This is a genomic window from Sphingomonas sp. FARSPH, assembly GCF_003355005.1.
Classification (GTDB): domain Bacteria; phylum Pseudomonadota; class Alphaproteobacteria; order Sphingomonadales; family Sphingomonadaceae; genus Sphingomonas.
The window spans coordinates 2,339,042-2,396,712 of sequence record NZ_CP029985.1; the positions used below are offsets into that span (position 1 = coordinate 2,339,042).

Here is a 57,671-nt window from a genome sequence, read left to right on the forward strand (position 1 = left end):
GTAAGCGGCACATTGTCTTCCCCGGCGAAGGCCGGGGCCAAGTGGGGAAGGCCTTGCCGATCTACCGGAACGTCTCCCGACTGGACCCCGGCCTTCGCCGGGGAAGATGCACGGGGGCGTGAAAGTCGCGGTGAACGCACTCTTTTCCTACGAAGACGATCCCGACCTGCCCGGCTGGAAGCGCTGGCAACTCGGCGACGAAACGCGCTTCAACGCGTTCCTCGGCGCGATCCACGTGCGCGTCGAGGACGGCATCGCCCGCGTGCGGATGACGCCGCGGCGCGCGCACAGCAATCTGCGCGATCACATGCATGGCGGCGCGTTGCTCGGCTTCATCGATTGCGCGCTGTTCGCCGGGGCGCGGGGGCTGGGTGTGCTGCAGGCGGGCGGGGCGGTGACGCTGGACCTCGCGACGCAGTTCATCGGCGGTGCGGCGCTCGATCGCCCGGTCGAGGCCAGGGTCGAACTGCTGCGTGAGACGGGGCGGCTGCTGTTCCTGCGCGGATTGATCGTGCAGGACGACGTGCCGACCGTCGCGAGCTTCACCGCCACGTTGCGCAAGTCGACGCCGCCGGCCGCCATCGCCTGACGCGTTTCTCCGGAGCCATCGCCGTGTCCCACGTCCTTGCCGCTTATGACGCGTTGATCGCGGCGGGCGAATTGCGCCCCGACGCGGAGCAGCGCGCGGCGGCCGATTGTCTCGATGCGCTTGCCGCCGCGCTGGAGCGCCCGCGCCGCGGCGGGCTGCTGGCGCGGCTGACCGGGCGTCAGACCGCCCCGCGCGGCGTGTACATGTGGGGCGATGTCGGGCGCGGCAAGTCGATGCTGATGGACCTGTTCTTCGCCAACGTCGACGTCCCGGCGAAGCGGCGCGTCCATTTCGCCGAGTTCATGCTGGAAGTGCACGGCCGCATCGCGATCGAGCGGCGCAACGAAACCGGCGACCCGATCGCGCCCGTCGCCGCGGCGCTGGCGGACGAGACCCGACTGCTCGCGTTCGACGAGATGATGGTCACCAACTCGCCCGACGCGATGATCCTGTCGCGGCTGTTCACCGCGCTGATCGCGGCGGGCGTCACCATCGTGACGACATCGAACCGCGCGCCCGCCGATCTGTACAAGAACGGCCTCAACCGCGAGCATTTCCTGCCGTTCATCGCGCTCATCGAAAGCCGGCTCGACGTGCTGACGCTCAACGGCCCGATCGACTATCGCCGCGACCGGCTGGGGCAGCAGAACACCTGGCTGGTGCCGAACGGGCCGAAGGCGACGGCGGAGCTGTCCGCGGCCTTCTTCCGCCTGACCGACCATGAGGTGACGGAGCCGATTCCGTCGGAGGATTTGGCGGTGCAGGGGCGGACATTGCACGTGCCCAAGACGCTGAAGGGCGTCGCGGTCTTCTCGTTCAAGAAGCTGTGCGGCGAGGCGCGCGGCACCGCGGATTATCTGGCGGTCGCGCGGCGCTATCACACCGTCATCCTCGTCGGCATTCCGAAGCTGGGGCCGGAGAACCGCAACGAGGCGGCGCGCTTCGTCCAGCTGATCGATGCGCTGTACGAGCATAAGGTGAAGCTGCTCGCCGCCGCGGATGCCGAGCCGGATGCGCTCTATCCGGAAGGGGACGGCCGGTTCGAATTCCAACGCACGGTCAGCCGCCTCGAAGAGATGCGGTCGGAGGCCTATCTGAGCGAGGGGCACGGCGCAGCGGGCGAGACGGCGTAGCAAGGCTAGGCCGCACGCCGGCAAGCCCGGCCAGCGCGACGGAGCGCGCCACAAGGCGCGGCTTCGCCGCGACTGACGGCGCAGCGGGGAAGGGCATCACCCCAATATCTTAACCCGCGCCCGCTACACGCCGGCCGATGTCCCAGCCCCGCGACCGCATGCTCGACGTGATCCGCGGCGCGGCGATCCTGTGGGTCCTGCTCTTTCACCTGCGCGTCGCGACCGGGTCGGACGCGCTCGACGGGGTGATCCGCCCGCTGATCGACGTCGGCTGGGTCGGCGTCGACCTGTTCTTCGTGCTGAGCGGCCTGCTCGTCGGGGGGATGGTGTTCGACCAGCTCGACGCCCCCGGCGGCTTTTCGCGCCGCCGCTTCTTTGCGCGCCGTATGCTGCGGCTGTGGCCGGTGCTCTATCTCTATCTAGCGGCACTGCTGGTCGCCGGCGGGCGTGACGCGTGGCCGATGGTGCTGCCCGTCGCGCTCCACGTCCAGAATTATGCGACCGGCGTGCCGAGCCATTTGTGGTCGCTTGCGGTCGAGGAGCATTTCTACCTCGCCGCCGCGCTCGGCATACCATGGGTCTGGCGGCGCGGCGGGGCGAGGGGGCTCGCGATCGTGCTGCTCGTGCCGTTGGCGGGATGCCTGGTCCTGCGGCTGGGCGCGCTCGCCGCCGGCGCGGCGCCCGTCGCGGTGCAATGGCAAACGCCGTATCGCATGGATGCGCTGGCGGCGGGCATGCTGATCGCCTGGAGCGAGCGCCATGCGCCGGCGGTGCTGGCGTGGTTGCAGGCGCGCCGGCGCGGATGTCTGGCGGTCGCCGCGCTGGGCTTCGCCAGCCTCGCGGCGGTGCGCGATCCGCACGTGCGCTTTGGGATCGGCCTGACCGTCGCCTGGATGTCATCGGCGCTGGTCGTCGTCGCGCTGCGCCGGCTGCCGGTGCCGCGCCGGGCGGTGCCGCTGCGATCGCTCGCCTGGCTCGGCGGCATATCCTACGCCGCCTATGTCTGGCACGTCGGCCTGGGGCGGCTGGCGGATGCCACCACGCCGGCCGGTGCGCCCCTGGCCGTCATGGCATGGCGTTATGGGATCGTGGTCGCCGGATCGGCGCTGATCGTCCGGTGGATCGAACGGCCGTTCCTGCGGCTGCGCCCGCCCGTATCGCGCCTGCCGGATGCTCGACCCGGGGCGTTTGGCATCGCTTAAAGATACTGCGAACGATTATCATCAATTATCTTAATGATCCGCCGTTATGCGGTTGTGCCATCGCCCCAATGGGCCTATGCGGCGTGACCAATTCATGCCCTCATCACGGAGAAGGATTGGATGGCTCGCAAGAAGATCGCGCTGATCGGCGCCGGTAACATCGGTGGCACGCTCGCGCACCTCGCCGCCCTGAAGGGGCTGGGCGACATCGTCCTGTTCGACGTGGTCGAGGGCGTGCCTCAGGGCAAGGCGCTCGACCTGTCGCAATGCGGCCCGGTCGAGGGCTTCGACGCGAATATCAAGGGTTCGAACGATTACGCCGACATCGCCGGTGCGGACGTCATCATCGTCACCGCCGGCGTCGCGCGCAAGCCGGGCATGAGCCGCGACGACCTGCTCGGCATCAACCTCAAGGTGATGAAGGCGGTTGGCGAGGGAATCAAGGCCAACGCCCCCGACGCCTTCGTGATCTGCATCACCAACCCGCTCGACGCAATGGTGTGGGCGCTGCGCGAATTCTCGGGGCTCCCCGCGAACAAGGTCGTCGGCATGGCCGGCGTGCTCGACTCGGCGCGCTTCAGCCACTTCCTCGCCGAGGAATTCGGCGTGTCGGTGAAGGACGTGAACACCTTCGTGCTCGGCGGCCACGGCGACACGATGGTGCCGGTGCTCGAATATTCGACCGTCAGCGGCATTCCGGTCAGCGACCTGATCGAGATGGGCTTCTCCACGAAGGAAAAGGTCGACGAGATCGTCAAGCGCACGCGCGGCGGCGGCGGCGAGATCGTCGCGCTGCTCAAGACCGGCTCGGCCTATTACGCGCCCGCGACCAGCGGCATCGCGATGGCCGAGGCGTATCTCTACGACCAGAAGCGCATCCTGCCCGCCGCGGCGCACCTGTCGGGTGAATATGGCATCGACAACCTCTACGTCGGCGTGCCCGTCGTGATCGGCGCCGGCGGCGTCGAGAAAGTCGTCGAGGTCAAGCTGTCGGACGAGGCGAAGGCGAACCTTCAGGTTTCGGTCGACGCGGTCAAGGAACTGCTCGTCGCCTGCAAGGGCATCGACGAGAGCCTCGCCTGACCGTGCGTGGCGCGGTCGCCCTGACGATGCGGCGCCATGCCGCCGTTGCGCTCGGCGCGGCAGCGGTGCTGGCCGGGCCGGTGGCCGCAAAGGAATTCGGCGTCGCCTCGCAGGATGAAATCGTCGCGGGCGCGCGCTCGTGCGTCGCCAGCGTCGGCCCAGCGGGCCTCGACGAGGCGCATCTGGTCGCCGATGGCTGGTCCAAGGGGGCGATGACGTCGAAGGACGGCAAGCCCGTCGCCAGCGATCTCATCGTCTACGGCAAGGGCAATCTGATGATGCTGTCGACCAGGGCGGCGGGCCTATGCACCGTGACGGCACGGATCGCATCGGTGCGTGCCTTCCCCGGCATCCAGTCCGCCATGGCTTCCGCGTATGGCGCACCGTTCAAGGACGATGGCAAGGGAGAGCAGTTCTTCCAGGCCCCCGACCATCGTTTCATCGATCTCGCATCCACCGGCAGCAAAGATCGGCCCGCTGTTCGGGTCGCCGTCGGCTATGTCTCTCAGGAGTCGAAATGAGCATCCTCGTCAACAAGAACACCAAGGTCATCACCCAAGGCATGACCGGTGAGACCGGCAGCTTCCATACCAAGGCGGCGCTGGATTACGGCACGCAGATGGTCGGCGGCGTCACGCCGGGCAAGGGCGGCACCGAGCATCTCGGCCTGCCCGTGTTCGACACCGTCGCCGAGGCGGTGACGAAGACCGGCGCGGACGCATCGGTGATCTACGTGCCGCCGCCCTTCGCCGCGGATTCGATCCTCGAGGCGATCGATGCGGAAGTGCCGCTGATCGTCTGCATCACCGAAGGCATTCCGGTGCTCGACATGGTCCGCGTCAAGCGCGCGTTGTCGGCGTCCAAGTCGCGGCTGATCGGCCCGAACTGCCCGGGCGTGCTGACGCCGGGCGAGTGCAAGATCGGCATCATGCCTGGTTCGATCTTCAAAAAGGGTTCGGTCGGTGTCGTGTCGCGCTCGGGCACGCTGACCTATGAGGCGGTGTTCCAGACCTCGAACGCGGGCCTCGGCCAGACCACCGCGGTCGGCATCGGCGGCGACCCCGTCAACGGCACCAACTTCATCGACGTGCTGGAGCTGTTCCTGGCCGACGACGCGACCGAGTCGATCATCATGATTGGCGAGATCGGTGGCTCGGCGGAAGAGGAAGCCGCGCAGTTCCTGCGCGACGAGGCGAAGCGCGGCCGCAGCAAGCCGATGGCGGGCTTCATCGCCGGCCGCACCGCGCCTCCGGGCCGTCGTATGGGCCACGCCGGCGCGATCGTGTCGGGCGGTCAGGGCGGCGCCGAGGACAAGATCGCGGCGATGGAAGCCGCCGGCATCAAAGTCGCGGCGAGCCCCAGCGAGCTGGGCTCGACCCTGCTCGAGGTGCTGAAGGGTTGATGTGACACGCTCCCTCTCCCGCTGGGAGAGGGAGGGAGCCGCCGGCAGGCGGCGGAAGGGTGAGGGTGTTCAAGGCATCTCACCCTCATCCTCCCACCCGCTGGCGCGGGCGGGCCCCTCCTTCTCCCGGTGGGAGAAGGGTAAAGGACGAAGACGATGGGCTACGAAGGCCAGGATTTCAGTGACATCGCGCAGGGCGTCAGCCCCGCGTTCATCGAGGCGCTCTACGCCAAGTTCCAGACCGACCCCGCGTCGGTCGAGGGCGGCTGGCAGACCTTCTTCGAAGGGCTGGAGCGCGGCACGGGCGGTCCGAGCTGGACCAACCAGCGCTGGCCGCTGACGACCACCGATGACCTGACCGCCGGCCTCGACCCGACGCAGATGGAGCCCGCGCCCAAGCCCGCCAAGGGTGGCAAGCCCGCGCCGGCCGCCGCCGCGGCGCCGGCGCCGTCGAAGGACGAGATCATCCGCGCTGCCGGCGACGCGATCCGCGCCCAGCTGCTCATCCGCACCTATCGCGTGCGCGGCCACCTTGCCGCCAATCTCGATCCGCTCGGCCTCGCCAAGCGCGAGATGCCCGAGGATCTGCGCACCGAATATCACGGCTTCACCGACGCCGACATCGATCGCCCCGTCTATCTCGGCGGCACGATGGGCTTCGAATGGGCGACGATCCGCCAGCTGGTGACGACGCTGCGCAAGAATTACTGCGGCAACGTCGGCCTCGAATACATGCACATCTCCGACGTCGAGGAGCGCCGCTTCCTGCAGGACCGCATGGAGGGGCAGGACAAGGCGATCGAGTTCACTACCGACGGCAAGAAAGCCATTCTCACCAAGGTGATCGAGGGTGAGCAGTGGGAGAAGTTCCTCGGCAAGAAATACGTCGGGACGAAGCGCTTCGGTCTCGACGGCGGCGAATCGATGATCCCTGCGCTCGAGTCGGTCATCAAATATGGCGGCCAGTATGGCGTCCGCGAGATCGTGTTCGGCATGGCGCACCGTGGCCGCCTGAACGTGCTCGCCAACGTGATGGGCAAGCCGCTGCGCGTGATCTTCCACGAATTCGCCGGTGGTTCGGCCAACCCCGAGGATATCGGCGGTTCGGGCGACGTGAAGTATCACCTCGGCACCTCGTCGGACCGCGAGTTCGACGGCCACACCGTGCACATGAGCCTGGTCGCCAACCCCTCGCACCTCGAGGCGGTGAACCCGGTCGTGCTCGGCAAGACCCGCGCGATCCAGACCATCGCCGGCGACCTGACCGACCACAGCGCCTCGCTGCCCGTGCTGATCCACGGCGACGCGGCGTTCGCGGGGCAGGGGATCGTGTGGGAATGCCTCGGCTTCTCGGGCATCCGCGGCTACAACACGGGCGGCTGCGTCCACTTCATCATCAACAACCAGGTCGGCTTCACCACCAGCCCGCAGTTCGCGCGATCGTCGCCCTATCCGTCGGACGTGGCGAAGGGCGTGCAGGCGCCGGTCTTCCACGTCAACGGCGACGACCCCGAAGCGGTGACCTTTGCCACCAAGATGGCGATGGAATTCCGCCAGAAGTTCCACCGCGACATCGTCATCGACATGTGGTGCTATCGCCGGTTCGGCCATAACGAGGGCGACGAGCCGGGCTTCACCCAGCCGTTGATGTACAACATCATCCGCAAGCATCCGGGCGTCAGCGAAATCTACGCCAAGCGCCTGATCGCGGAAGGCGTCGTCGACCAGGCGTGGGTCGACCAGAACATCCAGCAGTATGTCACCCGCTGCGAAGGCGAATTCGAGGCGGGATCGGGGTACAAGCCCAACAAGGCGGACTGGTTTGCCGGCCGCTGGTCGGGCCTCTCCGCGCCCAAGGAGACCGATCAGGGGCGCCGCAACGTCGAGACGGGGCTCGATCGCAAACTGTTCGATGCGCTCGGTCGCAAGCTGACGACGGTGCCGGACTCGGTGCAGATCCACAAGACGCTGGCCCGCGTCATCGACGCCAAGCGCCAGATGTTCGCGGGCGGCGAGAATTTCGACTGGGCGACGGGCGAGGCGCTGGCCTTCGGCTCGTTGTTGTCGGAGGGCTATGGGGTCCGCCTGTCGGGCCAGGATTCGGGCCGCGGCACGTTCAGCCAGCGCCATGCCGTCTGGGTCGACCAGACCGACGAGCACAAGTATATCCCGCTCCAGACGGTCGAGCACGGACGGTTCGAGGTGCTCGACAGCCCGCTGTCCGAATATGGCGTGCTCGGCTTCGAATATGGCTATGCGCTCGCCGATCCGAAGACGCTGGTGATGTGGGAGGCGCAGTTCGGCGACTTCGTCAACGGCGCGCAGATCATGATCGACCAGTTCATCACGTCGGGCGAATCGAAGTGGCTGCGCGCCAACGGCCTCGTCATGCTGCTGCCGCACGGCTACGAAGGGCAGGGGCCCGAGCATAGCTCGGCGCGTCCCGAGCGATTCCTGCAATCGTGCGCGGGCGACAATATCCAGGTCGCCAACTGCACCACGCCGGCCAATTATTTCCACCTGCTGCGCCGGCAGATGCACCGCAACTTCCGCAAGCCATTGGTCGTGTTCACGCCCAAGTCGCTGCTCCGCCACAAGCTGGCGGTGTCGAAGGCGGAGGATTTCCTGGGCGACAGCCACTTCCGCCGCCTGCTGTCCGATCCGAACGGCGCCGCAGATGCGGCGACGACGCGGCTGGTACTGTGCACCGGCAAGGTCGCCTACGACCTGATGGAGGCGCGCGACGCGGCGGGCGACACGACGACGCAGATCGTGCGCGTCGAGCAGCTCTATCCCTTCCCGACCGAGGCGCTGGCCGAGCGGATCGCGAAGCTGCCCAACCTGACCGACGTCGTCTGGGCGCAGGAAGAGCCGAAGAACAACGGGTACTGGTTCTTCGTCGAACCGCTGATCGAAGAGGCGCTGGGCATGGCGAAGGCGCGGGTCGCGCGCGCGCGCTACGCCGGTCGCACCGCATCCGCCTCGCCCGCGACGGGCCTGATGAAGCGGCACACCGCGGAACAGGGCGCGCTGGTCGCCGATGCGCTGGGTCATAACGTGCGCGACGAAATCCGTCGCACGCGCGCCGAGGGCAGCACGACGACGGCACGGCCGGCGCAGGCGCCGACCGCATAAGATGACGCGTGGCTCGGCCGTGGTATCGGCCGGGCCGGACACTGAAAACTGGCGCGGGTAACGATCGACCCGCCCGCGTGAGGTCCCTTCGGGGCGGAGGAAGATGGGAATGGCGACTGAAGTTGTGGTGCCGACGCTCGGCGAATCGATCACCGAAGCGACCGTGGGTGAATGGCTGAAGCAGCCCGGCGATGCCGTTGCCGTCGACGAGCCGATCGCGAGCCTGGAAACCGACAAGGTTTCGGTCGAGGTGCCGAGCCCCGTCGCGGGCGTGATGGGCCAACATGCCGTGCAGGTCGGCGACACGGTCGAGGTCGGCGCGCTGCTCGCGACGATCGACGCCGGTGACGGCGCGCCCGCCAAGGCGGCCGCCGCCGAACCCGCCGCCACCGCGACGCCGGCCGCGGCGCCTGCCCCCGCCGCCGCGCAATCCACGGGCGATGCCGCCGCCGCGCTGTCGCCGTCGGTCCGCCGCGCGGTGCTGGAGCACGGCGTCGACCCCTCGACGATCCAGGGCACCGGCAAGGATGGTCGCCTGACCAAGGAAGACGTCGCCGCTGCCGCGTCCGCCAAGCCTGCCGCTGCCGCGCCCGCCGTCGCGGGCACGTCGTCGGACGGTGGCGATGCCACCGCCGGCCGCGCGTCTTCGCGGCGCGAGGAGCGCGTGAAGATGACGCGCCTGCGCCAGACGATCGCCAAGCGCCTGAAGGAAGCGCAGAACACCGCCGCGATGCTGACGACGTTCAACGATGTCGACATGACCGCGGTGATCGAGGCGCGCGCGAAGTACAAGGACCTGTTCGAGAAGAAGCATGGCGTCCGTCTTGGCTTCATGGGCTTCTTCGTGAAGGCCGCGACGATGGCGCTGAAGGACATTCCGTCCGTCAATGCCAGCATCGAGGGCGACGAGATCGTCTATCACGATTACGCCGACATCTCGGTCGCCGTCTCGGCCCCGAACGGCCTCGTCGTCCCCGTCATCCGCGATGCGCAGGACCTGTCGGTCGCCGGCATCGAAAAGACGATCGGCGACTTCGGCAAGCGCGCCAAGGACGGCACGCTGAAGATGGACGAGATGAAGGGCGGCACCTTCACCATCTCCAACGGCGGCGTGTTCGGCAGCCTCATGTCGACCCCGATCATCAACCCGCCGCAGTCGGCGGTGCTCGGCCTGCACCGGATCGAGGAGCGCCCTGTCGTCCGTGACGGCCAGGTCGTCGTCCGCCCGATGATGTATCTCGCGCTCAGCTACGACCACCGCCTGATCGACGGGCGCGAGGCGGTGACCTTCCTCGTCGCGCTAAAGAACGCGATCGAAGACCCGACGCGGATCCTGATCGACCTGTGATGTCATGTGCTCCTGCGAACGCAGGAGCCCAGGGTTACAGGGCGTGACGCCTGTGGCTCTGGGTTCCTGCATGCGCAGGAACACGGGAGCTTGGACATGGGAAAGCCCGGTTACGTCTACCTCATGGCAAGCCAGCGTAACGGCACCCTCTACCTCGGCGTCACTAGCAACATCCAGGCTCGCGCATACCAACATCGCAACGGCCTGCTCGATGGCTTCTCGAAGAAATACGATTGCCGGTTGCTTGTCTGGTTCGAAGCGCATGACGACATTCAGGATGCACGGCAGCGCGAGTTGCAGTTGAAAAAATGGAAGCGGGACTGGAAGGTCGACCTGATCGAAACCGCCAACCCGACGTGGAAAGATTTGTACGAGACGCTGTTCTAGGAGCCGCGTTCCTGCGGACGCAGGAACGCAAAGCCCCCAAGCGCAGCGCCCCATAACCCTGGGTTCCTGCGTTCGCAGGAACACGAGCGGAGCACAGACGATGGCTGACGAACAGCAGTACGACTATGACGTCCTCGTGATCGGCGCCGGCCCTGGCGGCTATGTCGCCGCGATCCGCGCGGCGCAGCTGGGGCTGAAGACCGCGTGCGCGGAGAGCCGCGAGACGCTGGGCGGCACCTGCCTCAACGTCGGCTGCATCCCGTCGAAGGCGATGTTGCACGCGTCCGAATATTTCGACGCCGCGGCCAATGGCGCGATGGCGAAGATGGGCATCAAGGTGACGCCCGAACTCGACCTCGACGCGATGCACGGCCAGCGCCGTGATGCGGTCAAGCAGCTGACCGGCGGTATCGAGTTCCTGTTCAAGAAGAACAAGGTCGAATGGCTGAAGGGCCGCGCCAGCTTCACGGGCAAGGACAGTGTCGAGGTCGCCGGCCGCACCGTGCGCGCGCGGAACATCGTCATCGCTACGGGCTCCAGTGTCACGCCGCTACCCGGCGTCACCGTTGACCAGAAGATGGTCGTCGATTCGACCGGCGCGCTCGAACTCGCCAAGGTGCCGCAGCATCTCGTCGTCATCGGCGGCGGCGTCATCGGCCTGGAACTCGGCAGCGTGTGGCGCCGCCTGGGTGCGAAGGTGACCGTCGTCGAATTCCTCGACCAGATCCTGCCCGGCTTCGACGGCGACGTCCGCAAGGAAGCCAACAAGATCTTCAAGAAGCAGGGCCTCGAGTTCAAGCTGTCGACCAAGGTCACCGGCGTCGCCGTCGACGGCGACACCGCGACGCTGACGATCGAACCCGCCAAGGGTGGCGAGGCGCAGACGATCGAGGCGGATGCGGTGCTGGTCGCGATCGGCCGCAGGCCGAACATCGACGGTCTCAACCTCGAGGCGGCCGGCGTCGCGCTGAATGGGCGCGGGCAAGTGGAGATCGACCACGACTTCCGCACCAACGTCCCCGGCGTCTGGGCAATCGGCGACGTCGCGCCCGGCCTGATGCTCGCGCACAAGGCGGAGGACGAAGGCATCGCGGTTGCGGAGAACATCGCGGGCCAGCACGGCATCGTGAACCACGACGTCATCCCCTCGGTCGTCTACACGATGCCCGAATTCGCCGGCGTCGGCCTGACCGAGGAAGCGGCAAAGGAACGCGGCGAGGTCAAGGTCGGCAAGTTCCCGATGATGGCGAACAGCCGGGCCAAGACCAACCACGAGCCCGACGGCTTCGTGAAGATCATCGCGGATGCCAAGACCGACCGCGTGCTCGGCGTGTGGGCGATCGCCTCGGTCGCGGGTACGATGATCGCACAGGCGGCGCAGGCGATGGAATTCGGCGCGACGAGCGAGGACATCGCCTACACCTGCCACGCGCATCCGACGCATTCGGAGGCGATCAAGGAAGCCGCGATGGCGGTGACCGGCAAGCCGATCCACATCTGATGCCGCGCGGCGCGGCGCCGGTCCCAGACCCGGACCGCGCCGCGACCGAGGCGGTGTGGCTGCGCCTGACGCGCGTCATTGCAACAGGAAACGCCGACGGACGGCGCCGGCAAAAACCGTCAGCGATCAGCTCAGTCGTCGGACGATGACGGCGCGTAAGCGGCGCATGTGCCATTTTGATCTCAACGCATAGCTGGCGTCCCCGCCCAGAAGCGACCGATCGTGGCAGGCCGCTGGCTCTTGGCGATCATGTTGCACAAAGGATCAGATAATCTCGACGGTGCGCCGGGTGCGATCGACCCGGATCACGCCGCCACGCGCGTGGAGCGCGAACCCCGCCGCCTGCGCCCAGGCCGCGTCGGTCATCGGCGCGCCGCTCAGGTCGTGCCAGTGGGGATCGGCATAGGGTGCCGGATCGCCCAGGTCGCGCGCCGCCCGCGCCGCGGCGAGCGTCACGACATGTGCCTCCAGCGCGCGGTCGCGCCCCGTCCAGTCGACCCAGCCTATCGCATTGTCCTGCGCATAGGCGTTGTTGTTGCCCCGCTGCGTACGGCCGAATTCGTCGCCCGCGGTCAGCATGATCGTGCCGCGCGAGGCGAACACCGTGCCGAGCAACGCGCGCTTATCGGCGTCGCGCGCGGTGCGGATCGCGGGATCGTCGCTCGGCCCCTCGACGCCGTTGTTCCAGCTGTGGTTGTCGGCGTGGCCATCGCGATTGTCCTCGCCATTGGCATGGTTGTGGCGCTCCGCATAGGCGACGGTGTCGGCGAGCGTGAAGCCGTCGTGCGCCGCGACGAAATTGACGGTGCGCGTGCCGCCTTGGCCGAAGATGTCGTCCGACCCGGCGATCCGCGTCGCGAGCGTGCCGGCATCGGCATCACCGCGCCAGAACCGGCGCACGTCGTCGCGGAACCGGTCGTTCCATTCCAGCCAGCCGGCGGGAAAGTGGCCGAGCTGATACCCGCCCAGGCCGATGTCCCAAGGCTCGGCGATCATCACGCGCGTCGACAGTAAAGGGTCGGCGGCGATCTCCGCGAAGATCGGCGCATCCGCGGCGAAGCCGGGGCCGCGCGCGAGCACCGTCGCGAGGTCGAAGCGAAAGCCATCGACGCCCATCGCGGCGAAGTGGCGCAGGCTGTCGAGGATCAGCCGCCGCACCTGCGCACGCGAACAGTCGAGCGTATTGCCCGTGCCGGTGTCGTTGATCGGCGTGCCGTCGGGCGCGTGCGCATAATAGAGCCGCTCGTCCAACCCGCGCAGCGACAGCGTCGGGCCATGCATGTCGCTTTCGCCGGTGTGGTTGAAGACGAGGTCGAGGATCACGCCGATCCCCGCCGCGCGCAGCGCCGCGACCGTGTCGCGCAACTCGGTCACGCCGCCGGGGGCGAGCCGCGGATCGAGCGCCATCGGCACGACCGGGTTATAGCCCCAGGCGTTGGTGAGGCCGAGCGGCGGCAGGTGGCGTTCGTCGATCCACGCGACGATCGGCATCAGCTCGATCGCGGCGACGCGGAGCGACCGAAGGTGCGCGACGATCGCCGGGTGCGCCAGCGCGGCGATCGTCCCGCGCTGCGCGGCGGGCACGTCGGGGTGCAGCATCGTGAAGCCGCGGACGTTCACCTCGTAGATCAGTCCGCCGGGGATGAAGAGGGGCGGGGGCAGCGGCCCGATCGGCGGCGATGGCGGCGGCACGATCGCGCGCGGGACGAGATCGCCCGTCTCGGCGCCGGGCTGGCCAAGGCGCGGGTCATAGGCGAAGGGCCGGTCGAGTTCGACAGCATAGGGGTCGACCAGCAGCTTCGCAGGGTCGGTAGCGCAGCGATAGCCGTAGCGCTGGCCGGGGCCGATCCCGTCGATGGTCGCGGTCCAGATGCCGTCGCCGCAGGATACCATCGCGATCTGGCGCTCGGCGTCGCCGTCGAACAGGCATAGCGTAACCGGCGCGCACGCGCGGACGGTGAAGCGCGTGGCGTCGTCCTCGCCAACGGCACCGAAAACAATCACGACGAGGTCGCCCTCACGCTTCCGGCGCTCCGCGCCTCCCTCCCTCTCCCAGCGGGAGAGGGAAGGGGCCCATCGCCTTGGCGATGGGAAGGGTGAGGGTGGTGCCTGACATCAAGGATCGGCTTAAGTCACCACATCGGGCGCCGTCCGCCCGGTATGGCGCGTGATCCCCGCGATCGCATCCGCCGCCTCGACGATATCCGCCAGCATCGCGCCGGTATCCTCGTCGAGGCGCCCGTCCGCCGGTTCGTAGCGTTCGAGGTAGACGCGCAACGTCGCTCCGCTCGTGCCGGTGCCTGACAGGCGGAAGACGACGCGGCTGCCGCCGTCGAACAGGATGCGCACGCCCTGGTTGCGGCTGAACGATCCGTCGGTCGGGTCCTCATAGGCGAAATCGTCCGCGGCGGCGATCGTCAGCGGCCCCACCGCCTTGCCCGGCAGATCGGCGAGCGCCCCGCGCAGTTCCGCCATCAGCGCATCCGCCCGCGCGCTGTCGACGCCCTCGTAATCGTGGCGCGCGTAATAATTGCGGCCGTATGTCGCCCAGTGATCGCGCGCGAGCGCGTCCACCGACTTGCCCGTCGCGACGAGGATGTTGAGCCACAGCAGCACCGCCCACAGCCCGTCCTTCTCGCGGACGTGGTCGCTGCCGGTGCCGGCACTTTCCTCGCCGCAGATCGTCGCCATGCCGGCGTCGAGCAGGTTGCCGAAGAACTTCCACCCCGTCGGCGTCTCGAAGGCGGGAATGCCCAGCCTTTCCGCCACCCGGTCTGCCGCCGCGCTGGTCGGCATCGACCGGGCTATGCCCTTCAATCCAGCCGCATAGCCCGGCGCGCAATGCGCATTGGCGGCCAGCATCGCGAGGCTGTCCGACGGCGTCACGAACCGGCCGCGGCCGATGATGAGGTTGCGGTCGCCGTCGCCGTCGGATGCCGCGCCGAAATCGGGCGCGTCGGGCGACATCATCAGATCGTACAGGTCCTTGGCATGGACCAGATTGGGGTCGGGATGATGGCCGCCGAAATCCTCCAGCGGAATGCCGTTGCGTACGGTGCCCGGCGCGAAGCCCAGGCGCCGCTCCAGTATCTCGGTCGCATAGGGGCCGGTGACCGCGCTCATCGCGTCGAACGCCATCGTCAGCCCGGCGGCGCGGATCGCGGCGAAGTCGAACAACTGCTCCATCAGCGCGGCATAATCCGCGACGGGGTCGACGACCTCGACCACCATATCGCCCATCCGCGTCTCGCCGAGCGTGTCGAGATCAATGTCGTCGGCATCGATCGTCAGCCAGCGGTCGATCGTCTTCGTCCGCGCGAAGATCGCATCGGTGACGCCCTCCGGCGCGGGGCCGCCGTTGGCGATATTGTACTTGATGCCGAAATCCTCGGTCGGGCCGCCGGGATTGTGGCTCGCCGACAGGACGAGGCCGCCCAGCGCCTTGCGGATGCGGATCATGTTGCTCGCCGCCGGGGTCGACAGCAGGCCGCCCCGGCCGACGAGGATCCGGCCGAAGCCGTTGGCTGCGGCGATGCGGATCGCCTTCTGGATCACCTCGCGGTTCAGGTAACGGCCGTCGCCGCCGATCACCAGTGTCGCGGCGGCCTTGCCGTCGATGACGTCGAACACCGCCTGCACGAAATTCTCGGCATAGTTCGGCTGCTGGAAGACGGTGACCTTCTTGCGCAGGCCGGACGTGCCCGGCTTCTGGTCGGGGTAGGGCGTGGTCGAAACGGTGCGGGTCATGCGAAAAGGCTCTTGTAGAGGTCGGCGTAGCGGCGTCCGCTCTCGGTCCACGAGAAGTCGGCGCGCATGCCGTTGCGCTGGATGGTGCACCACAGATCGGGCCGTGAATAGGCCCGGATCGTCCGTGAAATCGCATGGGCGAGGCTGTTGTCGCTGACCTCGCCATGCTGGAAGCCGGTGGCGACGCCCGCGGCGATCGCCGCCTCGTTGGCGTCGATCACCGTGTCGGCGAGCCCGCCGGTGCGCGCGACGACGGGCACGCAGCCATAAGCGAGCCCGTAGAGCTGCGTCAGCCCGCATGGTTCGAAGCGCGACGGGATCAGGATCGCGTCCGCGCCGCCCTGCAACAGGTGCGACAGCGGCTCGTCATACCCGATCCGGACCCCGATCCGCCCCGGATGTCGCGCGGCGGCGGCAAGGAATGCGCTTTCGAGCGGCGCGTCGCCCGAGCCGAGCAGCGCCAGCCGCCCGCCCTGCGCGACGAGATCGTCGAGGCGCTGAGCCAGCACGTCCATCCCCTTCTGCCAGGTCAGCCGGCTGATGACGGTGAACAGCGGTCCGTCCCCCGCCTCCAGCCCGAACGTCCTTTCGATCGCGCGCTTGTTGACGCGGCGGCGGCCGAGCGCGCGCGCGGTGTAGCGCTGCGGCAGGGCGGCGTCGGTTTCCGGGTTCCACACCGCGGGATCGATGCCGTTGACGATGCCGTGAACGCGCGCATGCCGCGCCGCGATCAGCCCCTCCAGCCCCATGCCGAACCGGTTCTCGCGGATTTCGGCGGCATAGGTCGGGCTGACCGTGGTGATCGCGTCCGCCGCGGCGAGGCCTGCCTTCAGAAATCCCACGCCGCCATAATATTCGACGCCGTCGATGCGCCAGGCGGTGTCGGGCAGGCCGAGCGCGGGGAAGACATCGGCGCCGAACTGGCCCTGAAAGGCGATGTTGTGCACCGTCGTCACGCTGCGCACCGATGCACCGTCGTAGCGGAGGTAGGCGGGCGCGAGCGCGGCCTGCCAGTCGTGCGCGTGGAGGACGGCGTAACCGTCGTCGATCGCGACGTCCGCCGCGGCGCGGGCGAGCGCGGCGAAGCGCCGCCAGTCGTCGGCCTGGCCGTACAGTCCGCCTTTGCGGTTGAACAGCGCGGGCGCGTCGAGCACCAGCAACGGATGCCCCTCGATCGTCCCCGACAGCAGCCGCGCGGGCGTGTCCATCAGGCCCGCCCAGCGGCGCACCACCTTCGCGCCCTTCATCGACGCACCGACGACGGGATAGCCGGGGATCATCGTCGTCGTCTCGACGCCATGCGGGGCGAGCGCGGCGGGCAGGGCGCCCACCACATCGGCGAGCCCGCCGGTCTTGACCAGCGGAAACGCCTCCGCCGCGACGGAGAGCACGCGCATCATATCCTCCCCGGCACGGGGAGGTGGCAGCGCGCAGCGCTGACGGAGGGGGGACTCCACGTCGCGCAACGCCGGTGGAGAGCCCACTCCACCACGCTGCGCATGGTCCCCTTCCCCTTGCAGGGGAGGATAGGCATCACGACAGCCGGTCGATCATCGGCTGGGTGATGAGGCACACGCCCTTGTCGGTGCGGCGGAAGCGCTGGCCGTCGATTACCGGGTCCTCGCCGACGACGAGGTTGTCGGGGATCACCACGCCGCGGTCGAGCACGACCTTCTTCAGCCGCGCGCCGCGGCCGATATGGCAATAGGGCAGCACCACCGCCTCATCGAGCGAAGAATAGCTGTGCGCGCGGACCCCCGTGGACAGCAGGCTGCGGTGGATCTGCGATCCCGATACGATGCAATTGCCCGACACCAGGCTCGACACCGCGCACCCGCGTCGTCCGTCGAGATCGTGGACGAACTTCGCCGGCGGGGTGATCTCGGAATAGGTCCACAAGGGCCATTCCTTGTCGTACAGGTCGAGCTGCGGGATGACGTCGGTCAGGTCGATGTTCGCTTCCCAATAGGCATCGACCGTGCCGACGTCGCGCCAATAGGCCGCCGGTTCCTCGCTCGACCGCACGCAGCTGGCGGAAAAGCGATGCGCCTGCGCCTTGCCGTGCTGGACGAGGTAGGGGATGATGTCCTTGCCGAAATCGCGGGCCGAGCCGGGCGTATCGGCGTCGCGGCGCAGCTCCTCGAACAGGAATTTGGTCGCGAAGACGTAGATGCCGAGGCTGGCGAGCGCGATGTCGGGCTGGCCGGGGATCGAGGGCGGATCGGCCGGCTTCTCGACGAAATCGATGATCCGGTCGCTCTCGTCGACGTGCATCACGCCGAACGCGCGCGCCTCCAGGCGCGGCACCTCCATGCACGCGACGGTGACGTCGGCGCCACTGTCGACATGCTGCTGGAGCATGATCTCATAGTCCATTTTGTAGATGTGATCCCCGGCCAGGATGACCATGAACTCCGGGTCGTAGCTTTCGATGATGTCGATGTTCTGGAACACCGCATCGGCGGTGCCTTCGTACCACTGGAATTCCGACACGCGCTGGCTGGCGGGCAGGATGTCGAAGCTTTCGTTGCGTTCGTCGCGCAGGAAGTTCCAGCCGCGCTGCAGATGGCGGATCAGCGAATGCGCCTTGTATTGCGTCGCGACACCGATGCGGCGGATGCCGGAGTTGATCGCGTTCGACAGTGCGAAATCGATGATCCGGCTCTTGCCGCCGAAATAGACCGCGGGCTTGGCGCGCGTATCGGTCAGCTCCATCAGCCGGCTGCCGCGTCCGCCGGCGAGTACGTAAGCCATCGCGTCGCGCGACAGCGGGTGGCGTCCTACCCGGTCTACCATCGGCCCCTCTCCATCATTGCTATCATTATCGTTCAGCTTTCGAATTGCAGCATCACCGTGGCGAGCGGCGGCAGCGTGACCCAGGCCGCGCCGTCCTTCGCATCGACGCCGCCCATGTTGCCAAGGCCCGAGCCCCAATATTCGTGCGCATCGGAATTGATGATCTCGCGCCAGCGCCCGTCATACGGCAAAGGCACACGATACGGCGCGCGCGCGACGGGGGTCAGGTTGGCGATGACCGCGACCGGCCGTTCGCCCGGCGCCTTGCGCAGCCAGGCGAAGACGGAATTGGCGGCATCGTCGGCGATCAGCCATGCGAACCCGTCGCCCTCGCAATCGCGGGCGTAGAGCGCCGGCGTGTCGCGATAGACGCGGTTGAGGTCGCGCACCAGGTTGCGCACGCCCTCGTGCGAATGCGCGCCGCGCAAGGACCAGTCGAGCGCGCGATCCTCGCTCCACTCGCGCCGCTGCGCGAACTCCTGTCCCATGAACAGCAGCTTCTTGCCCGGATAGCCCCACATGAACGCATAGAGGCTGCGCAGGTTGGCGAACTTCTGCCAGTCGTCGCCCGGCATCTTTTCCAGCAACGTGCCCTTGCCGTGGACGACCTCGTCATGGCTGAGCGGCAGGACGAAGTTTTCGCTGAACGCGTAGACCAGCCCGAAGTTGATCTCGCCGTGGTGATGACGCCGATGGATGGGCAGCCTCGCGAAATACTGGAGCGTGTCGTGCATCCACCCCATGTTCCACTTGAACCCGAAGCCCAGGTTGCTGCGGCTGGCTTCGTTGAGCGCAGGCGCGGAGACGCCCGGCCAGCTGGTCGATTCCTCGGCGACGGTGAAGATGCCCGGGTGCTCTCGATAGACCGCGCGGTTCATCGCGCGCAGGAAGTCGACCGCCTCCCAATTCTCGCGCCCGCCCTCGGCATTGGGAATCCATTCGCCCGGCTCGCGGCTGTAGTCGCGGTACAGCATCGAGGCGACCGCATCGACGCGCAGCCCGTCGACGTGATAGCGCTCCGCCCAGAACAGCGCGTTGTTGACCAGGAACGACTCTACCTCGCGCCGCCCGAAATTATAGATCGCGGTATTCCAGTCGGGGTGAAAGCCGAGCCGCGGGTCCTCGTGCTCGTACAGCGCGGTGCCGTCGAAATGGGCAAGGCCGTGCGCATCGGTCGGGAAATGCGCGGGCACCCAGTCGAGGATGACGCCAATGCCCGCCTGATGCGCGCCGTCGACGAAGCGCGCGAACCCTTCGTGATCGCCGAAGCGCGCGGACGGCGCATAGAGCCCGGTCGTCTGATACCCCCACGACGGGTCATAGGGATGCTCGCTGACCGGCATGAACTCGATGTGCGTGAAGCCCAGGTCGACGACATAGGGGATGAGCCGGTCGGCAAGCGCGTCCCAGCTCAGATACCAGCCATGTTCGTCGCGGTCCCATGATCCGGCATGTACTTCGTAGATGCTGATCGGCACGCGGCGCGGGTCGACCTTTGCCCAGGCATCGCGGTGCGCCGCATCGTGCCAGACGTGCGCTGGCGGCGCGGTGGTGACGGACGCGGTCTTCGGGCGCAGTTCGGCGGCGAAGGCGAAGGGGTCCGCCTTCAGCGGCTGCACCGCGCCGTCCGGCCCGACGATCTCGAACTTGTACGCGCGGCCCGGTCCGATGTCGGGCAGGAATATCTCCCACACCCCCACCGCGCCGCGGCGGCGCATGACGTGGCGCGCACCGTTCCAGTCGTTGAAGTCGCCGACGACCGACACGCGCCGCGCATTGGGCGCCCAGACCGCGAAATGCGTGCCGTGCGCGCCCTCATGCTCGATCCAGTGCGCGCCCACCTTGTCCCACAGGCGAAGGTGCGTGCCTTCCGCCATCAGATAATCGTCGGTCGGGCCCAGCACCGGGCCGAAGCTGTACGGGTCGGTCAGCCACCATTCGGCGCCGAACCCTTGCGCCTTGTACTTCAGCGGCTGCGGATCGCCGGGCAGCACCCCCTCGAACAGGCCGCGCCCGTCGATGCGGGCCAGCGGGCCGAGCGACGCGCCGGCAAGGTCGTGTGCCTCCACCGTCTCCGCGCCGGGTACGAGCGCGCGCGCGAAACTGCCCTTCGGCGCGGCGAAGACGCCGAGCAGGGCGAAGGGATCGTCGTGCCGACCCTCCACCAGGGCATCGATCGCGGCGCGCGACGGCGTCACATCACGCCCCAGATCTGCTTCGCATATTCGCCGATCGTGCGGTCGGACGAGAACCAGCCCATGTTGGCGACGTTGAGAATCGCAGAGCGGCCCCAGGCGGCCGGATCGCTCCACCGTGCATCGACGCTGCGCTGCGCGGCGGTATAGGCGTCGAAATCGGCCGCGACCATGAACCAGTCGTGGTCGTACAACCCGCCCATCAACCCCTTGTATCGGTCGGGATCGTCCGGGGAGAAGACGCCCGACGCGATCGCGCTGACCGCCTGTGCCAGCTCGCGCGACCCCTCGATCACGTCGCGCGGGGTGTAGCCTGCAGCGCGCTTGTCGGCGACCTCGTCCGCGGTCAGGCCGAAGATGAAGATGTTGTTGTCGCCGACATGCTCCATGATCTCGATGTTCGCGCCGTCGAGCGTGCCGATCGTCAGCGCGCCGTTGAGCGCGAACTTCATGTTGCCCGTGCCCGACGCCTCCATCCCCGCGGTGCTGATCTGTTCCGACAGATCGGCGGCCGGGATCATACGCTCGGCCAGCGAAACGTTGTAATTGGGGACGAACGCGACCTTCAGCAGGTCGCCGACAGCGGGATCGGCGTTGATCCGCTTGGCGATGTCGTTGGCCAGTTTGATGACCAGTTTGGCATTGTGATAGCTCGACGCCGCCTTGCCCGCGAACAGCTTTACCCGCGGCGTCCAGTCGCGTTCCGGGTGGCTCCTGATCTGGTCGTACAGCGCGACCGTCTCGATCAGGTTGAGCAACTGACGCTTGTATTCATGGATCCGCTTGATCTGGACGTCGAAGATCGCGTCCGGATTGGTCCGCAAGCCGATGGTTTCCTTCAGGTAATTCGACAGCATTACCTTGTTCGAACGCTTCACCGCGGCAAAGCGCTCCCGGAAGGTCATGTCGTCGGCAAACGGCGCGAGCGCGGTCAGTTTCTGCGCGTCGTCGCGGAAATCGCCGCCGATCGCCTCGGCGATCAGCGCGGTCAGATCGGGATTGCATTCCAGCAGCCAGCGGCGCGGCGTGATGCCGTTGGTCTTGTTGTTGATCCGCTCGGGGAACAGCCGGTGCAGGTCGGCGAACACCGTCTTCTTCATGAGTTCGGTATGCAGGGCCGCGACGCCGTTGACCGAATGGCTGCCCGCGAAGGCCAGGTTCGCCATGCGCACGCGCCGCTCGCCGCCCTCGTCGATCAGGCTGATCGCCGCGATCGCGGCATCGTCGACGCCGGCGACCTTGCGCGCGTCGCGCAGCAGCTTGGCGTTGATCTGGTAGACGATCTGCATGTGCCGCGGCAGCAGCCGCTCGAACAGCGGCAGCGGCCAGCTTTCCAGCGCCTCGGGCAGCAAAGTGTGGTTGGTGTAGCCGAAGGTCGCGCGCGTGATGTCCCACGCTTCGTCGAAGGCGATGTCGTGGAAATCGACCAGCAGCCGCATCAGCTCGGCGACGGACACCGCCGGGTGCGTGTCGTTGAGCTGGATCGCCGCCTTGTCCGGCAATGTGCGGATATCGCCGAAATACTGGACGTGGCGGCGCACGATGTCCTGGATCGACGCGGAGCTGAAGAAATATTCCTGACGCAGGCGCAATTCCTGCCCCGCCGGCGTCGAATCGTTGGGATAGAGGACGCGGGTCAGCGTCTCGGCGCGCAACTCTCCGGCGAGCGCGCCCTGGAAATCGCCCGCGTTGAACTGGTCGAGGCGGATGGGATCGAACGCGCGCGCACGCCACAGCCTGAGCGTGTTGACGCGTTTGCCGCGCCAGCCGACCATCGGCGTGTCATAGGCGACCGCCTGCACCGCCTCGGCCGGGTTCCAGTGCGTCAGGCCGCTCGCCTTGGTCGTCACCTCGCCACCGAAGCCGACGAAATAGGCGCTCTCGCGCCGCTCGAACTCCCACGGATTGCCATGCGCCAGCCACGTCTCGGGCAGTTCGACCTGCCAGCCGTCGTCGATCCGCTGGCGGAACATGCCGTTCACGTAGCGGATGCCATAGCCATAGGCGGGCAGGTCGAGGCTGGCGAGGCTCTCCATGAAACACGCCGCCAGCCGGCCAAGGCCACCGTTGCCGAGCGCGGCGTCGGGTTCGATCTCCTCGATCGTCGCCAGGTCGACGCCCAGCGAGGCGAGCGCCGCGCCGACTTCCGCCGTATGGCGCAGGTTCGACAAGGCGTCGCGCAGCAGCCGCCCGATCAGGAATTCGAGGCTGAGGTAATAGACGCGCTTCGCCCCCGCGGCGTGCGCCGCCTTGGTCGATTCCATCCAGCGTTCGATGATCTCATTGCGCAGCGTCAGGATCGTCGCCGCCAGCCAGTCGTGCGGTCGCGCCGCCTGCGCGTCCTTGCCGATCCGGTGGACCAGCGTGTCGACGATCGCAGAGGCGAGCGCGCGGGTTTCTGCGTCGGTATCGATGGGGGCGGCGGTGGGCGAGGAGCGATCGGTCACGACATACCCATGCTGTTGGTGGTGTCGGCGTATACTAAAGGCGCGAATATGACGTCTGTCACCGCAAAAGCGCGCGTGGCGCTCACATCATGCCCCATAACAAGGTGGCGTTGAGCCCGATGATGATCGCGGCGATCACCCAGGCGAGCGTGCGCAGCCATAGCGGGCTGACGAAATGGCCCATGATCGCGCGCCGCCCGGTGAAGATGACCAATGGCACCACCGCAAAGGGCAACTGCAGGCTGAGGATCACCTGGCTCAGCACGAGCAGCCGCGTCGCACCGCCGTCGCCCATCGCGCCGACGACGATCACCGCCGGGACGATCGCGAGCAGCCGCGTCACCAGCCGGCGCAGCCAGACGGGCAGGCGGATGTCGAGGAATCCCTCCATCACGATCTGCCCGGCGAGCGTGCCGGTGACGGTGGAATTCTGCCCTGACGCGAGCAGGGCGACGCCGAACACGATGCTCGCCGCCCCGACGCCCATCGTCGGCGCGAGCAGGTGATACGCCTCGTCGATGTCGGCGACGCCCGTCCTGCCCGATGCGTGGAAGACGGCGGCGGCGAGGATCAGGATCGCCGCGTTGATGAAGAAGGCAAGCCCGAGCGCCAGCGTGCTGTCGATCGTCGCCAGTCGCACCGCCTCGCTCTTGCCCGCCTCGTCATGGGCGAAGGCGCGCGTCTGTACGATCGAGGAATGGAGGTAGAGGTTGTGCGGCATCACCGTCGCGCCGAGGATGCCGATCGCGAGATACAGTTTGGCCGGATCGGTGACGATGCCCGGCGTCGGCACCAGCCCGGCGAGCACGCCGCCAAGGTCGGGCTTCGCGTGGAACAGCTCGAACGCGAAACAGCCCGCGATGATCAGCAGCAGCGCGACGATGAACGCCTCGATCTTGCGGAATCCATAACGTTGCAGCGCGAGGATCAGGAACACGTCGAACGCGGTGACCAGCACGCCCCAGACGAGCGGGATGTCGAACAGAAGCTTCAGCGCGATCGCGGTGCCCAGCACCTCGGCAAGGTCGCAGGCGACGATCGCTACCTCCGCCAGCGCCCACAGCGCGATCGCCACCGGACGGCGATAGTGCGCACGGCACGCCTGCGCGAGGTCGAGCCCCGCGGCGATCCCGAGCCGCGCCGACAGCGCCTGCAGCACGATCGCCATCAGGTTCGACAAGAGTACGACCGACAGCAAGGTGTAGCCGAACGCCGATCCGCCCGCGATGTCGGTCGCCCAGTTGCCCGGGTCCATATAGCCGACCGCGACGAGAAATCCCGGCCCAAGGAACGCGGCGAGCCGCCGGCCGGGTTTTCCGCCGACAGGCAATGCGACGCTGCGATGGCTGCCGATCAGGGACGGGGAAGAGGTAGGGGGCATCGACCCGAAGATGTGGCCGATGCGCGCCGCATGGGCAAAGAGAATGTTTTTTCGGAAAGCCGGGAACCGAAACCCGAACACCGTGTGCGGCGGGGCGCATTTCCGGTCAAGGCTCGTGCGCCTGACCTACACGTCGGCGAAGAGCTACCTATATTGGGCCGAACAGCTATTTCTCATGGAAGCCAATGTTCAAGCAACGATCGAACCTTTTTTGGTTCGGACATTGCGCGTTTTGGTGTCAATTTTGTCAAGACTCGTCATATGGCGCGCCTCAGACCGGCGCCTTGTCGTCGGGGCCGGCGCCGTAATGGTGCCACGTGAAGATGGCGAGTGCGCCGCGGTGCGGGCGCCAGGATTCGGCGAGTGCGCGCACCATTTTCTCGGAGGGGCGTGCGTCGTGGCCGAGCAGGCGGCCGACCTCGATCTGGACGGCGAGGTCGCCGGCGGGCCAGATGTCGGTGCGCCCCTCGGCGAACAGCAGGTAGATTTCCGCCGACCAGCGGCCGATGCCCTTGACGCGGACGAGCTGCGCGATCGCTTCTTCGTCGTCGGCGGGCAGATTGTCGAGGTCGAGCCGCCCGCTCGTCACCTCTTCGGCGAGGCTGCGCGCGTAGGACGCCTTCTGCCGCGACAGGCCCGCCGCGCGCAGCGTCTCGTCGCTGGCCGCCAGGATCGTGTGCGGGTCGCTGGGGTTGCCGACCAGCGTCTCCAGCTTGCGATAGACCGCGTTCGCCGACTGGACGCTGACCTGCTGGCCGATGATCGTGCGCAGCAACGTGTCGTACCCGCGCGCACGGATGCGTGGCGCGGGGTAGCCGACCCGCGCCAGCCCGGCGGCGAAGGCGGGTTCGCGCGCCGCGAGCGCGTCGAGATCGGCGCGCAGCTGTTCCTCGCTCAGCCCCATGCTTGATCCGGGGTGGCGGCCGCGGCTAGGGCGCGGGTCACGTTTCTGGAGAAGATCATGGCCAAGCTTATCGTCGTCACGCGCGCGGGGGAAGAACGCGAAATCAACGGCGAAGCCGGCTTGTCGGTGATGGAGGTGATCCGCGACGGCGGGATCGACGAAATCCTGGCGCTGTGCGGTGGCTGCTGTTCGTGCGCGACGTGCCACGTCCATGTCGACCCGGCGTTCGCCGACAAGCTGCCGCCGATGGGCGAGGACGAGAACGACCTGCTCGATTCGGTCGATGATCGCGACGCGACGAGCCGCCTGTCGTGCCAGCTGCCGTTCGGCCCGGCGCTGGACGGGATGCGCGTGACGATCGGCGCGGACGACTGAGCGAGCGTGAAGGCCCCTCCCCCTGAAGGGGAGGGGTTTTCCGGAACGATTACCGCGCCGCCACCGCGTAGAGCGCGATCGCGGCGGCGTTGGAGACGTTGAGGCTCTCCACCTTGTGGCTGATCGGCAGCTTGGCGAGTTCGTCGCAATGCGCCTCGGTATTCTGGCGCATGCCTTCGCCTTCCGCGCCGAGCACGATGCAGATGCGCTGGTCGCCCATCGCCTGCGCCAGCGTCTGGCTGGCGTGTCCGGTCAGCCCGATCCGCCAGAAGCCGGCCTCCGCAATCTCCTCCAGCGCACGGGCGAGATTGACGACGCGCACCCAGGGCACCGTCTCCAGCGCGCCTGACGCCGAGCGTGCGACCGTGCCGCTTTCGGGCGGCGCGTGCCGGTCCTGCGTGACGATGCCGAGCGCATCGAACGCCGCGGCGGAGCGCAGGATCGCGCCGACATTGTGCGGATCGGTGACCTGGTCGAGCACGACGAGCGGGCGCCGGTCGTCCTGCCCCGCGATCAGCAGGTCGCCCAGCCACATGTCCTCCAGCGGCTCGACCTCCGCGACCAGCCCCTGATGCGGCGCGTCGGCGGGGACGAGGCGGCCGAGGTCGGCGACGTCCGCATAGGTGACGGGCAGCACCGGCGGCAGGTCGAGCGCCGCCAGCGCCTCGCGCGTGCCCCACAGCTTGCGCACGACGCGATCGGGGTTGGCGAGCGCGGCGGTCACCGCGTGGCGGCCCCAGAAGCGCGGGCGGTTGGCGGTGCCCGTCGACGGGCGATGGCCACGGCGCGACATCAGCGGGCGGCCCTGGGCAGGAAGGTGGAAAGATCAGTCATCATCGTCACTATAGGCATAAGGGTCGGTGGCCACCGGCTTGGTCGGCAGCGGCGGGCGTGGCAGCGCCTTGTCCGCATTGGCGGCGGAGAGCAAGACTCCGGCCAGCACGATCGATCCCTGGCGCATGTCCTCCGCCTTCAGATGGTCGAACGTGTCGATCGAGCTGTGGTGGATGCGGCTGCCGTAATCGAGCGGATCCTGGATGAACTGGAAGCCGGGCACGCCGACCTGCTGCATGAAGACGTGGTCGGTGCCGCCGGTCTGGCGCGCGACGACGTTGCCCGCGCCCATAGAGGCGAAGGGGCTGAGCCATTCGCGAAAGATCGGCACCACCGCCGGATTGTTTTCCGCATAGAGCCCGCGCAATTTGCCCGAGCCGTTGTCGATGTTGAAATAGGCGGCAAGATCGCCGTAGCCGGGCAGCGGCGTGATCGGCCAGCGGTCGGAAAAGCCGTAGAAGCCCTTCATCCCGCCCGGCACCGCTTCTCCCGCCGCACCGCGCCGCGCGAGATGCGCCTGCACATAGGCCATGGAGCCGAGCAGCCCCTGTTCCTCGCCCGCCCATAGCGCGAAGCGGATCGTGCGCTTCGGTCTAACGCCGCTGGCCGCGAGGATGCGCGCGGCCTCCATTACCTCGGCCGAGCCTGCGCCATTGTCCGCCGACCCGTCGCCCGCGACCCAGCTGTCGAGATGCGCGCCGGCCATGACGTAGCCCGCCTTGGGATCGGTGCCGGGGATTTCGGCGAAGACGTTGTACGCCTGCGGATCGGTGTCGTCGAAGCGCACGTCGCTGGTGATCTCCAGCGTCGGGGCGGGGCCGACCCGGGCAAGGCGGGCGAGGCGCAGGTAATCTTCCTGCGCGATCTGGACGGATGGCAGCGATGCGGTCTCGCCCGTGCCGAACAGATAGCCTTCGCCATGAAGGAGCTTGCCGTCGCGATAGGACATGGTGGCGATCGCGACCGCGCCCTCGCTCTTCAGAAACGCATCGAGCTTCTTGGTAAAATCGAGCCGCTTCATCCGGCGGTCGGTCGCATTGGGATCGTAACTGGGCTGCTGGAACTGGTCGAGCTTGCCGATGTCCTCGCCAGAAAGGCGCTTGAAGGGCGGGTCGGTCGGATCGCCCGCGGCGCGGGGCATCGTGACCATGACGATCTTGCCCGCCAGCTGGCCGCGATATCTGGCGAAGTCGCGCTCGCGCGCGATCGGCGCGACGACGACGGGCGCGGTGATCGTGCCGGGCGTCGCGGGGGTCCAGGCGACGGGGATCGCGGTCAGCTGCACGACGCGCGGGGTCATCATCCGCACGCTCGCGCGCTCGATCGACCAGCCGCGGCCAAAGGCGAAGCCTTCCTTATGGACGTTCTTAAGTCCCCATTCGCGGAACTTGGCCTGCGTCCAATCCTCCGCGCGGCGCATCGCGGGCGAGTTGGTCAGGCGCGGGCCGATGACGTCGGACAGATGCTGCGCGATCGGCATTACCTCGCTGTGGTTGGTGCCCTGGTCGATGATCGTGGCGATCGCGGCGCGGTCCTGCGCGCCGACGGGCGCGGCAAGGGCGATGGCGGAGACGGCAAACAGCAGGCGGCGCATGGATTTCCCCCGGGCAGCGACGTGATGCCAGGGGTGCTACGGTTCGATGTGCGGGGATGCAAGCATGGGCGTTGACAGGTGCCTTTCGCTTCGCCAATAGGCCGCCTCCGCTTCGAGAAGCGGACACCCCGGAAGGGTGGCCGAGTGGTTAAAGGCAGCAGACTGTAAATCTGCCCACGCAAGTGTACGCTGGTTCGAATCCAGCCCCTTCCACCATCCCGACGACAGCGACGACGATGCGATGCGCCCTTTGCGGGGCCGGCGTCACCGTGAACGCCCGGTTCCGTTTGCATGCCGTAGGCGACGCCCGCGACTGTCGGTCGTCCGTCGCGATCCGGCTTCCGCGGTTCACGAGAGCGCCGGTAACTTTCTCATTTACCTAGGTAAAACCAGGGGTGTAACGACCGGAACGGCTGACTCCGGTGGGTGTTGGGGCGGGCATTGCCATGGGAGATGCCGATGACCGCCGCCACGGACACGAGGCGCGACGACGCGCCAGCGAGCAGTGCGAAACACCGCGCCGCCGATGCGGTGACCGATCACCTGACCGAGGGGAAGGGCAGCGCGGTGTCCGGCCGCGCGGTGACGATCAACCGGCCGGTGGCGGAGGTGTTCGACTATTTTCGCGATTTCGCAAACCTGCCGACGTTCATGGAGAACGTCGTCTCGGTCACGCCGCTCGACGCGGATCGGACGCATTGGGTGGTCAAGGCCCCCGCCGGCGGCACGGTCGCATGGGATGCGCGGATCACCGAGGAAGACGCGGGGCGGTGCATCGCCTGGACGTCCGAACCCGGTGCCGACGTCGCCAACAGCGGGCGTGTGACGTTCCGTGATGCGGGCGCGCGTGGCACGGTGGTCACCGCGACGATCGCCTACGACCCGCCCGGCGGCGTGATCGGCAAGGTGATCGCCCAGATGTTCCAGCGCGAACCCGCGATCCAGGCGCGCCGCGACCTGCGCCGGTTCAAGCAGCTGATGGAAACCGGCGAGATCGCGACGCCCGCGATGAATCCCAAGCAGTTCGAGGAGATGGGCCTGTGAGAGCGCTGGCGTGGCACGGCAAGCACGACGTCCGCATGGACACGGTCGACGATCCGGAAATCGTCAATCCGCGCGACTGCATCATCAAGGTGACGTCGACCGCGATCTGCGGTTCGGACCTGCACCTGTACGACGGCTATATCCCGACGATGCAGGCGGGTGATGTGCTGGGCCATGAATTCATGGGCGAGGTGGTCGAGGTCGGCGCGAAATCGACGCTGAAGAAGGGCCAGCGCGTCGTGGTGCCGTTCACCATTGCGTGCGGCAGCTGCTACCATTGCGGCAAGCACCAATATTCCGCTTGTCCGAACGGCCTGCCCGCGGACAATCAGGACATCGCGATGTCGCTGTATGGGCAGGAGATGTCGGGCCTGTTCGGCTATAGCCACATGACCGGTGGCTATGCCGGGGGACAGGCGGAATATGTCCGCGTGCCGTTCAGCGACGTCGGCCCCATCGTGATCCCCGACGGGGTCGACGACGACAAGGTGCTGTTCCTGTCCGACATCCTGCCGACCGGGTGGCAGGCGGCGGAATATGCGCAGATCGAGCCGGGGGATACGGTGGCGGTCTGGGGCTGCGGCCCGGTCGGGCTGTTCGCGGTGCAGTCGGCGTTCCTGATGGGCGCGGAGCGGGTGATCGCGATCGATCATTTTCCGCACCGGTTGGAGCTCGCCAAGAGGTTTGGTGCAGAGACGATCAACTTCGAGGAAAGCGCCACCTACGAGGCGTTGATGGAGGTGACCGGCGGGATCGGGCCCGACGCGGTGATTGACGCCGTCGGGTTGGAGGCGCACGGCCTGTTCGTCGACAACATCATCGACCAGATCAAGGCGTCGACGTTCCTGGGCACCGATCGGCCGCATTCGATCCGCCAGGCGATCATCGCGTGCCGCAAGGGCGGGCGGGTGTCGATGCCGGCGGTCTATGGCGGCTTCGTCGACAAATTCCCGCTCGGCGCCTTCATGGAGAAGGGGCTGACGCTGAAGACCGGTCAGACGCACGTCCAGCACTACATGCCCGCGCTGCTCAACGCGATCATGGAGGGCAAGATCGACACCGAGTTCCTGATCTCGCACCGCATGCCGCTGGAGGACGCGCCCAAGGGCTACAAGATGTTCCACGACCAGCAGAACGAGGTGACGAAGATCGTGCTGAAGCCGGGGATGGCGACGGCATGATCCCCATTCCTCGCTCGTCATCCCGGCGTTCGCTGGGATGACGAAAATGGGCGGAACGAAAGATTAAGCGAGAGGACCACGATCATGGCCAACCCATTTGCGATCATCACCGGCGCCTCGACGGGCATCGGCTTCGAACTCGCCACGCTGGCGGCAAAGAACGGTTACGACATCCTGGTCGTCGCCGACGAACCGCTGATCGATGCGGCGGCGGAGGATTTCAAGCAGTTCGGTACCGAGGTGCGTTCGGTGCAGGCGGACCTGTCGACGATCGACGGCATCGATACGGTGCTGAGCGCCGCAGACGGGCGGCAAATCGACTTGCTGTGTGCCAATGCCGGCCATGGCCTGGGCCGCGCCTTCCTGGACCAGGAGGTCAAGGACTGGCGGCTGGTGGTCGACACCAACATCACCGGCACCGCCTATCTGTTGCAGAAGGTGCTGCGCGAGATGGTCGCGCGCAACGCGGGCCGCGTGCTCGTGACCGGATCGATCGCCGGCTACATCCCCGGCGCGTTCCAGGCGGTGTACAACGGCACCAAGGCGTTCATCGACAGCTTCGTCGCGGCGATCCAGAACGAGATCAAGGAGGCCGACGGCGTCACGCTGACCAATCTGATGCCCGGGCCGACCGACACCGAATTCTTCGCGCGCGCCGACATGCTGGATACCGATGTCGGCACCGATCCCAAAAAGGCCGATCCCGCCAAGGTCGCGCAGGATGGCTGGGACGCGTTGATGGCGGGCAAGGCGGCGGTCGTCTCCGGCGTCAAGAACAAGCTGCAGTCTGCGGTCGCGAACGTCACCCCCAATGCGGTGCTCGCCGAGCAGCATCGCAACATAGCCGAACCCGGCACCGCCAAGAACTGAGCGCCCGACATCAAACAGGAGGACGATGCATGAACCGGATCATCACCGCGGCGGCGATCGCCGCGACGCCGTTCGCCGCCGCCATCGCGCAGGCGCCGACAACCCCCGCTGCCTATGTCGCGATGGCCGGGGCGGGGGATCAATACGAGATCCAGTCGAGCAGACTGGTGATGCAGACGACGCGGAATGCGGAGCTGCGCGCCTTTGCCGAGATGATGGTGCGCGATCACACCAACAGCACCGCAGAGGTTAAGGCGGCCGCACGGCAGGCCGGGCTGACGGTGCCGCCGCCGCGGCTCGACGCGAAGGGTAGCCGCGACATCGCCGCGCTGCGCGGTGCGAAGGGCACGGCGCGCGACGGGTTGTACGTGACGCAGCAGAAGGCGGCGCATGCGCGCGCGCTGGCGCTGCATCGGGGCTATGCTGCGAACGGCACGGCGGCGCCGCTGAAGGCGGTTGCCGGAAAGATCGCGCCCGTGGTCCAGACGCATCTTACCGCATTGCAATCGATGTAGGGCACAGGCGTCCAGGCATCGGGGCGGGCGACCTTGCGTCCCCCGCCCCGTTTTCGTAAGGGCGCTATCGCCGATGTCGCACAGACGATCGGCGCGGGACGGAAAGGCCGCGCGGCCTGCCGCTCTTCGCGGGTATAGCACAATGGTAGTGCAGCAGCCTTCCAAGCTGAATACACGGGTTCGATTCCCGTTACCCGCTCCATCCCCTTGTCGGACGGGCTGGCGTGGTTCACGGCTTGCTTACCACTGGGGTCTACACCCGCCGCATGTCCGATGTGCCGCCGCCCGTCTCCGGTTCCCGCCCGCCTTCCGCCGTCAGCTCCGGCGTGGGTATCGCAGGCCTGGTGGGACTGGGCGCGTGGCTGGTCATCGCCAAGCAGTTCGGCATGGACGGCCCCTATGCGGCGCTGGTCGCGCTGATCTGGACCGCGGTGCCGATGGTCGTCTGGTCGCTGGCCGTCGACAAGGTCCATCGGCGGGCGAGTACCGGGATCGACTGGGCGGCGCGCCAGGGCGGACGCGCGACCACCGACGTCAGCCTGACCAAGATCGCCGGACTGTTCGCCACATGGGGGCTGATCGGCATCGTATATTTCACCGGCCGTTTCTATTGGCAGGGTAATTTCGCCTTTGCGATGTGGTGCCTGACGTGGAGCGTGCCGGTGGTGGCCGTGCTCGCGGTGCCTTACGTCTTCTGGATCGACCGCCGGCTAGTCGAGCCGCGCGACGGCGCGTGGCATTTCGGCGCGTGGTTGACGGGACAGGCAGGCTGGGACGCCGCGGCGATCCACGCGCATCGGCGCGCTTGGGCGGTGAAGGGGTTCTTCCTCGCCTTCATGCTGGCGATCGTTCCGGGGGGCTATGGCGGGCTGATCCGCACGGACGTGACGGCGGCGCTGCGCGACCCGGTCGCGCTGGCGCAATGGCTGATCGCGTTGATGTTCGTCGTCGACGTGATGTTCGCGACCGTCGGCTATATCCTGACGCTGCGCCCGCTCGATGCGCATATCCGCAGCGCCAACCCCTTCGCCGCGGCCTGGACCGCGGCGCTGATCTGCTACCCGCCGTTCGTGCTGATGGAAGCGGGCGGCCCGCTCGATTATCATCAGGGCACGCAGGACTGGACGATCTGGCTGCAATGGCATCCGTGGCTGCTGGCGGGCTGGGGCGCGATGCTGGTGGTGCTGACCGGTATCTATGCCTGGGCGACGGTGGCGTTCGGCCTGCGCTTTTCGAACCTGACGCATCGCGGCATCCTGACGCACGGGCCCTATGCGCTGTCGCGGCACCCCGCCTATCTGGCGAAGAACCTGTTCTGGTGGGCGACGACGCTGCCGATCCTGAGCGTGGGCAGCATCGTCGACGCCGCGCGCGCGACGATCCTGATGGCGGTGGTCAGCGGCATCTATTACTGGCGCGCGCGCACCGAGGAGCGTCACCTCGGCATGGACCCGGATTATCGGGCATACAGTGCGTGGATGACGCGGCACGGCGCGGTGCCGCGCTTCTTCCGCTGGCTCACGGGAAAATGACCCTCGCGTTGGCGAGGGGAATGCTCAGAAGCTCGCCTCGGCATAGACGCGGCTGATGTCCCCCTGCCAGTCGCCGTTATAGGCGTCGAGCAGCCGCTGCGCCGGCACCTTGCCGCTGCGCACCACCTCGCGAAGGGGATCGAGGAAGCCGGTTTCGTCGTCGCCCGCCGCATTGGTGCGCGCGCGGGCCGAAAGGCCTGCGTGCGCGATGTCGAGCACCTGCCCTGCGATGTCGGCGAGCCGCCCGCCGCCGGGCAACGGCGCGTCGAGCGCGAGGCGCGGCACCGCGTCGCGCAGCGCCTGACGCTCCTCGAGGCTCCAGTCCTTGACGAGGTCCCACGCCGCGTCGAGCGCGGCATTGTCGTACAGCAGGCCGACCCAGAAGGCGGGCAGCGCGCAGATCTTGTTCCACGGCCCGCCGTCCGCGCCGCGCATCTCGAGGAACGTCTTCAGCCGAACCTCGGGGAAGGCGGTGGACAGGTGATCGTTCCAGTCGTCGAGCGTCGGCTTCTCGCCGGGCAGGACGCTGAGCTCACCCTTCAGGAAGTCGCGGAACGACAGGCCAGCGGCGTCGATATAGGTGCCGTCGCGGTAAACGAAATACATCGGCACATCGAGCATATAGTCGGCGTAGCGTTCGTAGCCGAAGCCGTCCTCGAACACGAAGGGCAGCATGCCGGTGCGCGCCGGGTCGGTGTCCGACCAGATATGGCTGCGATAGGACAGGAAGCCGTTGGGCTTCCCCTCCGTGAAGGGCGAATTGGCGAACAGCGCGGTGGCGAGCGGTTGCAGCGCGAGGCCGACGCGGAATTTCTTCGCCATGTCGGCTTCCGACGCATAGTCGAGATTCACCTGGATCGTGCAGGTGCGCAGCATCATGTCGAGACCCATGCTGCCGACGCGCGGCATATGGCGCAGCATGATCGCATAGCGGCCCTTGGGCATGATCGGCAGCTCGGCGCGCGTCTTGTCCGGCCACATGCCGAGGCCGAGGAAGCCGACGCCCAGCCGCTCGCCCGCCTCCTTGACCTGGCGCAGATGACGGCCGGTTTCGGCGCACGTCTGGTGCAGGTTGTCGAGGGGCGCCCCCGACAGTTCGAACTGGCCTGCCGGCTCCAGGCTGACGCTGCCGTCGGCGCCGGTCAGCGCTATGAGGTTGCCGTTCTCCTCGACCGGCTGCCAGCCGTGACGCTGCAGGTCGATCAGCAGATCGCGGATGCCGCCGGGCTCGTCCCAGGACGGCGCGCGGTGATCGGCGTCGCGATAGACGAATTTTTCATGCTCGGTGCCGATCCGCCAGCGATCGGCGGGCTTCTCGCCGCGTGCGAAACTCGCGATCAGCTGGTCGCGCGATTCGATGATCGGCGATTCCTTTTGCGTGGCGGTCTTGGTCGTCATGATCGGCGCCTTACGCGGGGATGAACAGGGGCGCCGGAGCGGAAAGTTAAGCCGTTTCCGACCAGTCCCCGGCGGCCGCCATCCATACCGATACCGCGGCAGCAGCGGCGGTATCGGCGCGCAGGATACGGGGCCCGAGGCCGATGCCGACCGCATCGGGATGCGCGCGAATCGCGGTGCGTTCCTCGTCGGTGAAGCCGCCTTCGGGCCCGATCAGGATCGCCGCGGGGCCGCGATGCGTGCGCATCGCGTCGAAGGCGGGGACGCCCCCCGTCTCGTCCGCAAAGAATAGCGCCCGCCCGGCTGCCCAGTCGCGCAGCAGCGCGGCGAGTTTCACCGGTTCGGCGAGCGCGGGCAGCGCGGTGCGCGCGCATTGCTCCGCCGCCTCGATCATATGCGCGCGGAGGCGATCGAGCTTCAGCTTGTCGACGACGGTGCGGCTGGTGAGCACGGGGACGAGGCGGTCGACACCCAGCTCGCACGCTTTCTCCGCCAGCCAGTCCACGCGCCCCTTCTTCAGCGGCGCGGCGACCAACCACAGGTCGGGCACCGGTTCGCGCGGGCGCAGGCATTCGGTGACCTCGAGCGTCAGGTCGCGCCGGCCGACGTCGCGCGCGATCGCGAGCCATTCGCCGGTGACGTCGTCGAACAGCTTGACCGGGTCGCCCACCGCGAACCGCATCACCGACACCAGATAATGTGCCTGCGGCCCGTCGAGACGCAGCGGCCCGGGGGCGAGCGGCGCCTCGATGAACAGGCGCGGGGTCGATTGCGGCGGCCAGGCGGGCGTGGCGGTCAAGATTTCCTCCGGCGGGCCTGACGAGCCCATAACTTGCGCATCAGGATCACGGCGAGCAGCGCCGCGACGGCGATGGCGACCACCGCCACGCTCACCACCCCGGCCACGCGCAGGATCGCCCAGAACAGCGCCTCCACGAACCGGCCCACCGCCACCGACAATCCGATCATGGCCAGCGATTGCCCGACATTTGCGGCGAGCGCGAGGCGGGGCGCGAAATATCATGCTATCCTCCCCGGCACGGGGAGGGGGGCCAGCGCAGCTGGTGGAGGGGCGCTGCCACGCAGCTCGCGGTTTGCGGATAGCCCCCTCCACCACCTTCGGCGGTCCCCCTCCCCGCGAGCGGGGAGGATAGGGGTTGCAGCCGGGGCATGGGGCGGGGAAGGAAGCGCATGGCCATGCTTCCCCCTGATATCGTCCCCGACAGCGAGCACAGGGGCCTTGTCGCGCGCCTGCCGCAGCCATTGCGCGGCCTTGCGCTGCTCGCGCGCTTCGATCGGCCGATCGGCTGGTGGCTGTTGTTCTGGCCGGGTGCCTGGGCGGTGGCGCTGGCGGGCGGCGCGGTGACGCGGTGGCCGCTGGTCTTGTGGATCCTTGCGGGCAGCGTCGCGATGCGCGGCGCAGGATGCGTTTACAACGACATCGTCGACCGCGATCTCGACGCGCAGGTCGCGCGCACACGCAGCCGACCGATTCCCAGCGGGCAGGTGTCGCTGCGCCTCGCCTGGTTGTGGCTGGTCGCCCTGTGCATCGTCGGGCTGATCGTGCTGGTGCAATTGCGGCCGCTCGCGATCGGCGTGGCGCTCGCCAGCCTCGCGCCCGTTGCCGCCTATCCGTTCATGAAGCGGATCACTTGGTGGCCGCAGGCATGGCTCGGGCTCGTCTTTTCCTGGGCGGCGCTGGTCGGTTGGAGCGAGGTAGCGGGCGACCTGTCGGCGCCGATGTGGCTGCTCTATGCCGGGTCGATCGCCTGGGTGATCGGCTATGACACTATCTATGCGTTGCAAGATCGCGAGGACGATGCGCTGATCGGCGTGCGCTCTTCGGCGTTGCGTATGGGCGCGCATGTGCGCGGCGGCACGGCGGCCTTCTATGCGGCGGCAGTGGCCTTGTGGGGTGGCGCGATCTGGTGTGTGCGGCCCGATCCGGTCGCTTTGGCAGCGCTGCTGCCCGTCGCGGGCCATCTCGCCTGGCAGGTGGCGACGCTTCGCCCCGACGATGGCGCAGGCGCGTTGCGCAGGTTCCGCAGCAACCGCTTCGCCGGGTTGCTCATGTTCCTCGCCTGCCTGGTCGTGGGCGCCGCGTAAGGAGGCTGCGTCAGGCCGCGACCGAGCTTGCGCCACGGCCGCGGCAGGCGAGCGTGCGCGCTTCCTCGACGGGCAGCGGGCGACCGAAATAATAGCCCTGTACCTTGGTGCAGCCAAGGTTTTGCACCATGCCGTGCTCTGCCTCCGTCTCCACGCCTTCCGCGGTGGTCGCCATGCCCAGGCTCTGCGCAAGCGCGACGACCGCGCGGATGATCGCGATCGCTTCCTTCACGCCCTTCGACGCGCCCTGCACGAAGCTGCGGTCGATCTTGATCGACGAAAAGCGCGTGCGCGACAGATAGCCGAGGCTGGAATAGCCCGTGCCGAAATCGTCGAGGCTGAGGCGCACGCCGAGGTCGAGGATGCTTTCGAGGACCTTGGTCGCGCCCAGCCCTTCGTGCATGAAGACGCTTTCGGTCACTTCCAGTTCGAGCCGTTCGGGAGACAGACCCGAGTTGGCGAGTGCGCTGGCGACGACCTGGACGAAGCCGGGATTCTGCAATTGGTCGGGCGAGACGTTGACCGCGACGCGGATGTCGGACGGCCATTTCGCCGCCTCGTGGCAGGCGGTGCGTAGCACCCATTCGCCGATCGGCTGGATCAGGCGCGCTTCCTCTGCCAGCGGGATGAACTTGGCCGGGGAAACGTTGCCGAATTGCGCGTTTTGCCAGCGTAGCAGCGCTTCGAATCCCTTGAGGCCGCCGGTGCCGGCGTCGACCACGGGCTGGTAATGGAGATGCAGTTCGCCCTTCTCGATCGCCTGGCGCAGCGCCATCTCGAGCACGCGGCGCTCCTCCGCGCGTACGTGCAGTTCGGGTTCGTAGGCGTGGTAGACGCCGCGCCCGGCATCCTTGGCGCGATAAAGGGCAAGGTCGGCGGAGCGGATCAGCATTTCCGCGGTCCGCCCGTCGCGCGGTCCCACCGCGAGGCCGACCGAGGCGCCAATATACAGCGTGTGCTGGTCCACCTCATAGGGTTGCGACAGCGTTTCGATGATGCGGCGCGCGAGCGCCTCGATCCGGGTGACGTCGGAGCCGTCGCGCACGACCACCGCGAATTCGTCGCCGCCCAGTCGCCCGCACATCTCGTTCGCGCCCATCAATTGCGCGAGGCGTTCGGACACGCGCCCCAGCAGCCGGTCGCCGATCGGGTGGCCGAGCGTGTCGTTGACCGCCTTGAACCGGTCGAGATCGATCATCATGAACGCGCAGCGCCCGCCCCATTGCTCGGCGGCGGTCATCGCCTGTTGCAGCGTCTCGTTGACCTGAAGCCGGTTGGGCAGGCCGGTGAGCGTGTCGAACCGGGCCATGCGATCGATCCGGTCGGCGGACGCGCGCTGTTCGGTGACGTCGGAGCCGACGCCGCGAAATCCACAGAAGACGCCCGACGGATCGAAGCGCGGCGAGGCGGCGAGTTCCCACCACCGTTCCTTGCCGTCGACATGGACGGGCAGGCGCAGGTCGCGGAAGCTCTCACGGCCCTTCAGCTTGTCGGCGAGCGTGCGCAGGCCCGCGCCGAAATTGCCCGTTTCCCAGCTCGGGCCGGCGAGCACCTGAAGGAACGGCTTGCCGTTGATCGTGACGGGGTCGAGGCCGCAGGCGAAGGCAAAACGCGGTGAGGCCTTGACGATGCGGCGCATCGCGTCGGTTTCCCACAGCCAGTCGGCGTTCGTCTCCTCGAACTCGCGCAGCAACAGGCTGACCGTCTCATCCCGCTCGGCGAGCGCGATCTGGCTGGCGCGGATGATCACGAGCGAGCGCGCGCGATTGAGACAGGCGAGGACGAGAAGCCCGGTGAAGGCCGCGGTCGCCCCCGCTTCGGCATAGCCGCCGATGATCATCAGCTTGACGAAGACGACGAAGCCCAGTCCCCCGACGAAAGCGATGGTCGCCAGCGCGAGCGGCGCCATCGCGACGGCGCCGGCGGTCATCAGCACCGACATGATCATCCAGAGCGCATAAGCGGTGGCGGAGGCGTCGCCGACGATGAACGCGATCGGCGGCACTGACCAGGCAATGGCGAGCGCGCCGCCTTCATAAGCGGTGTTGCGAAGATCGCCGGTGGTCGCATAACCGTCGTCGCGATGGTGCGTTGCAAGGCGGCGCATGGTCACAGTGACCGCGACGAGCGCGACGAGCGCAGCCCAGCTGATCAGGTGCCAATGGGCGGTGGTATGCGCGAACAGCCAGACGGTCGCCGCCGCCGCGAGGAGGTTGGCGGCGAGCAGGAACAGCGACAACTGGCGCCCGGCATGCAACTGGGATGCGCGGATTTGTGCCCATTGCGTCGCGTCGGCGCCGTCGCGAAGGCCCAATAGCTCCGCGAAGCGGATGGCACGGGGGTTCGACGCAGGGGCAGGATCGTGGCTCACGATCCGGGTCTACCGCTTGCTTGGTTGACGCAAGGTTGAGGCAGCGGCCGCTACCGCTGGTTTATTTGTGCCGGAAAAACGAACGGCGCGCCCGGAGCAAGGGACGGCGGAGGTGCCGTCCGTTCCCCGTCGCCCGGCGTCAGGCGGCGATGTCGTACGGCTTGATGTCGCCCGACAGATACAGGTTGCGCGCCTTCGCCCGGCTGAGCTTGCCCGAACTGGTGCGCGGCAGCGTGCGCGGCGGGATCAGTTCGATGACGCAGTTCATGCCGGTCACCGACCGGACGCGCTCGCGGATTTCCTCGCGTAGCCGCTGGCGTTCGCTGTCGTCGCTGCTGCGGCACTGGACGAGCACCGCGGGGGTTTCCTCGCCGCCCGGCGTGGTGATCGCGAAGGCGGCGATGTCGCCCGCCTTGAACCCCGGCAGCTGCTCTACCGCCCATTCGATGTCCTGGGGCCAGTGGTTCTTGCCGTTAATGATGATCATGTCCTTGGCGCGGCCGACGATGTAGATGTACCCGTCGGACATGTAGGCCATGTCGCCGGTGTCGAGCCAGCCGCCCACCATGCACGCATCGGTCGCCGCCTGATCGCGGAAATAGCCGACCATGACGCTGGGACCCTTGCACCACAATTTGCCGATCGCGCCTTCGGGCAGCGGCGTGCCGTCCTCCTCGCGGATTTCGACGGTCATGTCGCGCACGGGCTTGCCGCAATTGACGATCGCGCGGAACCGCTGCGGGCGGGGACCGTCATTCGCGGCGAGCGAGTCGCCGCCCGACAGCTGCGTTTCCTCGACCAGCTCGACGCGGATGCCCTCGCCCGGCGGCATGATCGATACCGCCAGCGTCGCCTCGGCCAGGCCGTAGCTCGGCAGGAAGGCCGACGCCTTGAACCCGGCGTCCGCAAAGGCATCGACGAAGGCCTGCATCACGTCCGGGCGGATCATGTCCGCGCCGTTGCCCGCGATGCGCCAGCGCGACAGGTCGAACCGCTCGGCCGCCTTGGTCTGCGACGACATGCGGCGCGCGCAGATGTCGTAACCGAAGGTCGGCGAATAGGAGAGGGCGGTGCCGTCATGACGCGAGATCATGTCGAGCCAGGCGAGCGGGCGACGCGCGAAATCCTCGGTCTTCAGGTAATCGGTCGACACCTGGTTGGCGATCGGCGACAGGAAACAGCCGACGAGGCCCATATCGTGATACCAGGGCAGCCAGCTGATGCAGCGGTCCGACCCGCCGATCTCCATACCGTGGCTGTGCGCGGCGAGATTGTTGAGCAGCGCGTGGTGCGTGATTGCGACGCCGTGCGGAAAACGGGTCGAGCCGCTGGAATATTGCAGGTAGGCGATCGCCTGACCGTCCGCCTGCGGCAACGCGACCTCGGGCGCCGCCCGGTCGGCGAATTCGGCCCAGTCGATCCCTTCCGTCCCGGCCAGGCGTGCGGCCTCGGACGCGAAGGCGGCGAGTTCGGGCGGGAAGACGAGCATCCTGGGCTCGCAGCTGGCGAGCTGGACGCGCAGCTGCTCGATATACGAATCGCGGCCACCGAAGCTGGTCGGCAGCGGCAGCGGCACCGGCCAGGCGCCGGCGTAGATCGCGCCGAAGAACAAGGCGGCGAATTCCGCGCCGGTTTCGGCGATCAGCGCGATCCGGTCCTCCGGCTGCACGCCCGCCGCGATCAGGCGATAGGCCATCGTGATCGCATCGCGGCGCAGTTCCGAATAGGGGTAGGCGCGCGCCAGATTGCCGCGCGCATCGTGGAAATTGAGGCCGCGGACACCCGAAGCAGCGTAATCCAGCGCCTCGCCAAGAGTCGCGAAATCGGCCAGCCGGCGGGGCAGTTCGTCCAGCGTTGGCGTCGGGGTCGGCGCAGGCTGGGGGTGAAGCTGCTCGGTCATTCGGTCGGGTCCTGTCTCTCTCGCGCACCGCGCGCACGTCTGGAACACTGCCGGAAACGACAGCACAAGCGTTCTTTTTCCCGCGCCACTGTGGCAACAACAAGGCCATGAAGCCTTTGCGTGCACCGCCAAAGCCCCTCGACGGGCCCGGAATGGAGCGGATGGCGCTGCGCTACGTCGAACGGTTCGCGACGACGCAGGGGAAACTGGCCGCTTATCTGGTGCGCAAGGTGCGCGAGCGCGGCTGGGACGCGGAGGGCGTCGACCCCGCCGCGCTGGCCGCGGAAATCGCGGCGCGTATGGCGGAACTCGGCTATGTCGACGATCGGCTCTTCGCCGAGAGCAAGGCGGCCGCTCTCGGCCGGCGTGGGCTGGGCGCGCGCCGCGTTGCCGAGGCGCTGCGCGCCGCGCATGTGCCATCGGCGGACGCCGAGGCAATGGCGCCGGATATCGCGGCGCGTGCCGGCGCCACGGCGTTGCGCTTCGCACAGCGGCGACGACTGGGGCCGTTCGGGCCGGAACCGCTCGACCGCGCAGGCCGCGAGAAACAGATCGCCGCGATGCTGCGCGCGGGCCACCCGCTGGAGCTGTCGCGGCGCATCGTCCAGGCCCGAAGTGCCGACGACATCCTGCAGGAACTGGAAGGATCGGACTGACCGGCGCCCGATTGCCCGATTGAGCAATTGCGAAGGCGACGAAGCGTGCTAGCGTAGCGCCAACAGGGGTGCAGTGATGCGTAGCGAGCCGCAACGGGAGGGCGACGAGCACGGCGACGTGCGGACCGGTGGCGATATCGCCGCCGAGCCCGCGGTCGCGGCGGTCGCCGTCGAAGGTGTCATCAAGTGGTTCGACGTGACGCGCGGGTTCGGATTCGCGGTGTCCGGCGATCCGACGATCGGCGATGTGCTGGTCCATTTCTCGGTCCTGCAGCCGCACGGCCGGCGCAGCCTTCCCGAAGGCGCGCGGGTGCGGGCGCTCGCTGTGCAGCGGGGCCGCGGCTGGCAGGCGCGCGAGATCACGGCGATCGACCTCAGCCATGCGGTGGAGGAGGCGCCGCGGCCGCCGCGCGCCGTCGACCGGGTCGATCCGGTCGCGTTGATCGATGCCGCGGGTGATTTCGAGCCGACGCGGGTCAAGTGGTTCAACCGGCTGAAAGGCTATGGCTTCCTGGTCCGCATGCGCGACGAGGCGGATGTGTTCGTCCATATGGAAACCCTGCGCCGGGCGGGCATCGCGGTCATCGAGCCCGAACAGCCTCTGCGCGCCCGCATCGTCGATGGCCGCAAGGGCCCTCTCGCGGTCGTGGTGGAAGGTGGCGCGGACATATGATCGGCAGCAAGGTGATGATCGGGCTCGTCGCGGCGCTTTGCATCGCCGGCACCGGCGTCGCGGTGCAGCAGGGCATCTTTTCGGGCAAGACCGACGCGACCGCGCCGGCGCAGACGCGCCTGCCGGTGACGGTCACCTCCGCCAACGGCACGCACCGCTTCGTCGTCGAGCGCGCGGTGACCGCGCAGCAGCAGGAGCGCGGCCTGATGTTCCGCACCGACCTGACGCCCGATGGCGGCATGCTGTTCTGGCCCTACCCCGCCGGCGGCGGCGCGCCGAAGGAGGCGAGCTTCTGGATGAAGAACACGCCTACGCCGCTCGACATCGTCTTCATCCGCGCGGATGGCACGATCGCGACGATCGCGGAAAATGCCGTGCCCTATTCCGAAACGCCGATTCCCTCGGGCGAGCCTGTGGCGGCGGTGTTGGAACTGGTCGGCGGCCGCACGTCCGAACTGGGCATCGCCGCGGGTGACAAGGTGGACTGGGCCAAGGGGACCTGATCCTCGCGCCGGTGGCGATGATCCCGGTTGAAGCGCGTCGCGCGGGCGGGTAAGCGCTGGCGCATGGGCATCAACCTCAATCCCTTCACCTGGTGGAACGGCGCGACGATCGGCACCGTTCTGTACGGCCTGCGCGGCATGAGGCAGGTCGGCACCGACGACGCCGGCAACGTCTATTGGGAAGGTGGCAAGGACACGTCCGGCCGCGCCCGTCGCTGGGTGATCTACGAGGGCGCGAACGACGCGAGCCGCGTGCCGCCCGAATGGTTCAGCTGGCTGCATCACCAGATCGACGAGACGCCCGATCGCGCGCTGCCGCCCGCGCGGCCGTGGCAGAAGCCGGGTCTGCCCAACATGACGGGCACGCCGCTTGCCTACCGTCCCAGCGGCGCGCTGGAAAAGGGTGGCCGGCGCCAGGCGGCGACGGGCGATTACGAAGCCTGGACGCCCGAAGGGTGAGTCGGCGCTGGCTCGCCGCCGGCGTCCTGGCGGCGGTGCTGGCAGTGGCGGGCGTGCTCGGCTGGCGCGCCTATGACGCGCGGCGCAATCCGGCGGTGCCGGTCGTCACGCAGGATTTCGATCCGAGCCCGCGCAGCCGGCCCGATGGCGCCGCGATCGAGACGGTGGCCAGCCCCGACGATGCCGCGCCGACCGGTGGCACGCCGATGGCGGAGCGCGTCGCGGTCGTCGGCCTGCTCAACAAGCGCAACGGCGTGTCGCGCGACCTGACGCTGAAGCCCGGCCAGGCGGTCCGCGTCGGTGACGCGATCGTGCGCCTGCGCGCCTGCGAGCAGACCGCGCCGTGGGAACAGGACAAGCTGACCGGCGCCTTCGTCCAGCTCGACGTGCGCGGCAGCGATACGCACTGGCGCCGCGCCTTTTCCGGGTGGCTGTTCAAGGAGCGGCCGGCGCTGAACGTCGTCCAGCATCCCGTCTACGACGTCTGGACCAAGAGCTGCACGATGACGTGGCCCGCGACCGGCCCCGACACGGTGTCGGCGGCGAGCGGCGGCGGGGCGAACCGGTCGAGCGCGGCGAAGTCGCCGACAGCTGCCGCCGGCGACGATGCGGCAGCAGACGACGCGCCGCCACCCGCGACGTCGAGCGCGGCGGAGAGCAACGCGCAATAGGCGTCCCGGTCGATCTCCACCGCGCCGAGCGAGGCGAGGTGGGGCGTCTGGAATTGGCAGTCGAGCAGGTCGAAGCCGCCGGCTTTCAGCCGCGCGACGAGCCACGCCAGCGCGACCTTCGACGCGTCCGTCCGCCGACTGACCATCGATTCGCCGAAAAAGGCGCGCCCCAGCGCGAGGCCGTAAAGGCCGCCGACCAGCTCATCGTCCTCCCAGCATTCGATCGAATGCGCGAAGCCCATCTGGTGCAGCGTCACGAAGACGCGCTCGATCGCGCGGTTGATCCAGGTGTCCGGGCGATCCTCCACGCTTTGCGCGCACAATTGCACGATGCGTTCGAAGGCGGTGTCGGCGGTGACGCGGAAGCGGTCCCGCGCGATCGTCTTGCGCAGCGAGCGCGACAGGCGAAAGCCGTCGAGCGGCAGGATCGCGCGCTTGCGCGGCTCGACCCAATAGACGCTGTCCGCGTCGCGATCGTCCGCCATCGGGAAGACGCCGACCGAATAGGCGCCCAGCACCATCTTGGGATCCAGCCATTGCATGCCGGGTCCAAGGTGGCGGTGCGACCGGGCGGGCGCAAGGAAAAGGCGGCGTCGGCAAACAGTGCCGACGCCGCCCCCCGATGACCGGACGCCCGGTCAGAATGCGCCGGACAGCGTGAAGAACGCCTGGCGCGGCGGCTGGGCGTAGGTGTTGTACGTCCGCGCCGCCGCACCGACGACCAGTTCGTACACGCCCTTGCGGTTCGTGACGTTGAGGATGTTGACCGCGAGTTTCAGGTTGCGGAATGCGGTACCTTCGATCGGGCCAAGGCTGTAGGCCGCTTGCAGATTGAGCAGGAAGCGGCCCGGGATCGACTGGTCGTTGGTGTAGGTCGCAAAGCGGCGGCCGACGTAATCGCCGATCGCCTGGACCTCGACCGGCCCGGACGAGGCGGTGACGACCGTCTTGTTGAGCCAGCGCGCGACGTTGGGCACGTCCTTGCCCGCGGTCGGCACGGTCGTCGTGCCGCTGATATAATCGTCGTCGTAGCGCGAGCGGTTGTACGACAGCGCGTTGTAGATCGACAGGCCCGACCCGAAGCGCAGCGTCGCCGCCGCGTCGATGCCGTCGGTGGTGACGCCGCCGACATTCTGCAGGATCGACACGCCGCCGATGACGGAGGCGATGACGGGCGTCGCGCTGATCTGGAGCAGGCGGTTGCTGAACGCGACGTGATAGGCGCTGACCTGTCCCTCGATCGCGGTGATCGGGCCGAGCGACAGCGCATGCCGGGTACGCAGGCCCGCCTCGTAGGTCCACGAGCTTTCGGGCTGCGTGTTCGCCTTGATCTGGTCGAAAGCCTGCTGGCTGCCGACGTTGTACGGCGACAGGCCCGCGGCGACCGACGCCTGGAACTGGCGCACGTTCTTTTGCACGTGCGCAAACAGCTGGTCGTCGGGCGTGACGTCCCACACTGCGCCGATCGCGGGCAGGAACCACTTCTTGGTGTTGAGCCGTCCCTGCGGGAAGCCGGTCGAGGATCCCGGCAGCGCGCCGGGCAGCGGCTGCACGGGAACGCGGCCGTCGGCGAACTGCAGGCTGGACTTGAACCCCGCCTCGACGGCCAGCGCCGGCGTCACGTGCCAGCGGTCCTGCACATGCAGCTGGACCAGGTCGTATTTCACGACGCTGGCATATTGCGTCAGGCGGCGCTGCGCCGGATCGGCCCATTCGTAGGGCGACGGCGGGCTGTCGATGGGGGCGGCATACCAGCGCCGGAAAATCGTGTTGCGGTTGTGTTCGTACCAGCCGCCGATCTCCAGTTCGTGCGTGCCCACGCGCGCGGCGAGCGTCGACAGCAGGCCGCGCCGATCGATGCCATATTCGGTGGTGCGCAGCGCATAGCCCGAATTGCCGAACACCTGTTTCAGGTTCTGGCCCGGGTAATAGATGCGGAACAGGCCGGGCAGGCCGGCGGCCGCGATCGGCCCCGTGATCTGGCCCTGGCCTTCGTCGTGGTGGCCATAGACCTGGTTGGTAAAGGTCACCGAATCGCCGAAGCGGCGCTCGTATTTCAGATAGGTCAGATAATCGGTGCGCTGCGCATCGCCATAGTAATTGGTGTAGTTATTGGGATTGTTGGCGGGCGGCGCGCCGTTGGCATCGACGTAACGCAGCGCCGCGGGCCAGTCCGGGAACAGCACAGTGCGGTAATAGGGTTCGAGGCCGCCGGCATTGTGTGCGACCGAATCCTGGTTGGGCTCCACCTTGTCCGACAGCGCGAAATAGCCGGTCAGCGTGCCGTTCGCGTCCTTGTGGACGAACTTGGCGTTCGCCTGCCATCCGCCCTGGCGCGCGTCGAACTCCCATGCGCGGGCGCGCTGGCGGACGACCGAGATATAGCCGGCGTTGGTGCCCCCCAGCCCGTCCACCGTCCCGCTGTCGAGGCGCAGATAGGTGCGGTTCGCGTCGTAGCTGCCGAGCGTCTGGCCGAAGCGCACGCCATAGGTCGCGGCCGGGTCGCTGGTGTATGTTTCGAGGCCGCCGCCCAGGTTGCTGGCCGATGCGGTGCCAAGGTCCGCGGCGCCCGCGGTCAGCCGTACGCTGCCAACATTCTCGCTGATCACCGCGCGCTGCGGCGACAGGCTGTTGAAATTTCCGTAGGACTGGTCACCCAGCGGCACGCCGTCGAGTGTGAAGCCAAGCTGGTTCTGGTTGAAGCCGTGGACGACCAGCGAGATATTCTGTTCGTTGTTGCCCCACGGATCGGCGGTTTCGAACTGTACGCCGGGCAACGTCTGGATCGCCTTCACAGGATTGACGCCGGGCAGCACCTTCTGGATCTCGCTCGCCTCCAGCGTGACGGCGGAGCGGGTCGCGCGCTTGCCGGTGACGACGATCAGGCCGTCGGGGTCCTCATCCGCGGCGCTCGCGGCAGGACGGGGTACGTCGACTGCCTGTTGCGCGACGGCGGGGGCAGTGACGCAGAGCGCGCCGAGCGAGATGGCGACGGAAACGGTGGCGCGATGACGCGCGATCGACGACGAAAAAGACATTTGCCCCCCACGGGCCGCAGGATTGCGGTGGGCTGGGCGATAGGATCGGCGTGTGACCCTATCGGGTAAAATCGATTGCAGTGGCGTGAAACGCGTGCGCCCGGATCAGGTTGACAGGCGCCGCTCGATCGTCGTCCACAGCGCGGCCAGCGCCTGCGCGGCGGCGGTGCGCGGGGCGTAGACGCCGAGCGGGCGGCGGCGGCTGGCCATCGCCTCCATCGCGCTCGCCATCGGGATCGCGGGCCAGTCCGGCTGCGCGGCGAGCGCGTCCGCATGCAGGCGCCGGCGCCGGTCGACCATCGAATGGACGGGCAGCACCGGAACCTTGCCGCCCAGATGACGCACGACCTCGTCATGCGCGCGCTGCGCGAGCGGCGAGGGGACGACGGGCATGACGATAAGGTCGGCGGCGCGGATCACCTGTTCGCTGGTTTCGGTAAGGCCGGGCGGGCAATCGAGCACGACATGGTCGTAGTCGCCGATCCCGCCGATCAGCTTGCCGAGGCGCCCCCGTTTGCCCAGTCGATGCAGCAGGACGTCGAGATTGCGCAGGGAGGCATCCGCCGCGATCAGATCGAGCCGCTCGACCGCGGTGGCGCGGATCTGGCCGGCGGCGTCGATATCGCGCGTGAAGATCGCCTGCGCGCGGTCGGCGGTGCGGGTCGGATGGTCGCCCATGATCCAGCTGCTCGCCCCCTGCGGATCGAGGTCCCATAGCAAGGTGCGCCGGTGCGACAGCGTCGCCGCGCACCAGGCGAGGTTGACGGCCAGCGTCGTCTTTCCCACCCCGCCTTTCGAACTATAGACCGCGATCGTCGCCATGCCGGCGACCGTATCGGACGTATCCCGCGGCGTCGAGCGCCCGAGCGCATCGCGGGATTACCGGATGCGAAAGGGGCCGGCGGATCGCTCCACCGGCCCCGATCAGGCTGGACTAACATCGAACGGATCGACGCGGCGGCTTACGCCTTGCAGGTCAGCGTGCCCTTGCCCGGACGGGTGATCGTGATGTTCGACGGATTGCCGGTCAGCTTCCAGCCGCCGTCCGCGGTCAGCGGGTCGCCGGCCTTGGGCGCGGTCAGGCGGTTCGGCGCGCCGGTCTTTTCGGTGCGCACGAAGGCCAGCTTGTCGCCGTCGAAGAAGGTGACGTACAGCAGACTGTTGTCCTTGCAGCGGAACGTCTTGTCCGCCTTGATCGCCGGCGGCAGCTCGACGGGGGGGCGATTGGCGAGCTGCGTCGCCATCGGATCGGGATTGGTGTCGACGACCTCGGGCTGGGCCGGCTTGTTGTTGCAGGCGGCCAGCGCGAGCAGCGCGGCGACGGCGGGGAGGATGGCGCTCTTCATGATGGCGCGACGCTTTGCGTATACGAGCGCACAGCGTCAAGCACGGTTTTGCCGCATTGCGATATCGTACGAAGCCGAACTTCACGGGGGCCAAGGCGAACTGCCCCCTGCATCGCGCGACGCGGCGCTTGCCCGTACGCGCGGCGCGCGCCATCTAGCGGGTCATGCACAGCCTTCCCGACACCCTCGCCCTGATCGGCAACACGCCCCTCGTGCGGCTGAAGGGGCCGAGCGAGGCGACGGGGTGCGACATTTTCGGCAAGTGCGAATTCGCCAATCCCGGCGCGAGCATCAAGGATCGCGCCGCATTGGGCATCGTCGAGGATGCGGAGGCGCGCGGCCTGCTGCGCCCCGGTGGCACGATCGTCGAGGGGACGGCGGGCAATACCGGTATCGGCCTCGCGCTGGTCGCCAACGCCAAGGGCTATCGCACGATCATCGTCATGCCGGAGACGCAGAGCCGGGAGAAGATGGACACGCTGCGCGCGCTCGGCGCGGAACTCGTGCTCGTGCCCGCCGCGCCTTATGCCTCGCCGTACCATTTCGTCCACACCAGCCGCCGCATCGCCGAAGAGCGCGACAATGCCTTGTGGGCGAACCAGTTCGACAATGTCGCCAACCGCCGCGTGCACATCACCGGCACTGCCGAGGAGATCTGGACGCAGATGGAAGGCCGGATCGACGGCTTCACCTGCGCGGTGGGTACGGGCGGCACGTTCGCGGGCGTCGGCCTGGGCCTGAAGGCGAAAGACGAGCGCGTCTGCATCGCGCTCAGCGATCCCCACGGCGCCGCGCTGTACGATTATTATGCCTGCGGCGAATTGCGCAGCGAGGGATCGTCCGTTGCCGAGGGGATCGGGCAGGGGCGGATCACCGCCAATCTCGAAGGCGCGCCAGTCGACACGCAGTTCCGCATTTCCGACCAGGAAGGATGGGACTGGGTACGGCGGCTGCTGGCGGAGGAGGGGCTGTGCCTCGGCCTGTCGTCGGGGATCAACGTTGCCGGCGCGGTACGGCTGGCGCAGCATCTGGGGCCGGGCAAGCGGATCGCGACGATCCTGTGCGACACGGGCTTCCGCTACCTCTCGACGCTTTACGATCCGGCTTGGCGCACCGCGAAGGGGCTTTCCTGATCGCGCGCATCGCCGCGTCGGCGCAGCTGATCGACAAGCGCGTGCCGAGGCGTTACACCCGCGCGACGAGATGAAGGCGGCGCGCGAACATTCCCAGACCGTGCAACGGGTCAAGGTCGGCCTGATCGGGCTGGTCGCGGTCGTGCTGCTCATCGCGATCGCCAGCGCGATCCTGCGCTCCGCCACGCACGAAAGGCCGATCGCCACCGCCGGCTCCGCGCAGCACGACGTCGTCGCCAACATGGCGTTGACCAACACCGGCAGCGCGGCCGCGGCGGCGGACGCTTCGGGCGAGCCGCTCGCCGAACTGGGCGTCGCGCCCTCCACCAGCAACAGTCAGGCGACCCGGTAGTGATCCGGGGAAAATCGGGGACGGCGCGCCATTCGCGCGCCGGCATGGGGGATTCCCGAGTGATTCCGCCTGCTCCCGTTCGGCAGGCGAGAGAGCGTCAGCCAGGCAATTGAGGTGAACAGGGGTCATTTCCCCGCCTTTCCCCGAAAATCCCGTTGCGTCCCCGGTTGGCTGTTGGTATCACCAGTCAACAGCGGGGCAGGTGTCATCTTTGTGTAGCCGCAAGGCCGGTCGAAAGCGGGCGATGGCCCGTTTTCGAAAAGGTGACGTCATGCGCGCCAGGGTGCGAGACGGGCGTGACGGAAAGGGGCAATTATCAGGGAAGCGGGCTTGCTCTTGTCGATGACAAGGGGCGGGTCGCCATCCCCAACGCGCTCCGCTCGACGCTCGCCGAGAATGCGCCCCGCGCCGACGGCAAGGACGGCGGCACCGTCATCGTCGCCGCGCACGAGGATCAGCCCTGTCTCGTCGCCTACGACCCTGCCTATATCGCCGAGCTGAAGCGCGAGCTGAACGAGCGCGTCGCGCTGTCGCGCGGGATCGACGGCAAGATCGACCATAACATCAAGCGCGGCGGCGCGAACGGCGAGGCGGTGCCCTTCGACGGCTCCGGCCGGTTCATCATGCCCGGCTTCCCGCGTTTCTACGCCAATATCGGCGCGCACGCCTTCTTCTGGGGGACGCTCGACTATATCGAGATCTGGGACCCCAGGACCCTGCTGTCGACGCCCGGCATCGCGCCGCAGATGGTCGCGGCCTGCCGTTATTATTGCCAGGAAAAGGGGATCGCGCTTGACTGACGCGCCCCATATCCCCGTCCTGCTCGACGAGGTCGTCGCCGGGCTCGCGCCCGTCGCGGGCGACGTGATGGTCGACGCGACCTTCGGCGCGGGCGGCTACACGCGCGCGCTGATCGCGGCGGGCGCGCGCGTCATCGCGTTCGACCGCGATCCCGACGCGATCGCCGCCGGTCGCGCCGCGGGGATCGCGGGGCTGACGCTGGTCCACAGCGACTTTTCCGCGCTGGAAAGCGCGATCGACGCGCCCGTCGACGGGCTGACGATGGACATCGGCGTCTCGTCGATGCAGCTCGACCAGGCGGGGCGGGGCTTTTCGTTTCAGGCGGACGGGCCGCTCGACATGCGGATGAGCCAGGAAGGGCCGAGCGCCGCCGACTTCCTGAACACCGCCGACGAAGAGGCGATCGCCGACGTCCTCTATCATTATGGCGAGGAGCCCAAGTCGCGCCGGGTGGCGCGCGCCATCGTCGCGGCACGGCCGTTGACCCGTACGGGCGAGCTGGCGGCGGTGGTGCGCAAGGCGCTGGGCCACCGGCCCCACGACAAGAAGGATCCGGCGACGCGGACCTTCCAGGCGATCCGTATCCACGTGAACCGCGAGCTGGACGAGCTGGTCGACGGTCTTGCCGCCGCGGAACGCGTGCTGAAGCCCGGCGGGCGGCTGGCGATCGTCACGTTCCACAGCCTCGAGGACAGGCTGGTGAAGCGGTTCCTGCGCGAACGGTCGGGCAACGTGCCCGGCGGCTCGCGTCACCTGCCGCAGACGGCGGCAGGCCAGGCGCCGACGTTCGAACGCGTCGGCAAGGCGATCCGCGCGAGTGCAGCGGAGCTGGCGCGTAACCCGCGCGCGCGCTCCGCGACGCTCCGGGTCGCGACGCGAACCGCGGCCCCGGCGTGGGATCGCGGCGCTTTCAATCAAGGCATGGGTCCGGGGGCGGGCAGCAAACAGGAGGTGGGTGTATGACGGCGGCGTATCGGTTGAAGGGGATCGGCTGGTTCGGCGGCTGTGTCGCCGTCGTGCTGGGCTTTTACCTCGTGTCGCTGCAGGTCGCCGCCGAGCGCAAGAAGCTGGAGGGCATGGACCGCAAGATCGACATGGCGCAGCGCGACATCCGTGCGCTGGAGACCGAGTTCGACACGCGCGCCAACCTGACCCAGCTCGAGAAGTGGAACGGCGAGACACTGGCGCTCGCCGCGCCGGTCGCGGGCCAGTTCGTCCCCGACGAACAGGCGCTCGCCAGTCTGGACGCCGCCGGCGGGATGCCCGGCCAGCAGCAGGACGGCGCGATCCGTACCGCCGCGCTCGTCGTGCCCTCGCTGTCGATGCCCGTGCTGACCGCGCCCACCGCTGCCCCCGCCCCGGCGCCCGCGATCGTACAGGTCGCCGCCGCTCTGCCCAAGGCGGCGCGCGCGGTGATCCCGACCAGCAAGGTCGCCGCAGCCGCGCCCACCGTCATCAAGGCGGTCGCGGTCGAGAAGAGCGCACGGATGATCGCGCGGCTCGACGAGGCGGCGCGCGGCGCGGCGGCGGTGGCGAAGGTACGACCGCAGGCGGTGGCGATGCTCGACAAGAAGCTGTTGTCCGACACGACGCTAGGTGAAATCCTGTCGAGTGCCCGCAGCGAAGCGCGCAAACGGTGACCGTCATCGTCGCCCGTCCCGCATCCCAGCGTCGCGGTGCCGGCCAGCGCCAGGCGCTGGTGGCGACCAGCCATACCCGGCTCATGATGCTGATGCTGCTGTTCGCCGCCGCGGTGACGGTGGTCATCGGGCGGCTGGCGATGCTCGGCGTGTTTTCGGGCGAGGAAGCGCAGGCGCGCACCGCGGCGCTGGCGGCGCGCGGCGACATCGTCGATCGCAACGGCGCGCCGCTCGCGCGGACGATCGACGCGTGGACGATCGCGGTACATCCGCAAAAGGTGCTGGGCGACAAGATGGAGATCGCCGCGCGGCTCGCGGCGCTGATGCCCGACCGCGGCGACCAGGCGTGGTTCTACGCGCAGCTGACCAAGCCGGTCAGCTTCACCTATCTGCAACGCCGTGCCAGCCCCGCGCTGGTCGAGCAAGTCAATGCGATCGGCGAACCCGCGATCGTCTTCGCACGCGAGACGCAGCGGCTCTACCCGCAATCGACGCTGGCGGCGCATGCGCTCGGCTTCCTGTCGACCGACGGCCACGGCATGAGCGGCATGGAGCGCGTGCTCGACGAGCGGCTGCTCGATCCCGCCAAGGCCGGGCAGCCCGTGGCGCTGTCGATCGACACGCGCGTCCAGGCGGCGCTGGAAAGCGAGCTCGGCCGCGCGATGACGACCTTTTCCGCGCGCGCTGCGGGCGGCATCGTCCTCGACGTCCATACTGGCGAGATCGTGTCGATGGTGTCGCTGCCGACGTTCAACCCCAATCGCGTTGGCAAGGCGGGGTCGGACGAGCTGCGCAACATCACGACGCAAAGCGTGTTCGAGCTGGGCTCGACGTTCAAACCGATCACGATGGCGGCGGCGATCGACAATGGCGTCGTCACCGACATGACGCGCCGGTTCGACGCGACGCACCCGCTTCAGGTCGGCCGCTTCACCATCCATGACGAGCGCGGCGACCCCAAGCGCTGGCTCAACATGGCGGAAACGCTGATCTATTCGTCGAACGTCGCGACCGCACGCGTCGCCGACGAGGTCGGGCCGCAACGGATGCAGGCGATGTTCCGCAAACTGGGCTTCGACACCAAGCCCGATATCGAGCTGCGCGAGAAGGGGCGTCCGCTCTGGCCGACCTATTGGGCGCGCACGACGACGATGACGACCGCCTACGGCCACGGCATCGCGGTGACGCCGCTGCATCTTGCGTCCGCCTATGCCGCGCTGGTCAATGGCGGGATCTGGCGGCCGGCGACGCTGATGAAGATCTCGCCGGGCCAGGCGCCGCAGGGTCGCCGTGTCATCAGCGAGGCGACGAGCGCGCGGATGCGCCAGATGCTGCGCCTGATCGTGCTGCGCGGTACGGGGCGCAAGGGTGACGCTCCGGGCTATCGCGTCGGCGGCAAGACGGGTACGGCGGAAGCCGCGGTGGCGGGCGGTTACGACCGGTCGCGCAACGTCGCGACGTTCGCGGCGGCCTTCCCGATGGATGCGCCGCGCTATGTCGTGCTGGCGATGCTCGATTCGCCGCAGGGGACGAAGGAGACTGGCGGGTGGAAGACCGCAGCCTGGAACGCCGCGCCCGTGGTCGGGCGCACCATCGCGCGGGTCGGCGCGATGCTGGGTGTCGTGCCGGACGAGCGGCGGGACATCGACGTGTCGGATATCACCCCGACCTTGTGGCAGGACCCGAGCGCGCCGCCGGTCGACGGCCGTTGAGGCGCGGCGCATGAGGCTGGGCCAGCTGACCGGTCGTAACGAGCAGGCGCTCGTCACCGGTTTTGCGATCGATCATCGCAAGGTCGCGCCCGGCACGATCTTCGGCGCGTTTCAGGGCGCGCGGGTGAACGGCGAGGATTTCATCGCCGATGCGGTGCGCAGCGGCGCGATCGCCGTCGTGGTGCGGCCCGGCGTCGCGGTAGACGGCGCGCTGGCGATCCACGACGACAATCCGCGCGAGCGTTTCGCCCGGCTCGCCGCCGCCTTCTTCGCGCCCTTCCCCGAAACGGCGGTCGCGGTGACGGGCACGAACGGCAAGACCTCGACCGTCGAGATGACGCGCCAATTGTGGCGGATGGCGGGTCACCACGCGGCCTCGATCGGGACGTTGGGCGTGACCACCGCCGACGAGCGCGTCACCACCGGCCTCACTACGCCCGACGTCGTCACTTTCCTATCGAATGTCGCCGGCCTGGCGCGCGAGGGCGTGACGCACGTCGCGTTCGAGGCGTCGAGCCACGGGCTGACGCAATATCGCACCGAGGGCCTGCGCGTCACCGCCGCCGCCTTCACCAACCTTAGCCGCGATCACCTCGACTATCATGGCGACATGGGGGCGTATCTCACCGCCAAGCTGCGGCTGTTTTCCGAGGTGCTGGATGCGGACGGCACCGCGGTCGTGTGGGCGGACGATATCCACGCGGATCGCGTCGTCGACCTGGCGCGCGCGCGTGGCAACCGACTGGTGACGGTGGGCGAGCGCGGCGCGACGCTGCGGCTGGTGCGGCGCGATCCGACCTTGCTGGGGCAGGGGCTGACGATCGAGGCGGATGGGCGCGAGCATCGCGTCACCTTGCCGTTGATCGGCGGATATCAGGCGGCGAACGCGCTGGTCGCCGCCGGGCTGGTGATCGCGACGGGCGGCGACGCGGCGAAGACCATCGAGGACCTTGCCCGCCTGCAACCCGTGCGCGGGCGGCTGGAACGGGCGGCGATCGCGAAGAGCGGCGCGCCGGTCTACGTCGATTACGCGCACACGCCCGACGCGCTGGAGGCGGCGATCGCGGCGCTGAAGCCGCATGCCGGCGGCAAGCTGATCGTCGTGTTCGGCGCGGGCGGCGACCGCGACGCGGGCAAGCGCGAGACGATGGGCCAGGTCGCGGGCACGCAGGCCGACATAGCCATCGTCACTGACGACAATCCGCGCACCGAGGATCCGGCGCTGATTCGCGCGCAGGTGCTGCGTGGATCGCCCGGCCTGCGCGAGATCGGCGATCGTCGCGCGGCGATCGATGCCGCGATCCGCGCGGCGGGCCCGCAGGATATCGTGCTGATCGCGGGCAAGGGGCACGAGCAGGGACAGATCGTCGGCGACCTCGTGCTGCCGTTCGACGACGTTACCGTCGCGCGGGAATGCGCGGCATGAGGGATGGGCGCCTTATCCTCCCCGGTACGGGGAGGTGGCAGCGTGAAGCGCTGACGAAGGGGGCGTCCCACGCAACGCAACCTTCCTGGACAACCCCCTCCACCATACTTCGCATGGTCCCCCTCCCCGTACCGGGGAGGCTAGGATGACCCTCTGGACCGCCGCCGAGATCGCCGCTGCCACCCATGGCATCGCCTCGGCCGATTTCGCGGTCACCGGCGTCGCCTTCGACAGTCGGGAGGTCGGGCCGGGCGACTTGTTCGTCGCGCTGACGGGCGAAAGCACCGATGGCCATCGCTTCCTCGACCAGGCGTTCGCGCAAGGCGCGGCGGGGGCGATCGTGGCGCAGGAAACGGCCCACCCGCACATCCGCGTCGCGGATACGTTCGTGGCGCTGGGCGACCTTGGCCGGGCGGCGCGCGCGCGGATGGCGGGCGTCGTCATCGGCGTTACCGGATCGGTCGGCAAGACGAGCGCGAAGGAGGCGCTGTTCGCCGCGCTCGACAGGTCGATGCCGGGCGCGGTGCATCGTTCAGTCAAAAGCTACAACAATCACACTGGCGTACCGCTCAGCCTTGCGCGGATGCCGCGCGACACGCGCGTCGGCGTGTTCGAGATGGGGATGAATCATGCGGGCGAACTGGCGCAGCTGACCCGTCTGGTCCGTCCGCACGTCGCCATCGTCACTGCCATCGCCCCCGCGCACACCGCCTTCTTCCCCGACGAAGGCGCGATCGCGGATGCGAAAGGCGAGATCTTTCAGGGGCTCGAGGCGGGCGGCACGGCGATCGTCCCCTATGACAGCCCGCATCGCGACCGGTTGATCGCGGCGGCGCGGCCGCATGCCGCGCGGATCGTGACCTTCGGCCTCGACAGGAACGCCGACGTGCACGCGCTGGAGGCGATGCGGTTGCCGACCGGCGGCACGTTCGTCTCCGCCCGGATCGGCGCGCACGAATTGTCCTTTACGCTGTCGCAGCCGGGCATGCACTGGGTGTCGAACGCGCTGGCGGTGCTGGCGGCGGTCGATGCGGCGGGCGCCGACCTTGGCCTTGCGGGCCTTGCGCTGGCGGAAATGGGCGGCCTCGCCGGGCGCGGGCTGCGCTTCCTCGCGCCGGCGGCGGGCGGGGAGATGCTGGTCATCGACGAAAGCTACAATGCCAATCCCGCCTCGATGCGCGCGACGCTCGCGGTGCTGGCGCAGGAAGCCGGCCGGCATCTGGCGGTGCTGGGCGAGATGCGCGAGCTGGGCGACGATTCGGCCGCCTATCACGCCGGGCTCGCCGACCCCGTCTGCGCGGCGCGCGTCGAAACGGCTTTGCTCGTCGGCGAAGCGATGACGCCGCTCGCCAAGGCCCTTGAGGGGCGCGTCGATGTCGTCCATGTGCCCGATGCCGCGACCGCGCTGGGCCGCCTTCGGGATATCGCCCGCGCCGGTGACGCGGTACTCGTCAAAGGATCGAACGGCGTGGGGCTGTCGCGGCTGGTCGCGGGCCTGGGGGGCGGAATTACCTGAAATGCTGTACTGGATCGCCGAGCACCTGAAGTTCACGGGGCTGCTGAACCTCATCCGTTACCAATCCTTCCGCACCGGGGCGGCGATCGCCACGGCGCTGTTCATCGGCCTCATCATCGGCCCGCGCTTCATCGGCTGGCTGCGGGTGCGTCAGGGCAAGGGGCAACCGATTCGCGCCGACGGGCCGCAGACGCACCTTGCCAAGCGCGGCACGCCGACGATGGGCGGGCTGATGATTCTGACCAGCATGGCCTTGTCGATCCTGATCTGGATGGACATGGCGAACCCGTTCGTCTGGGCGTGCCTGTTCGTGACCCTCGGTTTCGGCGCGATCGGGTTCCTCGACGATTACGACAAGGTGCGCAAGGCGAGCACCGCAGGCGTGTCCGGCCGCACGCGCCTGCTGCTCGAATTCGCCATCGCAGGCATCGCGGCGTGGATCATCATGGGGCAGAACGGGCCGCACCTCTACCTGCCGTTCACCAACCGCATGTATCTCGACCTCGGCTACGCCTATCCGTTGTTCGCGGCGTTCACGATCGTCGCGTTCGGCAATGCGGTGAACCTGACCGATGGGCTCGACGGGCTGGCGACGATGCCGGTCATCATCGCCAGCGTCACCTTCGCGATCATCACCTATCTCGCGGGCAACGTGAAGTTCGCCGAATATCTGGGGATTGCGCACGTGCCCGGCGCGGGCGAGCTGGCGATCTTCTGCGGCGCGGTGATTGGCGCGGGCCTCGCCTTCCTGTGGTTCAACGCGCCGCCGGCGGCG

The 57,671-nt window shown here is 68.1% G+C and carries 50 protein-coding genes, 2 tRNA genes and 1 pseudogene (2 of these 53 running past the window's edge); 34 read left to right on the plus strand and 19 right to left on the minus strand.

Translation table 11 applies throughout. The features are described from left to right. The 11 genes from DM480_RS11190 to lpdA form a co-directional block, all read left to right on the plus strand. On the plus strand, window positions 1-4 hold the 3' portion of the coding sequence (locus DM480_RS11190) for a succinate dehydrogenase iron-sulfur subunit (protein ID WP_115379055.1). 782 nt of this gene lie to the left of the window's left edge; 4 of the gene's 786 nt are visible here — the last part of the coding sequence; the start codon falls outside the window, past its left edge; its stop codon occupies window positions 2-4. A 126-nt stretch (window positions 5-130) separates the two neighbouring features. Then, complete coding sequence (locus tag DM480_RS11195) at window positions 131-589, plus strand: PaaI family thioesterase (RefSeq protein WP_115381215.1); 459 nt, start codon at window positions 131-133, stop codon at window positions 587-589. A gap of 23 nt (window positions 590-612) precedes the next feature. Then, complete coding sequence (gene zapE, locus DM480_RS11200) at window positions 613-1,722, plus strand: cell division protein ZapE (RefSeq protein ID WP_115379057.1); 1,110 nt, start codon at window positions 613-615, stop codon at window positions 1,720-1,722. A gap of 137 nt (window positions 1,723-1,859) precedes the next feature. Continuing rightward, complete coding sequence (locus tag DM480_RS11205; RefSeq protein WP_115379059.1) at window positions 1,860-2,924, plus strand: acyltransferase family protein; 1,065 nt, start codon at window positions 1,860-1,862, stop codon at window positions 2,922-2,924. A 120-nt stretch (window positions 2,925-3,044) separates the two neighbouring features. Continuing rightward, the gene (gene mdh / locus DM480_RS11210) at window positions 3,045-4,007 is read left to right on the plus strand and encodes a malate dehydrogenase (protein ID WP_115379060.1); all 963 of its coding nucleotides are present in this window, start codon (window positions 3,045-3,047) and stop codon (window positions 4,005-4,007) included. A gap of 65 nt (window positions 4,008-4,072) precedes the next feature. Beyond that, entirely contained in the window at window positions 4,073-4,528 is a 456-nt protein-coding gene (locus DM480_RS11215; protein WP_125471507.1) for a hypothetical protein, read from the plus strand. Continuing rightward, window positions 4,525-5,409 (plus strand): succinate--CoA ligase subunit alpha, encoded by an 885-nt coding sequence (gene sucD, locus DM480_RS11220; RefSeq protein WP_115379064.1) that lies wholly within the window; start codon window positions 4,525-4,527, stop codon window positions 5,407-5,409. The genes DM480_RS11215 and sucD overlap by 4 nt, the downstream gene beginning before the upstream one ends. Window positions 5,410-5,565: 156 nt before the next feature. Next, a complete protein-coding gene (locus tag DM480_RS11225) occupies window positions 5,566-8,544 on the plus strand; it encodes a 2-oxoglutarate dehydrogenase E1 component (protein ID WP_115379066.1) in 2,979 nt (992 codons plus the stop codon). A gap of 109 nt (window positions 8,545-8,653) precedes the next feature. Then, complete coding sequence (odhB, locus tag DM480_RS11230; RefSeq protein ID WP_115379068.1) at window positions 8,654-9,892, plus strand: 2-oxoglutarate dehydrogenase complex dihydrolipoyllysine-residue succinyltransferase; 1,239 nt, start codon at window positions 8,654-8,656, stop codon at window positions 9,890-9,892. Between the two features lie 96 nt (window positions 9,893-9,988). Then, window positions 9,989-10,279, plus strand: coding sequence for a GIY-YIG nuclease family protein (locus tag DM480_RS11235; RefSeq protein ID WP_115379070.1), 291 nt, complete (start codon window positions 9,989-9,991; stop codon window positions 10,277-10,279). Window positions 10,280-10,379: 100 nt separating this feature from the next. Continuing rightward, window positions 10,380-11,780 carry a dihydrolipoyl dehydrogenase gene (lpdA, locus tag DM480_RS11240; protein ID WP_115379072.1) on the plus strand — a complete coding sequence of 467 codons (1,401 nt, stop codon included), beginning with the start codon at window positions 10,380-10,382 and terminating at the stop codon, window positions 11,778-11,780. Window positions 11,781-12,044: 264 nt separating this feature from the next. On the opposite strand, the gene DM480_RS11245 is transcribed toward lpdA, so the two are convergent. The 8 genes from DM480_RS11245 to DM480_RS11280 all read right to left on the minus strand — a co-directional run bounded on the left by DM480_RS11245 (window position 12,045) and on the right by DM480_RS11280 (window position 25,250). Beyond that, on the minus strand, window positions 12,045-13,784 hold the full coding sequence (locus DM480_RS11245) for a glycogen debranching protein (protein ID WP_115379075.1): 1,740 nt from the start codon (window positions 13,782-13,784) through the stop codon (window positions 12,045-12,047). A 123-nt stretch (window positions 13,785-13,907) separates the two neighbouring features. Next, entirely contained in the window at window positions 13,908-15,527 is a 1,620-nt protein-coding gene (locus tag DM480_RS11250; RefSeq protein WP_115379077.1) for an alpha-D-glucose phosphate-specific phosphoglucomutase, read from the minus strand. Further along, entirely contained in the window at window positions 15,524-16,927 is a 1,404-nt protein-coding gene (gene glgA, locus DM480_RS11255) for a glycogen synthase GlgA (protein ID WP_115379079.1), read from the minus strand. The genes DM480_RS11250 and glgA overlap by 4 nt, the downstream gene beginning before the upstream one ends. 133 nt (window positions 16,928-17,060) lie before the next feature. Then, on the minus strand, window positions 17,061-18,323 hold the full coding sequence (glgC, locus tag DM480_RS11260) for a glucose-1-phosphate adenylyltransferase (RefSeq protein ID WP_115379081.1): 1,263 nt from the start codon (window positions 18,321-18,323) through the stop codon (window positions 17,061-17,063). Window positions 18,324-18,355: 32 nt separating this feature from the next. Next, window positions 18,356-20,521: a 1,4-alpha-glucan branching protein GlgB gene (gene glgB, locus DM480_RS11265; RefSeq protein WP_115379083.1), complete on the minus strand. Its 2,166-nt coding sequence runs from the start codon at window positions 20,519-20,521 to the stop codon at window positions 18,356-18,358. Then, a complete protein-coding gene (locus DM480_RS11270) occupies window positions 20,518-22,932 on the minus strand; it encodes a glycogen/starch/alpha-glucan phosphorylase (RefSeq protein WP_115381217.1) in 2,415 nt (804 codons plus the stop codon). The genes glgB and DM480_RS11270 overlap by 4 nt, the downstream gene beginning before the upstream one ends. 115 nt (window positions 22,933-23,047) lie before the next feature. Continuing rightward, window positions 23,048-24,295: an Nramp family divalent metal transporter gene (locus tag DM480_RS11275; RefSeq protein ID WP_443026395.1), complete on the minus strand. Its 1,248-nt coding sequence runs from the start codon at window positions 24,293-24,295 to the stop codon at window positions 23,048-23,050. A 322-nt stretch (window positions 24,296-24,617) separates the two neighbouring features. Then, window positions 24,618-25,250 (minus strand): DNA-3-methyladenine glycosylase family protein, encoded by a 633-nt coding sequence (locus DM480_RS11280; protein ID WP_115379085.1) that lies wholly within the window; start codon window positions 25,248-25,250, stop codon window positions 24,618-24,620. A gap of 57 nt (window positions 25,251-25,307) precedes the next feature. Here DM480_RS11280 and DM480_RS11285 point away from each other — a divergent pair, with 57 nt between their 5' ends. Then, window positions 25,308-25,625 (plus strand): 2Fe-2S iron-sulfur cluster-binding protein, encoded by a 318-nt coding sequence (locus DM480_RS11285; RefSeq protein ID WP_115379087.1) that lies wholly within the window; start codon window positions 25,308-25,310, stop codon window positions 25,623-25,625. Window positions 25,626-25,674: 49 nt separating this feature from the next. Here the strand turns inward: DM480_RS11285 and rlmB are convergent, their stop codons facing one another. Together rlmB and DM480_RS11295 are read right to left on the minus strand one after the other, a co-directional pair. Further along, entirely contained in the window at window positions 25,675-26,418 is a 744-nt protein-coding gene (rlmB, locus tag DM480_RS11290; protein WP_115379089.1) for a 23S rRNA (guanosine(2251)-2'-O)-methyltransferase RlmB, read from the minus strand. Between the two features lie 33 nt (window positions 26,419-26,451). Further along, window positions 26,452-28,053 (minus strand): M20/M25/M40 family metallo-hydrolase, encoded by a 1,602-nt coding sequence (locus tag DM480_RS11295; protein WP_115379090.1) that lies wholly within the window; start codon window positions 28,051-28,053, stop codon window positions 26,452-26,454. A gap of 130 nt (window positions 28,054-28,183) precedes the next feature. Between DM480_RS11295 and DM480_RS11300 the strand changes: the two genes are divergently transcribed. The 7 genes from DM480_RS11300 (at window position 28,184) to DM480_RS11330 (ending at window position 33,195) form a co-directional block, all read left to right on the plus strand. Next, window positions 28,184-28,269: transfer RNA gene (locus DM480_RS11300), tRNA-Tyr, on the plus strand. Between the two features lie 243 nt (window positions 28,270-28,512). Then, window positions 28,513-29,097, plus strand: coding sequence for an SRPBCC family protein (locus DM480_RS11305; protein WP_405053268.1), 585 nt, complete (start codon window positions 28,513-28,515; stop codon window positions 29,095-29,097). Continuing rightward, window positions 29,094-30,278: a zinc-dependent alcohol dehydrogenase gene (locus DM480_RS11310; protein ID WP_115379094.1), complete on the plus strand. Its 1,185-nt coding sequence runs from the start codon at window positions 29,094-29,096 to the stop codon at window positions 30,276-30,278. The genes DM480_RS11305 and DM480_RS11310 overlap by 4 nt, the downstream gene beginning before the upstream one ends. Window positions 30,279-30,362: 84 nt before the next feature. After that, window positions 30,363-31,148, plus strand: a complete 786-nt coding sequence (locus DM480_RS11315) for an SDR family NAD(P)-dependent oxidoreductase (RefSeq protein WP_115379096.1) — start codon at window positions 30,363-30,365, stop codon at window positions 31,146-31,148. Window positions 31,149-31,177: 29 nt separating this feature from the next. Beyond that, on the plus strand, window positions 31,178-31,663 hold the full coding sequence (locus tag DM480_RS11320) for a DUF4142 domain-containing protein (protein WP_115379098.1): 486 nt from the start codon (window positions 31,178-31,180) through the stop codon (window positions 31,661-31,663). A gap of 128 nt (window positions 31,664-31,791) precedes the next feature. Further along, window positions 31,792-31,865: transfer RNA gene (locus DM480_RS11325), tRNA-Gly, on the plus strand. A 64-nt stretch (window positions 31,866-31,929) separates the two neighbouring features. Next, a complete protein-coding gene (locus DM480_RS11330) occupies window positions 31,930-33,195 on the plus strand; it encodes a methyltransferase family protein (protein ID WP_198665953.1) in 1,266 nt (421 codons plus the stop codon). A gap of 24 nt (window positions 33,196-33,219) precedes the next feature. On the opposite strand, the gene DM480_RS11335 is transcribed toward DM480_RS11330, so the two are convergent. Genes DM480_RS11335 through DM480_RS18275 form a run of 3 tightly spaced genes read right to left on the minus strand, consistent with a single transcriptional unit; the run spans window position 33,220 to window position 35,562 of the window. Next, a complete protein-coding gene (locus DM480_RS11335; RefSeq protein WP_115379100.1) occupies window positions 33,220-34,593 on the minus strand; it encodes a glutamate--cysteine ligase in 1,374 nt (457 codons plus the stop codon). Window positions 34,594-34,639: 46 nt separating this feature from the next. Continuing rightward, entirely contained in the window at window positions 34,640-35,392 is a 753-nt protein-coding gene (locus DM480_RS11340) for a 16S rRNA (uracil(1498)-N(3))-methyltransferase (protein ID WP_115379102.1), read from the minus strand. Continuing rightward, on the minus strand, window positions 35,389-35,562 hold the full coding sequence (locus tag DM480_RS18275) for a hypothetical protein (protein ID WP_198665810.1): 174 nt from the start codon (window positions 35,560-35,562) through the stop codon (window positions 35,389-35,391). The genes DM480_RS11340 and DM480_RS18275 overlap by 4 nt, the downstream gene beginning before the upstream one ends. A gap of 222 nt (window positions 35,563-35,784) precedes the next feature. Between DM480_RS18275 and ubiA the strand changes: the two genes are divergently transcribed. Beyond that, the gene (ubiA, locus tag DM480_RS11345; RefSeq protein WP_115379104.1) at window positions 35,785-36,699 is read left to right on the plus strand and encodes a 4-hydroxybenzoate octaprenyltransferase; all 915 of its coding nucleotides are present in this window, start codon (window positions 35,785-35,787) and stop codon (window positions 36,697-36,699) included. A 10-nt stretch (window positions 36,700-36,709) separates the two neighbouring features. On the opposite strand, the gene DM480_RS11350 is transcribed toward ubiA, so the two are convergent. Both DM480_RS11350 and DM480_RS11355 read right to left on the minus strand, forming a co-directional pair. Then, window positions 36,710-39,070 (minus strand): putative bifunctional diguanylate cyclase/phosphodiesterase, encoded by a 2,361-nt coding sequence (locus DM480_RS11350; protein WP_115379106.1) that lies wholly within the window; start codon window positions 39,068-39,070, stop codon window positions 36,710-36,712. 139 nt (window positions 39,071-39,209) lie between these two features. Then, complete coding sequence (locus DM480_RS11355; protein ID WP_115379108.1) at window positions 39,210-40,970, minus strand: fatty acyl-AMP ligase; 1,761 nt, start codon at window positions 40,968-40,970, stop codon at window positions 39,210-39,212. A gap of 107 nt (window positions 40,971-41,077) precedes the next feature. Here DM480_RS11355 and DM480_RS11360 point away from each other — a divergent pair, with 107 nt between their 5' ends. From DM480_RS11360 to DM480_RS18535, 5 genes and pseudogenes are all read left to right on the plus strand, one after another. After that, window positions 41,078-41,626 carry a regulatory protein RecX gene (locus DM480_RS11360; protein ID WP_232833975.1) on the plus strand — a complete coding sequence of 183 codons (549 nt, stop codon included), beginning with the start codon at window positions 41,078-41,080 and terminating at the stop codon, window positions 41,624-41,626. A gap of 76 nt (window positions 41,627-41,702) precedes the next feature. Beyond that, window positions 41,703-42,299 (plus strand): cold-shock protein, encoded by a 597-nt coding sequence (locus tag DM480_RS11365; protein ID WP_115379113.1) that lies wholly within the window; start codon window positions 41,703-41,705, stop codon window positions 42,297-42,299. Next, the gene (locus DM480_RS11370) at window positions 42,296-42,802 is read left to right on the plus strand and encodes a DUF192 domain-containing protein (RefSeq protein WP_115379115.1); all 507 of its coding nucleotides are present in this window, start codon (window positions 42,296-42,298) and stop codon (window positions 42,800-42,802) included. Before DM480_RS11365 ends, DM480_RS11370 begins: the two co-directional genes overlap by 4 nt. A gap of 63 nt (window positions 42,803-42,865) precedes the next feature. Continuing rightward, on the plus strand, window positions 42,866-43,261 hold the full coding sequence (locus DM480_RS11375) for an NADH:ubiquinone oxidoreductase subunit NDUFA12 (RefSeq protein ID WP_115381222.1): 396 nt from the start codon (window positions 42,866-42,868) through the stop codon (window positions 43,259-43,261). Between the two features lie 206 nt (window positions 43,262-43,467). After that, window positions 43,468-43,701: pseudogene (locus tag DM480_RS18535) on the plus strand (DUF2155 domain-containing protein); the annotation flags it as partial. A 35-nt stretch (window positions 43,702-43,736) separates the two neighbouring features. On the opposite strand, the gene aat reads toward DM480_RS18535, so the two are convergent. From aat to DM480_RS11400, 4 genes are all read right to left on the minus strand, one after another. Then, window positions 43,737-44,474 carry a leucyl/phenylalanyl-tRNA--protein transferase gene (gene aat / locus DM480_RS11385; protein ID WP_115379119.1) on the minus strand — a complete coding sequence of 246 codons (738 nt, stop codon included), beginning with the start codon at window positions 44,472-44,474 and terminating at the stop codon, window positions 43,737-43,739. A gap of 96 nt (window positions 44,475-44,570) precedes the next feature. Then, the gene (locus tag DM480_RS11390) at window positions 44,571-46,970 is read right to left on the minus strand and encodes a TonB-dependent receptor (protein WP_115379121.1); all 2,400 of its coding nucleotides are present in this window, start codon (window positions 46,968-46,970) and stop codon (window positions 44,571-44,573) included. A gap of 105 nt (window positions 46,971-47,075) precedes the next feature. Further along, a complete protein-coding gene (locus tag DM480_RS11395) occupies window positions 47,076-47,792 on the minus strand; it encodes a ParA family protein (RefSeq protein ID WP_115379123.1) in 717 nt (238 codons plus the stop codon). Between the two features lie 140 nt (window positions 47,793-47,932). After that, complete coding sequence (locus DM480_RS11400) at window positions 47,933-48,316, minus strand: hypothetical protein (RefSeq protein ID WP_115379125.1); 384 nt, start codon at window positions 48,314-48,316, stop codon at window positions 47,933-47,935. 164 nt (window positions 48,317-48,480) lie between these two features. Here DM480_RS11400 and DM480_RS11405 point away from each other — a divergent pair, with 164 nt between their 5' ends. The 9 genes from DM480_RS11405 to mraY form a co-directional block, all read left to right on the plus strand. Beyond that, window positions 48,481-49,449 carry a cysteine synthase A gene (locus DM480_RS11405; protein WP_115379127.1) on the plus strand — a complete coding sequence of 323 codons (969 nt, stop codon included), beginning with the start codon at window positions 48,481-48,483 and terminating at the stop codon, window positions 49,447-49,449. Between the two features lie 100 nt (window positions 49,450-49,549). Continuing rightward, window positions 49,550-49,801 carry a hypothetical protein gene (locus tag DM480_RS11410; protein ID WP_115381224.1) on the plus strand — a complete coding sequence of 84 codons (252 nt, stop codon included), beginning with the start codon at window positions 49,550-49,552 and terminating at the stop codon, window positions 49,799-49,801. A 296-nt stretch (window positions 49,802-50,097) separates the two neighbouring features. Further along, window positions 50,098-50,601 carry a division/cell wall cluster transcriptional repressor MraZ gene (locus DM480_RS11415; protein ID WP_115379129.1) on the plus strand — a complete coding sequence of 168 codons (504 nt, stop codon included), beginning with the start codon at window positions 50,098-50,100 and terminating at the stop codon, window positions 50,599-50,601. Beyond that, complete coding sequence (gene rsmH, locus DM480_RS11420; protein ID WP_115379131.1) at window positions 50,594-51,565, plus strand: 16S rRNA (cytosine(1402)-N(4))-methyltransferase RsmH; 972 nt, start codon at window positions 50,594-50,596, stop codon at window positions 51,563-51,565. The genes DM480_RS11415 and rsmH overlap by 8 nt, the downstream gene beginning before the upstream one ends. After that, window positions 51,562-52,242, plus strand: coding sequence for a hypothetical protein (locus DM480_RS11425; protein WP_115379133.1), 681 nt, complete (start codon window positions 51,562-51,564; stop codon window positions 52,240-52,242). Before rsmH ends, DM480_RS11425 begins: the two co-directional genes overlap by 4 nt. After that, a complete protein-coding gene (locus DM480_RS11430) occupies window positions 52,239-53,954 on the plus strand; it encodes a peptidoglycan D,D-transpeptidase FtsI family protein (RefSeq protein WP_115379135.1) in 1,716 nt (571 codons plus the stop codon). Before DM480_RS11425 ends, DM480_RS11430 begins: the two co-directional genes overlap by 4 nt. A 10-nt stretch (window positions 53,955-53,964) precedes the next feature. Next, window positions 53,965-55,380: a UDP-N-acetylmuramoyl-L-alanyl-D-glutamate--2,6-diaminopimelate ligase gene (locus tag DM480_RS11435; protein WP_115379137.1), complete on the plus strand. Its 1,416-nt coding sequence runs from the start codon at window positions 53,965-53,967 to the stop codon at window positions 55,378-55,380. Between the two features lie 145 nt (window positions 55,381-55,525). Next, the gene (locus DM480_RS11440) at window positions 55,526-56,896 is read left to right on the plus strand and encodes a UDP-N-acetylmuramoyl-tripeptide--D-alanyl-D-alanine ligase (RefSeq protein WP_115379139.1); all 1,371 of its coding nucleotides are present in this window, start codon (window positions 55,526-55,528) and stop codon (window positions 56,894-56,896) included. A gap of 1 nt (window position 56,897) precedes the next feature. Beyond that, window positions 56,898-57,671, plus strand: the 5' portion of a protein-coding gene (mraY, locus tag DM480_RS11445) for a phospho-N-acetylmuramoyl-pentapeptide-transferase (protein ID WP_115379141.1). The gene runs 297 nt beyond the window's last position; the window shows 774 of its 1,071 coding nt (coding positions 1-774); the start codon lies at window positions 56,898-56,900; its stop codon lies beyond the right edge, outside the window.

Excerpts from the sequence above, each read along its gene's own strand:
- DM480_RS11205 (WP_115379059.1), top strand. The coding sequence starts at position 1,860 with ATGTCCCAGCCCCGCGACCGCATGCTCGACGTGATCCGCGGCGCGGCG.
- mdh (WP_115379060.1), top strand. The coding sequence starts at position 3,045 with ATGGCTCGCAAGAAGATCGCGCTGATCGGCGCCGGTAACATCGGTGGC.
- sucD (WP_115379064.1), top strand. The coding sequence starts at position 4,525 with ATGAGCATCCTCGTCAACAAGAACACCAAGGTCATCACCCAAGGCATG.
- DM480_RS11225 (WP_115379066.1), top strand. The coding sequence starts at position 5,566 with ATGGGCTACGAAGGCCAGGATTTCAGTGACATCGCGCAGGGCGTCAGC.
- odhB (WP_115379068.1), top strand. The coding sequence starts at position 8,654 with ATGGCGACTGAAGTTGTGGTGCCGACGCTCGGCGAATCGATCACCGAA.
- DM480_RS11235 (WP_115379070.1), top strand. The coding sequence starts at position 9,989 with ATGGGAAAGCCCGGTTACGTCTACCTCATGGCAAGCCAGCGTAACGGC.
- lpdA (WP_115379072.1), top strand. The coding sequence starts at position 10,380 with ATGGCTGACGAACAGCAGTACGACTATGACGTCCTCGTGATCGGCGCC.
- DM480_RS11250 (WP_115379077.1), bottom strand. The coding sequence starts at position 15,527 with ATGACCCGCACCGTTTCGACCACGCCCTACCCCGACCAGAAGCCGGGC.
- glgA (WP_115379079.1), bottom strand. The coding sequence starts at position 16,927 with ATGATGCGCGTGCTCTCCGTCGCGGCGGAGGCGTTTCCGCTGGTCAAG.
- glgC (WP_115379081.1), bottom strand. The coding sequence starts at position 18,323 with ATGGTAGACCGGGTAGGACGCCACCCGCTGTCGCGCGACGCGATGGCT.
- DM480_RS11280 (WP_115379085.1), bottom strand. The coding sequence starts at position 25,250 with ATGGGGCTGAGCGAGGAACAGCTGCGCGCCGATCTCGACGCGCTCGCG.
- DM480_RS11285 (WP_115379087.1), top strand. The coding sequence starts at position 25,308 with ATGGCCAAGCTTATCGTCGTCACGCGCGCGGGGGAAGAACGCGAAATC.
- rlmB (WP_115379089.1), bottom strand. The coding sequence starts at position 26,418 with ATGTCGCGCCGTGGCCATCGCCCGTCGACGGGCACCGCCAACCGCCCG.
- DM480_RS11295 (WP_115379090.1), bottom strand. The coding sequence starts at position 28,053 with ATGCGCCGCCTGCTGTTTGCCGTCTCCGCCATCGCCCTTGCCGCGCCC.
- DM480_RS11305 (WP_405053268.1), top strand. The coding sequence starts at position 28,513 with ATGACCGCCGCCACGGACACGAGGCGCGACGACGCGCCAGCGAGCAGT.
- DM480_RS11315 (WP_115379096.1), top strand. The coding sequence starts at position 30,363 with ATGGCCAACCCATTTGCGATCATCACCGGCGCCTCGACGGGCATCGGC.
- DM480_RS11320 (WP_115379098.1), top strand. The coding sequence starts at position 31,178 with ATGAACCGGATCATCACCGCGGCGGCGATCGCCGCGACGCCGTTCGCC.
- DM480_RS11330 (WP_198665953.1), top strand. The coding sequence starts at position 31,930 with ATGTCCGATGTGCCGCCGCCCGTCTCCGGTTCCCGCCCGCCTTCCGCC.
- DM480_RS11335 (WP_115379100.1), bottom strand. The coding sequence starts at position 34,593 with ATGACGACCAAGACCGCCACGCAAAAGGAATCGCCGATCATCGAATCG.
- DM480_RS18275 (WP_198665810.1), bottom strand. The coding sequence starts at position 35,562 with ATGATCGGATTGTCGGTGGCGGTGGGCCGGTTCGTGGAGGCGCTGTTC.
- ubiA (WP_115379104.1), top strand. The coding sequence starts at position 35,785 with ATGGCCATGCTTCCCCCTGATATCGTCCCCGACAGCGAGCACAGGGGC.
- DM480_RS11355 (WP_115379108.1), bottom strand. The coding sequence starts at position 40,970 with ATGACCGAGCAGCTTCACCCCCAGCCTGCGCCGACCCCGACGCCAACG.
- DM480_RS11360 (WP_232833975.1), top strand. The coding sequence starts at position 41,078 with ATGAAGCCTTTGCGTGCACCGCCAAAGCCCCTCGACGGGCCCGGAATG.
- DM480_RS11365 (WP_115379113.1), top strand. The coding sequence starts at position 41,703 with ATGCGTAGCGAGCCGCAACGGGAGGGCGACGAGCACGGCGACGTGCGG.
- DM480_RS11370 (WP_115379115.1), top strand. The coding sequence starts at position 42,296 with ATGATCGGCAGCAAGGTGATGATCGGGCTCGTCGCGGCGCTTTGCATC.
- DM480_RS11375 (WP_115381222.1), top strand. The coding sequence starts at position 42,866 with ATGGGCATCAACCTCAATCCCTTCACCTGGTGGAACGGCGCGACGATC.
- aat (WP_115379119.1), bottom strand. The coding sequence starts at position 44,474 with ATGCAATGGCTGGATCCCAAGATGGTGCTGGGCGCCTATTCGGTCGGC.
- DM480_RS11390 (WP_115379121.1), bottom strand. The coding sequence starts at position 46,970 with ATGTCTTTTTCGTCGTCGATCGCGCGTCATCGCGCCACCGTTTCCGTC.
- DM480_RS11395 (WP_115379123.1), bottom strand. The coding sequence starts at position 47,792 with ATGGCGACGATCGCGGTCTATAGTTCGAAAGGCGGGGTGGGAAAGACG.
- DM480_RS11400 (WP_115379125.1), bottom strand. The coding sequence starts at position 48,316 with ATGAAGAGCGCCATCCTCCCCGCCGTCGCCGCGCTGCTCGCGCTGGCC.
- DM480_RS11405 (WP_115379127.1), top strand. The coding sequence starts at position 48,481 with ATGCACAGCCTTCCCGACACCCTCGCCCTGATCGGCAACACGCCCCTC.
- DM480_RS11425 (WP_115379133.1), top strand. The coding sequence starts at position 51,562 with ATGACGGCGGCGTATCGGTTGAAGGGGATCGGCTGGTTCGGCGGCTGT.
- DM480_RS11435 (WP_115379137.1), top strand. The coding sequence starts at position 53,965 with ATGAGGCTGGGCCAGCTGACCGGTCGTAACGAGCAGGCGCTCGTCACC.
- DM480_RS11440 (WP_115379139.1), top strand. The coding sequence starts at position 55,526 with ATGACCCTCTGGACCGCCGCCGAGATCGCCGCTGCCACCCATGGCATC.